This window comes from Altericista sp. CCNU0014 (assembly GCF_044923475.1).
In the GTDB taxonomy this organism is placed as follows: Bacteria; Cyanobacteriota; Cyanobacteriia; order Thermosynechococcales; family Thermosynechococcaceae; genus JAAURS01.
Map to the genome: position 1 here is coordinate 5,318,081 of NZ_CP137338.1, position 57,671 is coordinate 5,375,751.

The 57,671-nt window shown below is 52.0% G+C and carries 51 protein-coding genes (2 of these 51 running past the window's edge); 27 read left to right on the forward strand and 24 right to left on the reverse strand.

The annotated features are described in order from the left end of the window. Positions 1-447 carry the 5' portion of a response regulator gene (locus R6H26_RS25380; RefSeq protein ID WP_404786553.1) on the reverse strand. 735 nt of this gene lie to the left of the window's left edge, so the window shows 447 of its 1,182 coding nt (coding positions 1-447); its start codon is at positions 445-447; its stop codon lies off the left edge, out of view. A 247-nt stretch (positions 448-694) separates the two neighbouring features. On the opposite strand from R6H26_RS25380, the gene R6H26_RS25385 reads away from it, so the two are divergent. The 7 genes from R6H26_RS25385 to glyQ all read left to right on the forward strand — a co-directional run bounded on the left by R6H26_RS25385 (position 695) and on the right by glyQ (position 7,663). After that, positions 695-1,768 (forward strand): RuBisCO accumulation factor 1, encoded by a 1,074-nt coding sequence (locus R6H26_RS25385; RefSeq protein WP_404786555.1) that lies wholly within the window; start codon positions 695-697, stop codon positions 1,766-1,768. An 87-nt stretch (positions 1,769-1,855) separates the two neighbouring features. Further along, positions 1,856-2,788 carry a class I SAM-dependent methyltransferase gene (locus R6H26_RS25390; protein WP_404786557.1) on the forward strand — a complete coding sequence of 311 codons (933 nt, stop codon included), beginning with the start codon at positions 1,856-1,858 and terminating at the stop codon, positions 2,786-2,788. Between the two features lie 643 nt (positions 2,789-3,431). Continuing rightward, positions 3,432-3,776, forward strand: coding sequence for a DUF1815 family protein (locus tag R6H26_RS25395; RefSeq protein ID WP_404786559.1), 345 nt, complete (start codon positions 3,432-3,434; stop codon positions 3,774-3,776). Positions 3,777-3,979: 203 nt separating this feature from the next. Further along, positions 3,980-4,867, forward strand: coding sequence for an alpha/beta fold hydrolase (locus R6H26_RS25400; RefSeq protein WP_404786560.1), 888 nt, complete (start codon positions 3,980-3,982; stop codon positions 4,865-4,867). A 163-nt stretch (positions 4,868-5,030) separates the two neighbouring features. Further along, positions 5,031-5,513, forward strand: coding sequence for a DUF4079 domain-containing protein (locus tag R6H26_RS25405; RefSeq protein ID WP_404786561.1), 483 nt, complete (start codon positions 5,031-5,033; stop codon positions 5,511-5,513). Positions 5,514-5,720: 207 nt separating this feature from the next. Continuing rightward, positions 5,721-6,698 (forward strand): glycosyltransferase family 2 protein, encoded by a 978-nt coding sequence (locus tag R6H26_RS25410; RefSeq protein ID WP_404786563.1) that lies wholly within the window; start codon positions 5,721-5,723, stop codon positions 6,696-6,698. 71 nt (positions 6,699-6,769) lie between these two features. Continuing rightward, the gene (gene glyQ, locus R6H26_RS25415) at positions 6,770-7,663 is read left to right on the forward strand and encodes a glycine--tRNA ligase subunit alpha (protein ID WP_404786564.1); all 894 of its coding nucleotides are present in this window, start codon (positions 6,770-6,772) and stop codon (positions 7,661-7,663) included. Between the two features lie 38 nt (positions 7,664-7,701). On the opposite strand, the gene R6H26_RS25420 is transcribed toward glyQ, so the two are convergent. The 4 genes from R6H26_RS25420 to R6H26_RS25435 form a co-directional block, all read right to left on the reverse strand. After that, positions 7,702-8,484: an SDR family oxidoreductase gene (locus tag R6H26_RS25420; protein ID WP_404786566.1), complete on the reverse strand. Its 783-nt coding sequence runs from the start codon at positions 8,482-8,484 to the stop codon at positions 7,702-7,704. A gap of 15 nt (positions 8,485-8,499) precedes the next feature. Further along, positions 8,500-9,252: an HIRAN domain-containing protein gene (locus tag R6H26_RS25425; protein WP_404786568.1), complete on the reverse strand. Its 753-nt coding sequence runs from the start codon at positions 9,250-9,252 to the stop codon at positions 8,500-8,502. Then, positions 9,249-10,163: a HipA-like protein gene (locus R6H26_RS25430; protein ID WP_404786570.1), complete on the reverse strand. Its 915-nt coding sequence runs from the start codon at positions 10,161-10,163 to the stop codon at positions 9,249-9,251. The genes R6H26_RS25425 and R6H26_RS25430 overlap by 4 nt, the downstream gene beginning before the upstream one ends. A 68-nt stretch (positions 10,164-10,231) precedes the next feature. Beyond that, positions 10,232-10,741 carry an inorganic diphosphatase gene (locus R6H26_RS25435; RefSeq protein WP_404786571.1) on the reverse strand — a complete coding sequence of 170 codons (510 nt, stop codon included), beginning with the start codon at positions 10,739-10,741 and terminating at the stop codon, positions 10,232-10,234. A 263-nt stretch (positions 10,742-11,004) separates the two neighbouring features. Here R6H26_RS25435 and R6H26_RS25440 point away from each other — a divergent pair, with 263 nt between their 5' ends. Then, positions 11,005-11,460 carry a hypothetical protein gene (locus R6H26_RS25440; protein WP_404786573.1) on the forward strand — a complete coding sequence of 152 codons (456 nt, stop codon included), beginning with the start codon at positions 11,005-11,007 and terminating at the stop codon, positions 11,458-11,460. A 9-nt stretch (positions 11,461-11,469) separates the two neighbouring features. Here R6H26_RS25440 and R6H26_RS25445 read toward each other — a convergent pair whose 3' ends face one another. Both R6H26_RS25445 and R6H26_RS25450 read right to left on the reverse strand, forming a co-directional pair. Next, the gene (locus R6H26_RS25445; RefSeq protein WP_404786575.1) at positions 11,470-12,186 is read right to left on the reverse strand and encodes a DUF4335 domain-containing protein; all 717 of its coding nucleotides are present in this window, start codon (positions 12,184-12,186) and stop codon (positions 11,470-11,472) included. A gap of 8 nt (positions 12,187-12,194) precedes the next feature. Beyond that, positions 12,195-12,815: a DUF3038 domain-containing protein gene (locus tag R6H26_RS25450; protein ID WP_404786576.1), complete on the reverse strand. Its 621-nt coding sequence runs from the start codon at positions 12,813-12,815 to the stop codon at positions 12,195-12,197. Between the two features lie 336 nt (positions 12,816-13,151). Between R6H26_RS25450 and R6H26_RS25455 the strand changes: the two genes are divergently transcribed. The 6 genes from R6H26_RS25455 to R6H26_RS25480 all read left to right on the forward strand — a co-directional run bounded on the left by R6H26_RS25455 (position 13,152) and on the right by R6H26_RS25480 (position 19,138). Further along, complete coding sequence (locus R6H26_RS25455) at positions 13,152-13,664, forward strand: adenine phosphoribosyltransferase (RefSeq protein ID WP_404791448.1); 513 nt, start codon at positions 13,152-13,154, stop codon at positions 13,662-13,664. A gap of 42 nt (positions 13,665-13,706) precedes the next feature. After that, the gene (locus R6H26_RS25460) at positions 13,707-14,774 is read left to right on the forward strand and encodes an ABC transporter permease (protein WP_404786578.1); all 1,068 of its coding nucleotides are present in this window, start codon (positions 13,707-13,709) and stop codon (positions 14,772-14,774) included. Positions 14,775-14,788: 14 nt separating this feature from the next. Next, positions 14,789-15,079, forward strand: a complete 291-nt coding sequence (locus tag R6H26_RS25465) for a hypothetical protein (protein WP_404786580.1) — start codon at positions 14,789-14,791, stop codon at positions 15,077-15,079. Positions 15,080-15,380: 301 nt separating this feature from the next. Further along, a complete protein-coding gene (gene gshA, locus R6H26_RS25470; protein ID WP_404786582.1) occupies positions 15,381-16,523 on the forward strand; it encodes a glutamate--cysteine ligase in 1,143 nt (380 codons plus the stop codon). Positions 16,524-16,608: 85 nt separating this feature from the next. Continuing rightward, positions 16,609-17,070 carry a tRNA (cytidine(34)-2'-O)-methyltransferase gene (locus tag R6H26_RS25475; RefSeq protein WP_404786584.1) on the forward strand — a complete coding sequence of 154 codons (462 nt, stop codon included), beginning with the start codon at positions 16,609-16,611 and terminating at the stop codon, positions 17,068-17,070. Between the two features lie 637 nt (positions 17,071-17,707). Beyond that, complete coding sequence (locus R6H26_RS25480) at positions 17,708-19,138, forward strand: peptidoglycan DD-metalloendopeptidase family protein (RefSeq protein ID WP_404786586.1); 1,431 nt, start codon at positions 17,708-17,710, stop codon at positions 19,136-19,138. Between the two features lie 134 nt (positions 19,139-19,272). Here R6H26_RS25480 and R6H26_RS25485 read toward each other — a convergent pair whose 3' ends face one another. Continuing rightward, positions 19,273-20,115 (reverse strand): pantothenate kinase, encoded by an 843-nt coding sequence (locus R6H26_RS25485; RefSeq protein WP_404786587.1) that lies wholly within the window; start codon positions 20,113-20,115, stop codon positions 19,273-19,275. Positions 20,116-20,262: 147 nt separating this feature from the next. Here R6H26_RS25485 and cysS point away from each other — a divergent pair, with 147 nt between their 5' ends. Then, positions 20,263-21,744 (forward strand): cysteine--tRNA ligase, encoded by a 1,482-nt coding sequence (cysS, locus tag R6H26_RS25490; RefSeq protein WP_404786589.1) that lies wholly within the window; start codon positions 20,263-20,265, stop codon positions 21,742-21,744. A gap of 16 nt (positions 21,745-21,760) precedes the next feature. Here the strand turns inward: cysS and R6H26_RS25495 are convergent, their stop codons facing one another. Both R6H26_RS25495 and R6H26_RS25500 read right to left on the reverse strand, forming a co-directional pair. Continuing rightward, positions 21,761-22,336 (reverse strand): thioredoxin family protein, encoded by a 576-nt coding sequence (locus R6H26_RS25495; RefSeq protein WP_404786591.1) that lies wholly within the window; start codon positions 22,334-22,336, stop codon positions 21,761-21,763. Between the two features lie 127 nt (positions 22,337-22,463). Next, complete coding sequence (locus tag R6H26_RS25500) at positions 22,464-23,906, reverse strand: 1-acyl-sn-glycerol-3-phosphate acyltransferase (RefSeq protein ID WP_404786593.1); 1,443 nt, start codon at positions 23,904-23,906, stop codon at positions 22,464-22,466. A gap of 97 nt (positions 23,907-24,003) precedes the next feature. Here R6H26_RS25500 and R6H26_RS25505 point away from each other — a divergent pair, with 97 nt between their 5' ends. Beyond that, on the forward strand, positions 24,004-24,732 hold the full coding sequence (locus R6H26_RS25505; RefSeq protein WP_404786595.1) for a RibD family protein: 729 nt from the start codon (positions 24,004-24,006) through the stop codon (positions 24,730-24,732). Between the two features lie 29 nt (positions 24,733-24,761). Here the strand turns inward: R6H26_RS25505 and R6H26_RS25510 are convergent, their stop codons facing one another. The 4 genes from R6H26_RS25510 to R6H26_RS25525 all read right to left on the reverse strand — a co-directional run bounded on the left by R6H26_RS25510 (position 24,762) and on the right by R6H26_RS25525 (position 30,882). Continuing rightward, on the reverse strand, positions 24,762-25,775 hold the full coding sequence (locus tag R6H26_RS25510) for a retroviral-like aspartic protease family protein (protein ID WP_404786597.1): 1,014 nt from the start codon (positions 25,773-25,775) through the stop codon (positions 24,762-24,764). A 21-nt stretch (positions 25,776-25,796) separates the two neighbouring features. After that, positions 25,797-26,594 carry a hypothetical protein gene (locus R6H26_RS25515; RefSeq protein ID WP_404786598.1) on the reverse strand — a complete coding sequence of 266 codons (798 nt, stop codon included), beginning with the start codon at positions 26,592-26,594 and terminating at the stop codon, positions 25,797-25,799. 736 nt (positions 26,595-27,330) lie between these two features. Then, positions 27,331-28,050 (reverse strand): DNA/RNA nuclease SfsA, encoded by a 720-nt coding sequence (sfsA, locus tag R6H26_RS25520; protein ID WP_404786599.1) that lies wholly within the window; start codon positions 28,048-28,050, stop codon positions 27,331-27,333. A 12-nt stretch (positions 28,051-28,062) separates the two neighbouring features. Then, complete coding sequence (locus R6H26_RS25525; RefSeq protein WP_404786601.1) at positions 28,063-30,882, reverse strand: cation-translocating P-type ATPase; 2,820 nt, start codon at positions 30,880-30,882, stop codon at positions 28,063-28,065. A 172-nt stretch (positions 30,883-31,054) separates the two neighbouring features. On the opposite strand from R6H26_RS25525, the gene R6H26_RS25530 reads away from it, so the two are divergent. Beyond that, positions 31,055-32,191, forward strand: coding sequence for an ATP-binding protein (locus R6H26_RS25530; RefSeq protein ID WP_404786603.1), 1,137 nt, complete (start codon positions 31,055-31,057; stop codon positions 32,189-32,191). A gap of 124 nt (positions 32,192-32,315) precedes the next feature. Here the strand turns inward: R6H26_RS25530 and aqpZ are convergent, their stop codons facing one another. The 4 genes from aqpZ to R6H26_RS25550 form a co-directional block, all read right to left on the reverse strand. Continuing rightward, entirely contained in the window at positions 32,316-33,050 is a 735-nt protein-coding gene (gene aqpZ, locus R6H26_RS25535) for an aquaporin Z (RefSeq protein WP_404791450.1), read from the reverse strand. Positions 33,051-33,441: 391 nt separating this feature from the next. Continuing rightward, complete coding sequence (dxr, locus tag R6H26_RS25540) at positions 33,442-34,638, reverse strand: 1-deoxy-D-xylulose-5-phosphate reductoisomerase (protein ID WP_404786604.1); 1,197 nt, start codon at positions 34,636-34,638, stop codon at positions 33,442-33,444. A gap of 83 nt (positions 34,639-34,721) precedes the next feature. Further along, complete coding sequence (locus R6H26_RS25545; RefSeq protein WP_404786606.1) at positions 34,722-36,389, reverse strand: Ppx/GppA phosphatase family protein; 1,668 nt, start codon at positions 36,387-36,389, stop codon at positions 34,722-34,724. A 108-nt stretch (positions 36,390-36,497) separates the two neighbouring features. Further along, positions 36,498-38,345, reverse strand: a complete 1,848-nt coding sequence (locus tag R6H26_RS25550) for an iron uptake porin (protein ID WP_404786607.1) — start codon at positions 38,343-38,345, stop codon at positions 36,498-36,500. Between the two features lie 613 nt (positions 38,346-38,958). Here R6H26_RS25550 and R6H26_RS25555 point away from each other — a divergent pair. Genes R6H26_RS25555 through R6H26_RS25565 form a run of 3 tightly spaced genes read left to right on the forward strand, consistent with a single transcriptional unit; the run spans position 38,959 to position 41,730 of the window. Next, positions 38,959-40,074 carry an ABC transporter substrate-binding protein gene (locus R6H26_RS25555; RefSeq protein ID WP_404786609.1) on the forward strand — a complete coding sequence of 372 codons (1,116 nt, stop codon included), beginning with the start codon at positions 38,959-38,961 and terminating at the stop codon, positions 40,072-40,074. A gap of 22 nt (positions 40,075-40,096) precedes the next feature. Beyond that, complete coding sequence (locus tag R6H26_RS25560) at positions 40,097-40,927, forward strand: ABC transporter ATP-binding protein (RefSeq protein WP_404786611.1); 831 nt, start codon at positions 40,097-40,099, stop codon at positions 40,925-40,927. 35 nt (positions 40,928-40,962) lie between these two features. After that, entirely contained in the window at positions 40,963-41,730 is a 768-nt protein-coding gene (locus R6H26_RS25565; RefSeq protein ID WP_404786612.1) for an ABC transporter permease, read from the forward strand. Between the two features lie 89 nt (positions 41,731-41,819). Here the strand turns inward: R6H26_RS25565 and R6H26_RS25570 are convergent, their stop codons facing one another. After that, positions 41,820-43,247: a uracil-xanthine permease family protein gene (locus R6H26_RS25570; protein ID WP_404786613.1), complete on the reverse strand. Its 1,428-nt coding sequence runs from the start codon at positions 43,245-43,247 to the stop codon at positions 41,820-41,822. Positions 43,248-43,662: 415 nt separating this feature from the next. On the opposite strand from R6H26_RS25570, the gene R6H26_RS25575 reads away from it, so the two are divergent. The 3 genes from R6H26_RS25575 (at position 43,663) to R6H26_RS25585 (ending at position 46,721) form a co-directional block, all read left to right on the forward strand. Then, entirely contained in the window at positions 43,663-44,457 is a 795-nt protein-coding gene (locus tag R6H26_RS25575) for a YoaK family protein (protein WP_404786614.1), read from the forward strand. A 63-nt stretch (positions 44,458-44,520) separates the two neighbouring features. Then, positions 44,521-45,081: a hypothetical protein gene (locus tag R6H26_RS25580; protein ID WP_404786616.1), complete on the forward strand. Its 561-nt coding sequence runs from the start codon at positions 44,521-44,523 to the stop codon at positions 45,079-45,081. Between the two features lie 74 nt (positions 45,082-45,155). Then, complete coding sequence (locus R6H26_RS25585) at positions 45,156-46,721, forward strand: cation:proton antiporter (protein WP_404786617.1); 1,566 nt, start codon at positions 45,156-45,158, stop codon at positions 46,719-46,721. Between the two features lie 153 nt (positions 46,722-46,874). Here R6H26_RS25585 and R6H26_RS25590 read toward each other — a convergent pair whose 3' ends face one another. The 3 genes from R6H26_RS25590 to R6H26_RS25600 all read right to left on the reverse strand — a co-directional run bounded on the left by R6H26_RS25590 (position 46,875) and on the right by R6H26_RS25600 (position 49,538). Then, positions 46,875-47,357 (reverse strand): hypothetical protein, encoded by a 483-nt coding sequence (locus R6H26_RS25590; protein WP_404786619.1) that lies wholly within the window; start codon positions 47,355-47,357, stop codon positions 46,875-46,877. Positions 47,358-47,704: 347 nt separating this feature from the next. Next, positions 47,705-48,325 carry an NAD(P)-dependent oxidoreductase gene (locus R6H26_RS25595; protein WP_404786620.1) on the reverse strand — a complete coding sequence of 207 codons (621 nt, stop codon included), beginning with the start codon at positions 48,323-48,325 and terminating at the stop codon, positions 47,705-47,707. A 76-nt stretch (positions 48,326-48,401) separates the two neighbouring features. After that, complete coding sequence (locus tag R6H26_RS25600) at positions 48,402-49,538, reverse strand: Gfo/Idh/MocA family oxidoreductase (protein WP_404786621.1); 1,137 nt, start codon at positions 49,536-49,538, stop codon at positions 48,402-48,404. Positions 49,539-49,894: 356 nt separating this feature from the next. Here R6H26_RS25600 and R6H26_RS25605 point away from each other — a divergent pair, with 356 nt between their 5' ends. The 3 genes from R6H26_RS25605 (at position 49,895) to R6H26_RS25615 (ending at position 54,495) form a co-directional block, all read left to right on the forward strand. Then, the gene (locus R6H26_RS25605; RefSeq protein ID WP_404786622.1) at positions 49,895-51,793 is read left to right on the forward strand and encodes a TIM-barrel domain-containing protein; all 1,899 of its coding nucleotides are present in this window, start codon (positions 49,895-49,897) and stop codon (positions 51,791-51,793) included. Between the two features lie 81 nt (positions 51,794-51,874). After that, the gene (locus R6H26_RS25610) at positions 51,875-52,777 is read left to right on the forward strand and encodes an alpha/beta fold hydrolase (protein WP_404786623.1); all 903 of its coding nucleotides are present in this window, start codon (positions 51,875-51,877) and stop codon (positions 52,775-52,777) included. A gap of 347 nt (positions 52,778-53,124) precedes the next feature. Then, positions 53,125-54,495: an 8-oxoguanine deaminase gene (locus R6H26_RS25615; RefSeq protein WP_404786625.1), complete on the forward strand. Its 1,371-nt coding sequence runs from the start codon at positions 53,125-53,127 to the stop codon at positions 54,493-54,495. A 1-nt stretch (position 54,496) separates the two neighbouring features. On the opposite strand, the gene R6H26_RS25620 is transcribed toward R6H26_RS25615, so the two are convergent. Together R6H26_RS25620 and R6H26_RS25625 are read right to left on the reverse strand one after the other, a co-directional pair. Continuing rightward, positions 54,497-55,180, reverse strand: a complete 684-nt coding sequence (locus R6H26_RS25620; RefSeq protein WP_404786627.1) for an antibiotic biosynthesis monooxygenase — start codon at positions 55,178-55,180, stop codon at positions 54,497-54,499. Next, a complete protein-coding gene (locus R6H26_RS25625; RefSeq protein ID WP_404786628.1) occupies positions 55,180-56,451 on the reverse strand; it encodes a M20 family metallo-hydrolase in 1,272 nt (423 codons plus the stop codon). Before R6H26_RS25625 ends, R6H26_RS25620 begins: the two co-directional genes overlap by 1 nt. Positions 56,452-56,681: 230 nt before the next feature. Here R6H26_RS25625 and R6H26_RS25630 point away from each other — a divergent pair, with 230 nt between their 5' ends. Further along, positions 56,682-57,671, forward strand: partial view of an AAA family ATPase gene (locus R6H26_RS25630; protein ID WP_404786629.1) — the 5' portion only. 309 nt of this gene lie beyond the right edge of the window; 990 of the gene's 1,299 nt are visible here — the first part of the coding sequence; it begins with the start codon at positions 56,682-56,684; its stop codon lies beyond the right edge, outside the window.

The following is a 57,671-nucleotide window of genomic DNA, read 5'->3' on the forward strand; positions in this document are numbered from 1 at the left end:
GACAAAAGTTGCGTTGCCAGACCCCATCAGCAAATAGGTATCTAGATCGCTCAGAATTTTAAGGCGCGAAGCTGCTTTGAGCTGAGATTCATCGGCAATTCCCAACTGTCCCAGTTGCTTTAGGAGTTCGGCAGGCGCAATGGCATTGTCTTGCACTTTTTTTTGTAGCAGCGTAAAGCTGCTTTTTGCGGGCTCCTGTCGGGCTTGGGGAACGTAGCGCTGCACCAACCGCAGCAATACGGCAGAACTCCAAGGGGTACTACCAGAATGAACGATTTGCCCGTCAGATACACCCAAATACCAGTTAAATGCCGTTTCGCGCGCCGATAGCCGGTCGAATTGATGCTTCCAATATCCGCTCGCATTGACGGAGATATTCTCAAGCAACTTTTGGGAAAGTTCTTGACCTTGAAATGAAAACTGACGGGTTTCGTACATTACTGTCATGTTTCAACCACCAAGACGCATGGGTCGGTTAAATGACCTCTGTAGGTAGGTTGCCCTCCTGGGAGAGTCGGTGTTACAATTGCGCAGTATTTTTTTTTGGGTGTAGAAATTTAATCCCCCGATCGCCTCGTTCTGGCAGTCGTTGCGGGGGCGATCGCAGCAGCAGGGAGAAATCCTATCCCGCTCGAACCTGTAAGCTAGAGAAGCAACCTTCATTCGTTCTGTTTGTGCGGAACTTGCTTCGACCATGACCGAACCTCTGACTCCTCCAGCGGATGACGCTGTCAATGCCGAAACTCTCTTTTTAATGCTGCGGCGCAAGCAGGGAAGCTGGGTCGAGTGGGGCCAAGCCTGCCAGCAGCTTCAAAAGGCGGGCTATTCTCCCCAAGCTATTTTTGAAGAGACGGGTTTCGAGCCTATCCAGCAAAATCAGGTCATCGTGGCCGCTCAGGTCTACAAAGGGTTGGAACAGGCCAATACCGATCCTGCGACGCTAGAGCACTTCGGCCATCGCGGCAGCGATATTTTGTACGAACTGCGGGTGTTTACCCAGCCAGAACGACCGGCGATCGCCACCTTTGCCTTCCAGCACAAATTTGACTCCGATGAAGCCCACGACCTCGTGCGCACCCTAAAGGACTTTGCCCGAGTCAAGAAGCCGCCGGAAGCCTTCACCAACCACCCCGGCGATGCAGTAGCCCATCAAAGCTGGGTGCAAGCCAAGCAAAAATCGGACCTCCAAGAGCGATCGCGCCTGATTGCCAAGGGACTCAAGTTTGCCCACAGCGACAGCGCGCGCAAAGAAATCGAAAAGTTATTGACGGACTTCAGCGTCACCAAAGCGCAGCCACACCCCCGCCTGCCGCTCTCTCGCCCGGACTCCGAACTAGACTTGCCGCGCATTCTACCCCTGTTGGGCAAACTTCCCCTACCTGCAGACGCGCTCAGAGCTGTCCCGTCGATCGAAGAAGAAGGCCCGTTCCACGCGGTCAAGTTTGCGGGGGAAGGCGCGTGGGTTCCGTTACCGGGTTGGCAGGTCATCGCCAGCGCGGAAGATGCCGTAGCCGTGCTGAGCGACGGAGATCGCCTTCCGATCCCGCCCGACCAGGCATCTGAAGAGGTTTTGGTCGTCATCGACCGGGCGCAGCGCGACTGGGACGATCGCAGCTATTTTGCGGTTGACGCGGGCGGCGAACTCGACATTCAGTGGTTTGCCGAAGCGCCTACCGAAAAGATTCTAGGAAGAGTGGTGGTGGTCGTACGGCCCAAGCGCATCTTCGACGAAGAAGCGACGAAGGAGCTTTGGGTGCTGGACGAGTAAGCGCGCGAGGTTTCCAGGCTAAAATAACGATCGCGATCGCGTTGGGGATCGACCTCCTGCCATCGCCCATCGTCTATTTTTCAACCTATGAACTCTGCTCCTCCCGCTGCCTCAGGTTTAGCCTCTCGTCTCGTCAACGGCATTTTGGCGATCGCCCCCGTGGCCGACCTCCTCAAGCATCAAGCTCGCGCCATGATGGTCAAACGCGCCGAATCCATCGGCGTGCAGTGGACGCAGGAGGCAGAAACCCTTCGAGCGCGGGGAGATGCAACCTGGCAAGCGGCCTTAGCGCAAATTCAAAACCCCGACCTGACCTATCCCGACTATTATTTACAGCCTTTTCACGCCTACAAAACGGGTAACTTAAGCTGGCAAGCCGCCACGGAAGTAGAAGTGGCCGCCTATGCCGCCCACGCGCGCATCTGGTCGGATGCGGGTTCGAAAGCAGGGGATGCCCGCCTCAGAGAGAGTTTCCACGTCCTTCTCAAACAGCAGATCCCCACCGATCCCCAAACCATTTTAGACTTGGGCTGCAGTGTCGGCATGAGCACCTTTGCCCTTCAAGATACCTATCCCAACGCTCGCGCGACCGGATTGGATCTGTCGCCCTACTTTTTGGCGATCGCCCAATACCGCGCCCAACAGACCCAACGCGCTGTCGAATGGGTGCACAGCGCCGCAGAAGCCACCCCCTTTGCCGATAGCAGCTTCGATCTGGTTTCGACTTGCCTGATGTGCCACGAACTCCCGCAAGAGGCCACTCAAGCCATCTTTAAAGAAGCGCGCCGCCTTTTGAAACCGGGCGGTCATCTGGCCATCATGGACATGAATCCAAACTCCGAAGTGTTTGCCAAACTGCCGCCCTACGTCTTCACCCTGCTCAAAAGCACGGAACCCTATCTAGACGAATACTTTACGCTCGATATGGAGCAGTCCATGGCGAACGCCGGATTTAGCAAACCCTTTGCGGCCCAAAACAGCCCTCGCCATCGCACCTTCATTGCGATCGCTCGACCCTAATCATTCAAATCATTCATGGGTCGAACGCATCCCAGATCGCGCAAGGGCAAGTTGTGCTAAAACGTTCTGAATGCAACCCATGCAGGATGCAAACCGAACTCGACCTATACCAATCGACTGATTTATTTAAGTCGCAGTTTCACGAAGATCTGAGTGCTTTTGTTGCAGCTCAGTCACAGAATTCAGTAAACCTTGACAAATCTATGCAAAGTCAAATCGTTTATTTGCCAAAACGCAACTAGGCTAGAAAGTGCTTGAAATCAAACTTCGTAGAATATCTCAGCGCTTGAGGACGAGCCATCTCCCCTTAAAGTTTCATAATCTATCGCCACAAAGTATCGCAATCACACCGACCTTGCCGGAGAAGTGCTACATTCATGACTTCTCTCAGCCTATGGTTCGTTCGCTCTAGATTCCTCATTGATTAAATCTGCACCCCTTTGGGGCGGTTTAAATCTAGAGCCGTTAAATCTCCTTAAATTTTGCTTGCAACTCGATTTTAGAGCCATGGCTTGGAACGAATTCACGCGTGTTCCAGTCTTACACGCATAACCTGTGCTCAAAAATCAAGTCTATTTTTTGAATGAATGTTTAAAAAAGTCTAAAGAAAGGTACAATGACGTTGTGATGATTGGAGAATCCTGTGTTTTTACGACTTGCCGATCAACATCGCCAATTTGTTCAAGATCTCGTCATGAGCCTTCAGGCTCTCTCTAAGGTCCTCGAACACAATGGCTATCCTGCCTCTTGCTACACCTGCGGCATGCAGATGAATGGCGCATCGTTCATGGTCAGTTTGGGCGACAACCACCTGATCCGCTTCCTAGTTTCCGATTACGGCATTACTTGGACCGAGATGCGCGACGATCGCGAACTGATGAAGCTTGAGGGGGCTGAAGCCATCAATCAACTTCAAGAACTGGCGAACCTTGTCAAATATTTACCAAACCGCCTACCCGCTCGATCTGAAACCCTTCAGGCCGTCTAGGACCGAGCAGAGCGCGAGACTGAGATGCGAGCTGGAATCGTCCTGACGTCAAAAGTCTCAGCACTGCAGATCGGGCCTTCAACTGCGTTCCTTCGAGCGGCACCACATGACTCTCAGGCGCCACATGCTTTTAGTTAAGGCCAAAGCGGCGCTGCACTCAAGTTAATTTTTCTCGCCTCAAGGCTGAAGGGTTTGCCTGCTCTATGTCTACTTCTGTCGAACTTTGGCAGCATCAGTTTGTTCGGACGAATCGCATCAATTTACATTACGTGACGCAGGGATCGGGAGAGTTAGTCCTCCTGTTACACGGTTTTCCAGAATTCTGGTACTCTTGGCGCTTTCAAATTCCGGCGCTGGCTCGTCAGTTTAAGGTGGTCGTGCCCGACTTGAGAGGCTACAACGATTCTGACAAACCCCAGACGGGTTATGACTTGGATACGCTGGCCCAGGACATTTTAGGACTCATTCATAACCTCGGTTTCTCGAAGGCTCACATCGTGGGTCACGGCTGGGGTGGCATGATTGGTTGGAACCTAGCGCAGAAGTTCCCCGAATCGCTTCACAGCCTATCGTTGCTCAGCGCTCCCCATCCCGGCTCGCTCAGCCAGACTTTATTTAGCAACTTGGACCGACTCCGGCGTCACTGGCATTTTTTGGCGTTTCAGGTACCTGGCGTGCCAGAGTGGATGCTCCAGCAAAATCTAAGTCAATTTTTGCAAGACTGGTTTCAGCGTCAGGCCATTCGCAAAGCCGCTTTCTCCGGCGAAACGCTGCGCATTTATCAGTCGGCGCTTTCCAAAACGGGGGCGCTATCGTCTGCCCTCAGCTACTACCGCAACTGGCTCTCGCCTCAAACTTGGCTGGCTCGCCTCTCCGATCCCCTGCGTCCCATCCAAGTCCCCACGTTGGTGCTCTGGGGCAAAGAGGATGTTATCCTGAGTCCGTCGCTGACGGAAGGGTTCGAGCGCTTCATTGCTAAGCCTTTTCGCCTCAAGCTCATCCCGGAATGCGGCCACTGGATCCAGCAAGAAGTGCCGCAACTGGTCAACATAGAACTGCTCTCGTTCTTGAAAGATCGCCAAGACATCTGAAGGATCGCTGGCGATCGCACCAACCTCTAAACTTTTTCGCAAATTGAAAGGTCCAAGACACTTACCAACAGACAAATGCGTCAATTTGAGCTAGATCCGGAGTTCTCCTCTAGAATGAGCTTAGTATTTCTTAATAGTTGATTCTGTCGGAGAGGAAAATTCCATGTCTGGATTGCGGGATGCACTAGAACCGATCGCCGCTTGGTTTTCAAGCCTGGGCGTACCAGAGCCCATCGTTCATTGGGGGCATCCGGCCATGATGGGAATCGTCATTTTTGTCATGGGTTCGTTTGCGGGCATCACGGGTTGGCAAGGCCGCACGCTGGTCGCAAAAGATCCAGAAGCGGCAGCAGCAAAGCGCGGCGAGCACGCCAAAATTGCACCCCTCATGTTTTTATTTATTGCCCTGGGTTATACAGGCGGCGTCCTTTCCCTCGTCATGCAGGACAAACCGATCTTTGAGAGCCCGCACTTTTGGACTGGATCGATCGTTCTCGCGCTCCTCTTGACGAACGCACTGCTAGCAGCAACGAAGTTTGGCGGACAAAGTATTTTGCGATCGGCCCATGCTTACATTGGCAGTGCAGTTTTGGGTTTGTTTGTCGTGCACGCCTTTTTAGGACTGAACTTGGGGTTGTCGATTTAAGCCTGTACGGGATCCAGAAGCAAGAGCGGTTTCTCCGCTCCCAGCCATCAACTCGAGCCTCTGGTCGATCGTGCTGTAGCCGTGCCTGGGGGGATCGCGGAACTTGAAACGTTAAGATGGACAGAATGCGCGATATTCTGCTCCATCTGCACGGCGATCGCCTCTATATCGGTTGCTTGCCGCCTTCAGTCGTTTATGTGAGCTGCCATGCCATCCGTCTCTGTGGTTATCCCTGCCTACAACGCAGAACAATACATTGTAGAGACTATCGAGTCCCTCCAGAACCAAACATTTAGCGACTTTGAAATCATCGTTTCCGACGATGCCTCTACAGATCGAACCGTCCCAATCGTTCGGGAGATTGGCGATCCGAGACTTACAGTCATCTCGGCAGAAAATGGGGGCGTTTCCGCTGCCCGCAATAGGGGGATAGCCGTCGCTCGGGGAGAGTTTATTGCCTTTCTCGATGCCGACGATCTTTGGGATCCCGACAAACTTCGACTTCAGGTTGAAGCGCTCAGAGAAAATCCCAAAGCAGGACTGTCTTACGGCTGGTTTTATCAATGGAACTACGCCGTGCATAAAGCAGCGGAGACTAAGCTGCTCATGTGTCCTAGCGCAACAGGCCCAGAAGCCTACCGTGAAATCGTTGAGGAGAACGTCGTGGGCAGCGGCTCTAATATTTTCGTGCGGCGCGCGGCCTTAGACTCCGTTGGCGGTTTTGACGAAACCCTAACTCACGGGGAAGATTGGGAGTTTTGCTTTCGCGTTGCCCTAGCGTGGGAAGTGGCCCTCATTCCTCAGCCCCTGGTTTACTATCGCCAGCACAGCACGTCAAACTGTTCTAGCTTGGATCTGGTCAAAGCATCTACCCTGAGAACCATGGATAAAATTTTTAACTCGGCACCTGCAGAGTTAAGATACTTAAAAACCAAAACCCATTCAAACTTGTATCTCTACCTGGCCAATCTCTACCTGGCTCGAACCGACACAAATGAAGGAATCCGCCACGCGCGCAAGAATTGGATGAAATCAATCTGGACTTGGCCTTCTAATCTACTGCGCAAAAGATCGGTTACGCTATCCTTAAAAATATTGCTATTTTCTGTCTTTCCAAGTCGCTTCTTTAATATATTTCTCCAAAAATTTCGAACCGTTGAAAGCGATCGACCGACCGTTTCCTAAGCCTTTAATCTCAGAAAATTCAAATCTATTATTTCGTAGAAATTCTTCTAGTCCGCAAAGGTAAAACTGCTGTGAATTTTCAAGATGTCATTGTGCAACTTCATCAATTTTGGGGCGATCGCGGTTGTTTGATCGCTCAGCCCTACGACACCGAAAAAGGCGCGGGCACGAAAAGCCCGCACACCTTCTTGAGAGCCATCGGTCCCGAACCCTGGTCTGTTGCCTATGTCGAACCCTGCCGCAGACCCGCTGACGGTCGCTATGGCGAAAACCCCAATCGCGGGCAGCACTATTACCAATATCAAGTCCTGATCAAACCGTCTCCCGATAATATTCAAGACGTCTATCTAGACTCCTTGAGAGCTTTAGGGATTCAGCCCGAAGACCACGATATTCGCTTCGTAGAAGACAACTGGGAAGATGCTGCCGTAGGAGCTTGGGGCGTAGGCTGGGAAGTATGGCTAGACGGGATGGAAGTCACCCAATTCACCTACTTTCAGCAGTGCGGCGGTCTGGATTGCCGTCCCGTTTCTGTAGAGATCACCTACGGTCTAGAACGGCTGACCATGTACTTGCAAAACGTCAATTCCATCTTCGACATTCAGTGGAACAATTCATTGACCTATGGGGACGTGCATCTTCAAAGCGAAATCGAAAATTCTACGTTTAATTTTGAAGCGTCTAACCCAGAAACATTGTTTGCACTCTTTCAACTCTACGAGCAGGAAGCAGAACGCTTGATGGCGCGATCGCTCGTTCTACCAGCCTTCGACCAAATCCTGAAATGCTCCCACACTTTCAACTTGCTAGACGCACGAGGCGTCATTTCAGTGACCGAGCGGACCCGCTACATTACCCGCATTCGCAATTTAGCGCGACAGGTTGCGCAGCTTTACCTACAGCAACGGGAATCCATGGGGTTTCCGCTCCTCAAAAAGGAGATGGCAAGTGCGGCACTGGCGTAATTAAATTTAGTTATTCATGGGGCGCAAAGTCTTGCGCCCTATAAATGACGGGGATCTCGATGTACTAACGTTGCCCCGGATTGATCCGTGGGCAGCACTAACACTTCGCTCACATTTACGTGAGGCGGACGGGTGGCGCAAAATAGAATCACTTCTGCCACATCCTGGGCTGTCAAAGGCACCATGTCAGCGTAGACCGTCTTGGCCCGCTCCGTGTCGCCACGGAACCGAACTTGGCTAAATTCCGTTTCTACCAGTCCCGGATCCACAGACGAAACCCGAACGGGGGTGCCCAGCAAATCTTGCTTCAGCCCTTCAGAAATGGCCCGCACTGCTGCTTTGGTGGCACAGTAAACGTTACCTTTGGGATAAGTCTCATGTCCGGCAATGGAACCCAGGTTGATGATATGCCCGCGCCCGCGCGCCACCATTCCTGGGGCGATCGCCCTAGTCACGTACAGCAGCCCCTTCACGTTGGTATCGATCATCTCTTCCCAGTCTTGGATGTTGCCTTCGTAGAGTTTATCTAAACCGCGACTGAGACCTGCGTTGTTGATGAGAATGTCGATCGCTTGCCATTCCGCAGGCAAGCTGTTTAGAGCCGCGTTGACTGAGGCAAGATCGCGCACGTCGAAGGTTAACAAAAAAACTTCAGTCTCGAACTGTTGTTCTAACTGCGTTTTGAGCGCGTCGAGGCGGGGCGATCGCCGCGCGGTCAAAATCAACCGCGCTCCTACTTCAGCAAAAGCGAAGGCGCAAGCCTCACCAATCCCGCTACTGGCTCCGGTAATCAAGACAGTACGATCTTTGATAATTTGCATCTGTTAGAGCGTGTCTTATGAGTCTTGCAAACTTAATTGTAGAGGCTGATATTCCTCACTTGAAAAAGGATGAAAATCGCTCGGCCATTTCGCTGTAATACTGCAAAGTAAACGCAGTTGAATTGGTGCTGGCGCTAAATTAACTCGCTCAACATGAACATTCACAAGTTTAGAATCTTGCTTTAGGAGTTTGTGGATGTCCGTTGCAAGATATCGAGGGCAGTATCCAATCAAATATTCGTCATCCGTCCGCAAAGCCAACGCCAAAGAGTCATAGGAATTCTGTACATCATGCATGATGTACAGTGGCTTGCAAGCCTTCAGAGTATTAACTCGTTCAATAGCTGCTTGCTGGCGATGACGTAAACCATGCAGAAAGAAGTGAATGTGATAAAGACCATTCCGATCTGGCTCAGGACAAGGAAATACTTCAAATTGATCGGTTGCCTTTTTTCCCCCACTGCGAGACAAAATAGTGATTGGATCATCTTCATGATGTGGGATATTTAACCAATCAATGTAATCGGTATAGTCTGGCCGTGAAGGGCGCATGACACGGTTGGCAAATAACGGAAATAAAACTTCCGATTTATATACCCTTCCAAAATCAGGAAATGAATACAGAGGCTGAAATGCACTTTGTTGTTCAGCGTGTAAAGCCCCTTGAGTATAGACAAAAGAAAACATGTTTGACTCAAACGTCAAACGACCAATTGGAAACCAAGAACGGCTATTCGGATCTTGCCAAGCTAAAAATAAAGTCTTCATTGCAACTGACTCTTAAACTCTAACAAGCGATTTTGGTTGATTTGTAGAATTTGTTGGGCAAACTCAATCGCCGTAGGCGACATACGCTCACCTGGAACCCTCTGAAAAAGTGCTAGCGTCCTATCAACACTGATTTCAGAGAGCTTATCAACCCAAACATTGGCGGCATTAGGACAGAGTTTTGCGGCATGACAGAATGCATCATATATTTTGAGCGGCTTTGCGTCTCTAGCTTCACTATACAAACAAGATGTGCCTTTTTCCACGTAAGCCTGAACAGAGTATCCCTTGTCTTTCGTTTTAAGTCTATTCTGTCGTTCTTGATCTTGGAGAGTTCGACCAAGACTGGAGGCATGATCATAAGTGGGCGCTAAATAGGTGTGTCCCTCTAGACGGATGACTCCCCAGTTCTCATGATGTCTATCAGTATTCCCAATCCAGGCATCCAAAAGTAAATATCCAATAAAGACTTCTACTGCATCTGTAATGCCATCAGGGGGAGTCCAATTTCGAGGTAAACCAAGCGAAGAACCATTAAGGGTCTCAACAACTTGAGCAACTGTATGTTGTGAAGGTGAATCTTCGTCCTGTGGATAATCTGAGACGACTTGAGATAAAAGTTCGTTTCCTAGAAATAAGCTGCCATTATCGGGGATAAACGAAGGTGAGATGATTCCACGTTCATCATTAAAAGTTGCAAGCTCATAGTTGGCGTGTGGCAGATTCAGCAGTTCGCACAGCTCAGAGACAATTTTCTCTGACCAGTCTTCGCCAGTGTTGGGACGAATTTTTTTAAAGAGGCATAGACCCAGTTCTGGATCATGAAACCAAAATTTTACTTTTGTGCCTAAATCCTCAGTCTCTGTTGAAGCATCTAGTGGGACTTTAATAACTCGAAAAAATTGAGTCACAGTTTAAAAAATGAGCGTAATTGCATACTTCTGAGGGGCACAAAATCTAGTTGTGCCCCTTCCTTACCTTACTTATAAGCAGCAATTCCGCGTTCTACTAGTGCCTTAACCTTATCGACATCATGCCAGCCCCGAATCTCCACCTTTTTCTTTTGGAGATTCTTGTAGGTCAAGAAGAACTCGGAAATTTCGTCTAGCCGATGTTGGGCGATATTGCTCAGAGACGTGACGTGGACAAAGCGGGGATCCTGGTCGGGCACGCACAGAATTTTTTCATCCCCTTCGCCGCCGTCGATCATTTCCAGATAGCCAATGGGCCGCGCCGCGATCACGCATCCCGGAAACGTGGGTTCGTCCATAATGACCATCCCATCTAGGGGGTCGCCATCGTCGCCGAGGGTATTGGGGATAAACCCGTAATCGTAGGGATACATCACCGACGAGTACAAAACGCGATCCAGGGCAAAGGCGTTCATGTCCTTATCGAACTCGTACTTATTTTTACTGCCCGCTGCAATTTCAATCAGAACGTTGATCAATCCAGGCTTTGGCTGGGCGGGAATGCGCGATAAATCCACTAGGGCAACTCTCCAAAGAATAAACAATATTACAGTAAGACAAATGCTCGAACGATCTAAGTCGAGCGACCTGAATTGAACTGGAAAACTTAAAATGTTCAATCCCGCCATTCAGTGCGGTAGCATGCATTCAATGCATCAGGACACAAAAGCCCCGGACGCAAGAATTAGCATTGTTTAATTTGTCGTCAGAGAATAATCTTCTCCTGACAAAATCAGCAATGCTCCCCTAGCATTTTAGAAGAATTGGGACACCGTCTAGGATGGGTTTGAACGATTTTCGTCGCGATCGCAAACAATTTAACCGCCTGAGCTATCGGCTGAGAACAGTCCTCCTGGGACTTTCGGCTCTAGTGATTGCGATCAGCGTCGTGTTAGCGATCGTTATTTTTAGCTACGTTCTCGACATCGCCACCCATCCCGTCAAAGCCAAAGTGCTCGTGGATCGGTGGGCGACGATCTTTTTAGATACGCCAGCCAACCCTTCCGCCGCCGCTTCGCCCTTTGACGGACCGGCCCGCTGGTTTGCCGTCATCACGTTGATCGTGCTGGCCTATTTATTAATCCGCATCCCTTTGCTCATGCTGCAAATGGGCACGCAGCTCATGATGTCCTGCCAAGAAGACAACCGCCAATTGCGCAATTTTGTCCGTCAGGTATTGCAGGATATCAAAGCAGGCGAGGATGAAGCGCTGCCACCGCCGCCGCCAAGCGAATAAACCGCTCCTTTAGGGAGAAGCGGCTGGCGGCTGGTTAGGGGTACCCGCCTGGGGTGGAGCTGCCTGGGGCGAGATCGCTGGCGTCCCGATGGAGGGTTGAGTTTGCAATTCTTTGGGCGGCGCGGGCACCTTGGGGGCGGGGATAAAGAAGACTGCCGCCGCTGCAACCGCAACGCTAGCCGCGCCCAGCGCGATGGGAGCAGACTGCTCCAAGACCAGTTGAGGAGACATTACATCTCGACGCGATCGCGGGCTAATCGGCACTTGAAGTTCTGGCAAGGTTTGGCGATCGGCTGCGAGCTGATCCACGGCCTCCATGAGATCGAACAACTGGACGGTAGAAAGGTGCAGCTCGACGGGGGTCTTGGACAAGCCATCGTCAACGCCAGCATCCGGTCCGCCCTTGGCCAGCAAAGCATCTGAAACCGTTAAATTGAAACCGCCGTCGCTTGCAGGCAGAATTTGCACCTGGGCGTCGGCCCCCTTGGGCGCTGACTTCACACCGCTAATCCAAGCCTGCACGCAATCATTGGTAGCAGCAACCAATCCTTCGAGCAAATCTCGCCCGCCGATGAGCGTCTCTTTCTCGCGGGCAAAGTAGCACTCAAATCGAGTGAGGACAGAGAGTTCGGGACGGCTTCCGGCAGCAGAACCGTCCGGTGCATTGCTCAATCCCTCTAGGATGAAGACGCAGTTAGGCAAACTATATTGACGCTGAATAGGCATGGCTGGGCTTAAGCTACTTCCCCATCAAATAAACTAGACCAAAGACGCTGCATTCCTGCGGTGCCGGTACAGAACAAAACCTGGCTCAGCAGGCTTAGCGCTAGGGCGTTGAGGCTCTCGCCGGACTTATAGGGCGCGATCGCCGTTCGATTTGAATTCATCCGGCTAAAAAAGTGTCCCCGAAACCGCTCTAGATATTGCGCCATTCTAAAATGATGTTCCGCACTCAAGTTTTGAGCCTTGAGCTGTTCGTCGGCCAGCAAGAGCTGGCGAATGGTGCCGGTTTGGCGGCGCGCTAGGTAGCAGGCAAGTACCACGAGCGCCTTCCCTTCCATGAGGCTTAACGGCTGCCGCTGACTAAACCGTCGCAGCGGATTGGTATTGCGGAGCTGCCAAAGGTGGACTCGATTTTTGATGACGGGCTGGAGCTGAAGTTCCTGAAGCCCCATCATTATATTCTCGGTCGCGTTGAGGTCGATCGCCTCCAGTGCCAGCAACATCCAGTCCAACTGAATTCGCGTCCGGCGCGGACAAACCTGCCCCGGCACGTCTGGGTCTACCAACCCCGCGAAGGCGTAGGAATTGACTGGTGCCGGAGTGCCCTGTATTTCTGTTTTATCAGTATCCATCAAGCTTATAGACTGTAATCCCATATCGGACGCGTTCGGTTCAAGTCATGGCTGACGACGAAAACGTCACCGCAAAGGCTAAAGGTTTGACCTCAAGGTTTAACCCCATTCACCCACTTAGTGTACGATTTCTGACGTGACTTCTTATCATGCAACCCTAAAGTCTTTTGGCTCATCAGCCCGATCTTCCCAACATTGGGACTTTTCAAGCCCGGCGCTCAAAATTTTAGCGCTGGGCCAAAAGACATCTGCGCCAGAATGATGGCGGCCTAGCGGTTAATCGTACAGACTCATCCAGACCGTCCCATACACCTGCACTATTTGCACTATTCTATGATGGACCTCAAAACCCTCATTCGCGACATTCCCGATTTTCCCAAACAAGGAATTCTGTTTCGCGACATTACCCCGCTCCTGCAAAATCCTGCAGGATTTGGCTTTGCAATCGATCGGTTGACCAGCCTCTATCGGGACGAGTCCATCGACTACGTAGCGGGCATCGAATCGCGGGGGTTTATTTTTGGAACGCCGCTGGCCCATCGCCTGTCTGCGGGATTCGTCCCGATTCGCAAACCCGGCAAGCTACCTGCCGCCACCCATTCAGTCCAATACGCGCTGGAATACGGGACAGATTGCCTGGAGATTCATCGAGATGCTTTCCCAGCGGGCAGTCGCGTTTTACTCATCGACGATCTCCTCGCAACCGGGGGAACCGCCGCCGCCGCAACGCGGCTTGTCGAAGCCACCGGATCGGTTCTGGTGGGCATTGCATTTGCGATCGAATTAACGGCCTTGGCAGGACGCGAAAAGCTTCCCGATGTCCCCATTCACGCGCTCGTTCAGTATTAGAGTCTCGCTTTGCCCAACACCCCATTGCGGGAAGGGGTTTATATGACATCTCCAGCACCCATCCAAACGCCATCCAAACAGCGATCATTCAACCAAGCCTTCAGGGTTCTGAAGGCTGTCCTTGGCAGCGAACTGGTCGTCTACAGCGCTCGACGCTTCGGACAAGCACTGATTACGCTGTTGTTGGCTTCTGCACTCTGCTTTGCAGTGATTCAGCTTTCGCCTTCTAACTACTTAGATGCCCTGAAGCTGGATCCTAAAATTTCTCAAGAACGGATTAAGGAACTGAGCCAGCTTTTTGGGCTAGACCGTCCTCCCATCGAGCAATATTTTCGCTGGCTGTGGCAGGTTGTCAGGTACCTCAACTTTGGCGATAGCTTTATTTCCCAACGCCCCGTAGCAGACTTGCTGTGGGAACGCGTTCCCAATACCCTCCTGTTGGCGATCGCCTCTATCCTCGTCACTTGGAGCGTTGCCATTCCCCTCGGCATTGTGGGAGCGGTCAATCAAAATCGCTGGATAGATCGACTCTTGCAGGTATTGAGCTACATCGGACAAGGGATACCAAGCTTTATCACGGCCTTGGTGCTGTTATTTTTCGCCCAAAGCACCCCATTTTTTCCGGTGGGGGGCATGACCAGCATCGACCACAATGACTTGTCTTGGTTGGGGCAGCAGCTAGACATTGGCTGGCACATGATTCTACCTACCCTCGCCCTCAGCATCAGCAGTTTTGCAGGGCTTCAGCGGATTGCCCGAGGCAACCTCCTCGACGTCCTGCGGCAGAACTACATCCAAACCGCTCGTGCCAAGGGTCTACCGGAAAATCGCGTCATTTACGTCCACGCCCTCCGAAATGCGATCAATCCTCTGATCACGCTTTTAGGCTTTGAATTTGCGAGCTTACTCGGTGGGGCGTTTATTGCAGAATACTTTTTTAACTGGCCGGGGTTGGGACGTTTGACCCTGCAAGCGGTTCAAGCCATCGACCTCTACCTCATCATGGGGTCGCTCATAATGGGAGCCGCAATGCTGATTTTAGGCAACTTTTTAGCCGATATTTTGCTGAAAGCGGTAGATCCTCGCATACAGTTGGACGATCGCCGATAACCTGAGGGGGACTTATGCTGTCACAGTTTTACTACGTCGTGCGATCGCAGATGAGCGGCGAATACCTCGTCGCCCATCCCTCGGAGGATTCTGCGGACGGATTTCTGCTGCTCTTTTCAGCAGATTACGAAGCCCTCAGCTATATCAATACCCACGGCAGCGGTGCGGGGTGCGCCGTAGAAATGATGCCTTCCACAGCTTTACCCGCAACTCTAAAGCGATGGCAATTGCAAGGGCTGGGAATCGTTCAAGACCCGCTGATCCCGAGAGTTCAGTTTTTACGCCTTGAAGGCAATCCGGGCTAGCAGCTAGATATTGTGCCCTTCGACTCCGCTTAGGGCGAAATATCTAGCGAACCGAACAAAGTCTAGCTGGCTGAGCGAAGTCGAAGCCAGCGGTAAGTTATTTCCAGTAAATGAACTCAAGCCCTACCCTAGCAATACAGAGAGCCGAGCGAGCAGTTCGGTTTTCCAGCCTCAAACCGCCCTCCATCCCGCTCCACCAAACGTGCCAGAATGAAGAAAGGGGGTAAGAAGCAATTCTGGCGGTTCGTTGCTCGACTGTCTGATGCTGACCTTCCGTCCACACCATTGAGGAAAAATAGCAGTGCTCACAAAAGGGTTTGAAGTTGAAGTGTATACTGGCTCGCCCAATGGTGACATCGTCGGGCTGTCGGATCGCATTACGGCAGACATCGATGGATTTGTTAGAGAACCGGACAGCCGTAATGTAGAGTACGTGACCGACCCCCTCCGCGATTACGAACAGTTGCTCTGCGCTCTAGTCCAGCCCCGTCTCAAACTCCGGCAATATTTAAGCTCTCTAGGCGACTACACCATCATTCCAGGCAGCACCCTGTCCTTGGGCGACAGCAGCCGTTTTTACCGCTCCGAACCCAACAATCCCTACCATTCTTATATCGAAAAGACCTACGGGACCCAGGTCGTCACCGCCAGCATTCATATCAACGTGGGCATCCCCGACCCCCAGCTGTTACTCAAAGCTTGTCGGTTGGTGCGTCTAGAAGCCCCACTGTTTTTGGCCTTGAGTGCGGCGTCTCCCTTTTTAGACGGAAAAGTCACCGGATTTCATTCCAATCGCTGGGCCGTGTTCCCTCAAACGCCCAAGCAGGTCCCTCTGTTTGAAAGCCACGAGCACTTCATTGCCTGGACGGAAGCCCAGCTTACCGCTGGCACCATGCAAAACGTGCGTCACCTGTGGAGTTCGGTACGGCCAAATGGGTCAGCCCGTCCCTACGATCTGAATCGCTTAGAATTGCGGATCTGCGATTTAGTGACCCATCCCGTCAAATTACTGGCCATCTGCGCGCTGTTGGAGGCTCGAATCCAGCAGCTTATAGACGACCCGTCTTTAGATCCCTTTAACTCCAGCATCTTTTATCGCGACTCCGCCCAATTGGAGCGCCTGACCGCTGCTAACGAACAAGCCGTCGCCCGGAACAGCTTGGATGCCGAACTGAGTCACTGGCAAGACGGGCGATCGCTCCTAGCCCGCGATTGGATTGAAGAGTTATACACCGAGGTCTGGCCCACTGCCAAAAAGCACGGGTTTAGCTGCTTTTTAACGCCCCTTCAAACCATCCTGAGAGACGGCAACGAAGCCCAGCAATGGCTCAAGACGATCGATAAGGGCTGGTCCGTTCGCTCTGTCATGCAACAGGCCATTTTGTCGATGGAGTTAGACGAAATGGAACTTGGCAACAAGCTATGCGAGCCAATGATGGCTTAAGATCGCACTGCAATCTTAGATAAAACAATGGAATTGCCGAGGTAAAGTCTCCCCAGAGGCTCAGCCTCGGCTCTCCCGTGCGACTATGCTCAAACTCGTCCTCGTCCACCCTCAAATTCCACCCAATACGGGCAACATCGCGCGGACCTGTGCCGCAACCAACACAGAACTGCACCTCGTCGAACCGCTGGGGTTCGATCTGAGCGATCGCCAGCTCAAGCGAGCCGGATTGGATTACTGGCCCTTCGTCAAACTCTATCGCCACCCTTCCTGGGATACCTTTTATACCCACGCGAGTGCTGAAGGCGGGCGCCTCATTGGATTTAGCACCTCAGGCTCCCGCAACTACTGGCAGTTCCAGTTTCAGCCTCAAGATTGGCTGTTGTTTGGCAGCGAAACCACCGGACTGGCAGCCTCAATGCTGCAATCCTGTGACGCGACGGTTCATATTCCCATGTCTCGACTGCACGTTCGGAGCTTAAATCTTTCGGTTAGTGCGGCACTGGGCCTGTTTGAAGCGCGACGACAGCTCGACATAGAACCCTAGCGCGCGTGCTGCGATGCCTGGATCCCTTGCTTGCCGATCTGACCGATCCAGCCCGTCAAAACTGAAATTCTCATTCATAAGAAAATTATATCGTTAGCAGATTTGAGTTAATTTTTAGCTGCAGAAAAATTTTTGTATTTGCGCGGCAAATCGCCTCGATTTAGAGCGCTCCATCGGCCAGCGAAACCTGCAGCCCGCCAGACCTTAAAAGCTTTCGATCGGACTTGATTTCAAAGCAAAACTTGCAGACAACATCTTGTCGGTCGTGGCGACCGTTTGACCCCAGCAATTTCAATCTCAGTAGTTTTACGAGGATCGGATTGTTGAAGTGTTGGGGAAAGATAGGCTAAAGTCACTTAGAGCAAAATTAAGTGCTGTGGTGTGGAAAGTGCGAACTGCACAGCGTTCAGATTCCAGCAATTTTTAGGTGTGTCTGGAATCGGCGTTCGAGACAATTAGCTTGTCTAAATGTCCGAACCAAGGTATTTTTACCAAAGCGCTGTCGCAGTCGAAATGGGTCGATCTGGGTTCTACGCGAACGGTCGATCGCAGACGTTGGTTCCACCCAGGCTTAAAAGGTTGGAAAACAAACGAAAAAACACACCGAATCACTCATGATTTGTCTAGGAGGTCCTCATTGAGACGAGAAATTCCGCAGAAGGTTGATGCTCAGATCGACTTCGCAGACTGGAGCCGTTCCACATCTGCCGTTAGATTTGGTGCAACCCTTTTCCGTCGAACTCGTTCTGCTTCTGTGCTGAGCATTACATTGACGGCTACCACCCTGGGAATCTTACTTTCCCAGCAGAATGCATCGGCGCATCTGGCGCTAGGCCCTACCTTATTGGGCACGCTGAATTCTTCGCTCCAACCCGTTAACTCGGATGCCTATTTGCCCCTTCCCAGCGGTAGCGCAGGATCTGGCAGTGCTGCAAGCGATAGCGAAGTTTTGCTCTCATCGCCAGTTCAGGCAACCGTTTGGCAGGTTCAAGAAGCGTCCGTTCAGCAAGCTCCCGTGGCTTTCTCGACAACGTCTGACGTCTTGTCGGCCCTAACCAAAAATTCGCAACAACCCGGTTTTGCAAGCGGGAAAACCGATGCGATCCCCTTTACAAATGCTTCTATCGACATTTCTGCCGCCATTGTGGAGCCAGAAAGCGCTCCTTCTCAGGCAACAGCCAATCTCGAGCAAAAAATCCTTCCCAACCCTGGCGGATCCCTGCTCCAGCAACCGAGCGCAGTGGTTCACACCGTTGAAAAAGGCGAAAATCTGACTGAAATTGCGGATAAATACCGCGTTTCGCTGGATTCTATTGCCGAGACAAACCGCATTCCCAATCCCAACGTGATTGACGTGAATGAGGACTTAGTCATTCCTGCAGCGACGCTTTCTGCCGCAGCTAGCAGCGCTGTCGCCGCAGTTCTCGCGCAAGGCAACAGCAGCAGCGATCGCATTGCAAGTTCTACGGGGTCGGAGCAACTCACCGCTCGGGCACTACCGAAGCCCAGTACAGATGCTATTGCCCTGATGCCAACGCCAACCCGCAACAGCACTCCAACTATTTTGGAACCCGCACCCAATCGGATTCAAATTGCGCGTCGGTCTTTCTTTCCCCAAATTCCACCCCTAGACCTCCCATCTCTGACGTCTGCCGAGCAGTTCCTGCCCTCGATGCTCAAAAACGGAGTTCAAAAGTTTATTTGGCCTTCCAACGGCGTGTTTACCTCTGGTTACGGCTGGCGCTGGGGTCGAATGCATCGCGGGATTGACATTGCAGCGCCCGTGGGAACGCCTATTGTGGCTTCCGGATCTGGCATTGTCATCAGTGCGGGCTGGAATAGCGGCGGGTTTGGCAATCTCGTCGAGATTCGCCATCCAGACGGCACCGTCACGCGCTATGCCCACAACAGCACGATTACAACGCGGGTGGGGGCAGTCGTGAATCAAGGTGAAACGATCGCTCAAATGGGTTCGACGGGCCGGAGTACGGGACCTCACTGTCATTTCGAAATTCGCCCCGGCGGTCAAGGTTCGATCGATCCGATGTTCTTCTTGAGCCGCAGATAGTCTGAGTTTCATTTTGAAGGGTTGCCCTTTAGAGAGCGTTGTTGCTTCAGTAGCAGCAACGCTTTTTCTGTGGTGAGAGACCATAGAGTCCACAATCGCAACCTTATCGGCATTTTCCAAGGTTTTACGCGATTTTACGGATTAATTTTAGATTCAGAACAGGGCATTGCATACTTTTGCGATCGCAGGGTCGCGATCCCCAGCAGGATCGCGTGGGGTTCGGTGGTGAGGCGATGCAGCCATTCCAGGGGAGCGACGGACTGATGCCAACCTTGGAGGTAGGCCGTCAAAACGTCGGCATCGCCCCCCGTCAAAATAATTTGGGTATCCGGGTAGGCGCTCCACCACCGCTCGATTCTAAAAATCAAGCCCGCGATCGCCCCATAAACCGTGCCGCTCTGGAGGGCCGCGTCGGTCTCTCTCGCCCACAACGCCGGGAGGCGATCGGGTAGGGCGGCCAGGGGTAACCCAGCTGTTCCTTGCTGGAGAGATCGCAGTTGCAGCCCCAGTCCTGGCGAAATGGACCCACCCGCAAAAACGCCCGCAGCGTCGGCTCCAGTGAGCGTGAGGGCGGTGCCGCCATCAATGACGAGGACGGGCCATCCGTAGGTCTTCCCCGCGCTCCAGAGGGCGATCGCGCGGTCTAGCCCGAGGGTCGGGTACATTCCCGGCAAGGAAACATCCGAGCGCTCGAGCACCGTTGCTTGGGGGTAGTGCTGCCACAGTTGGGTTTGGCGAGGCACCACAGAAGCAACCCACAACTCGGGGTAAGGATGCGACTGCTGGAAGAAGGGGCAAAGGAATTGCCAATCAGACCAAGTTTGAGGTAAGGCATCGAGAAAAACCTGCGGATCTGGCGGCAGCGCGCGACCGGATTGACAAAGGCGATCGCCCAAAAACACAGCCCAGTGCAACCGCGAATTACCGACCGCTAAAGCGATCCACGACTCCGAGTCAGGGCAGAATGTTGCAGGCATGGGGTAACTCCAGTTCGGGCGCGGACTCTTGGTGCGGAGCTATCGCCCTTGAGGATCCGAAGGGTGCAGCAGTGAAGGCGTCGTTCCGGTAAGATCGGGATTCTAGGACTGCGCTCGCTTAACCTTCTTGAGACTTTACCCCGTACCATGATCCTAACGCTCTACAACACCCTAACCCGTCGGAAAGAACCCTTTGAAACCATTGAAACGGGAAAGGTTCGCATGTACTGCTGCGGGGTGACGGTCTACGACTACTGCCACCTAGGGCACGCCCGTTCCTACATCGTGTGGGATACGGTGCGCCGCTACCTGGAGTGGCGCGGATACGACGTCCGCTACGTTCAAAATTTTACCGATATCGACGACAAAATTTTGAATCGGGCGCGGTCGGAAGGCGCGACGATGGAGGCGGTCAGCGAGAAGTTTATCGCGGCCTATTTTGAAGATATGGCCCGCCTCAATATCCTAGAAGCGGACGAATATCCCCGCGCGACCCACACGCTAGACGGCATCAAACGCCTCATCCACGAACTGGAGCAACAGGGCATGGCCTATGCGGCGGAGGGGGATGTGTACTATGCCGTGCGTCAGTTTAAAAACTACGGCAGGCTCTCAGGTCGCAGGCTCGACGATATGCAAGCCGGAGCCAGCGGACGGACGGAAGAGCCTGAAGCTGCCAAGAAAAAAGATCCCTTTGATTTCGCGCTGTGGAAGGCGGCAAGGCCCGACGAACCCTCCTGGGAGTCCCCTTGGGGGGCAGGGCGTCCGGGCTGGCACATCGAGTGCTCGGCAATGGTGCGCGATCGCTTTGGCGACCAAATCGACATCCACGTGGGCGGGGCCGACTTGGTGTTTCCCCACCACGAAAATGAAATCGCTCAGTCTGAGGCCGTGACAGGCAAGTCCCTGGCTCGCTACTGGCTCCACAATGGCATGGTGAATGTAGACGGCGAAAAAATGTCGAAATCTTTGGGCAACTTCACGACGATCCGTCAGTTGCTGGACGAGCCGTTAGAGGTGTTGGGGGGCGATCGCTTCGACCCGATGGCGCTGCGCGTCTTCGTACTCCAGGCCCAGTATCGCAAGCCGATCGATTTTACGGGAGAGGCGATCGCCGCTGCCCAAAACAGCTGGCAAACCCTGAAGGAAGGGTTGCTGTTTGGAAATGAGTACGGTGATGCCTTGGACTGGGCGCTCGAAAGCGATGCTCCCGTCCTTGCCTCGGAAGCGGTGCGTCGATTCCAAGCGGCCATGGACGATGACTTTAACTCGCCGGGCGGGTTAGCCGTCCTGTTCGAGCTAGCCAAGGAGCTGCGCCGAGCGGGAAACCTCATCACCCATCAAGGTCGCGCAGATCGCGCTGCTGAAGATTTGCACCGAGACTGGCAAACGCTGGTCGAGTTGGCTCGGGTGTTGGGGCTAGAGGCTGCATCCGGCTCAGACATCCAAGGCGACGTTCAAGCCGACGCGGGAGGCGATGCGGCCATTGAGGAAATGATTCAAGCGCGGTGCGCGGCGCGGAAGGCGAAGGACTTTAAAGAAAGCGATCGCCTCCGAGACCTGCTGAACGCCCAAAATATCGTCCTCATCGACCAGCCCGACGGTACGACAAGGTGGCATCGAGCCTAAGCCCAGACGAAATAGGTTAATAAGCCGGAGCATTGCCGGGCTTCCACTTAATATTGCAGCCGATACTGGGCTTTTGGTCGGGACTGATGGGTTTACCAACGAGAGCAGCATCGATCGCAGCCCGCAAATCTGCCCCTGTGACGGGTTTGTCGTTGCCGGGGCGGCTATCGTCGAGTTGACCCCGATAAACCAAACGACGGTCGCGATCGAACAAAAAGAAATCCGGCGTACAGGCGGCCTGGTAGGATTGCGCCACGGCCTGGGTTTCGTCGTAAAGGATCGGGTAGTTCAGGTTTAGGCTATGGGCCATGGCCTTAAGATGTTCCGGGGAGTCTTGGGGGTAATTGGCAACATCGTTGGCGCTAATGGCAACAATTCCTAACCCTTGAGGGACGTAGTCATGACCCAAGCGCGCGAGTTCATCCTGGACGTGCTTTACAAAGGGGCAGTGTTCGCAGATAAACATGACCAGCAGCGCCTTGGCCCCTGCAAACTTACTCAAAGACGTTAATTCGCCTGTTACGACATCGGGTAATTCGAAGTCAGGGGCAATGCTCTCCAACGGCAGCATCGTCGATTCTGTCCGAGCCATAGCAACACCTCAAACACAGTTACTCTCCCAGCATATAGTTCCGATCGCGCAATGGCTTGCAGACTCGGGCAGCGATCGCTGGATGCGCATTTGACTGGGCGAACGCTGGGTGCGCGGCAATCGCCCTCTAGCGAATCATCTGCACCATGGCTTGCTGAAGATCGTCTGTGAGCTGCTGCACTGCCGCCCGAGCGCTGCGGCGATTTTCTTGATAGCGAGGATACCTCTGGGTAACCGATATCGGTTCTCCAACCGTCAACCGCAATCTTTTGGCCCCTAAATTGGGAACTTGACCTGCTTTTCTACCCTCCAGCCAAGTGGTAATGCGCCACAAAATAATTAACATTTCGGCAAAGCGATCGGCACTGGGTTTTTGAATGATGTAGTTACCCGTAATGACCGTCAAACGCTCTGCCAAACGCATGTGCCACAGCGCTAAACTTGCATCCTCTGCCATCCAGTCCGCCATCCCGCGCTCGATGGGACTGAGCTGGGCTACATCTTCGCGAAAGATTCGATCCCAACCCGCTTGCTCTAGGCGACGGCAGCGATCCATACAATTCCCTTGAGGCTTAACGCCCAAGCGATGCTCTGCAACTTTAAGCGCGGCTTCTAAATAAATTCGGAGACGCGCGGTGACCTCCTCGTTGCGCGCGACATCCCCTTGAGATTTAGCGACCTCGACGGGGCAGAGAGCGTCGTCGTCAAAGCGCTTGTAGAAGCCCTCCATTAACTTCAGCAAATGCTCTCCCAGGCCCAGCAGCCTTCCATACAAAGCATCAGCTCTCGGGTCATCGAGCAGCCCTGGAGGATAACTGGGTTCCGCAAGACCGCAGGATTGCTCGATCTCGCCCATCAGCGCTTCAAGTTTGGCCCAAGGCGGCTGAATGTAGCTGTACTGGATGCCAATGGGAACGACAAACGTTTCTTCAGAACGGCCCGCTTTATGAATATCTTCTGCGCACCAAAAGCCAAGCTGCGCGACCCCCGGCTCCAGCACGCCCACTCGTTCGCTATGGTCGTTGGTGCCTCCTTCTGGCGCGACCGATAGCGGAAACACGCTACTGACCAAAAGGTCGCGAGCCGACTTGAGTCCTTGGCGATCGGCTTTCCCCCGAAAGATCGGCGTGCCGCCCAGCCGCGGAAAAAGCCAGTTCACAAAGGTTCCAGCCCATAGGGAAATCCCTCGATCGTAGATAAAATGGCTGTGAATCGGTTCTTTGAGCTTAATGCCAACGCGGCGAGCGGCCTTAGGCACCATCCGCCACAGGAGATAGGCCATGGCAAAGGGATCGTCGGTGGTCGGGTGGCGAAAGGCCAACAGAATGCGGACTTTACCGTTTTGAAACTGATGGTATAGCTCTACCAGGCGCTCGATATGATTGGCTTCAATATCGACAACGTGGAGTTTGTGACGCATCCATAGGGGCAGAAGCATCCGAGTGACAGCCAAAACTCTGAAGCTTAAGGCAGGGGGCAAAAATTCTAGCGGCGGTTGGGCTTGGCGAATCGCGTTGGGCAAGCGCTGGCTCCTTATCTCCCCTAATTTGATGATAGGCATTGGTTTCATGATTGCCTATATTGACAGTAGCGTGTCCATTGACTAGGACAGTTGCTAAGTTGGACGATGGCGTTTGAAGCGTTGCGAATCAAGGGTTAATTTCAACGTGAGCAGTTCGGATTCTGAGGCCAAACAATTTGCCGCTGCGCGCCAACGCCCCCTGACAACAGTGGTTTTGGCCGCGAGCGTCGATGGCAAAATTTCGGACGTGGGGCGATCGCATCCTACGTTTGGGTCGAAACACGACTTCGACCACTTGGAGCAGCAAGTGGCTGCTGCCGATGCAGTGCTATTCGGATCTGCCACGTTGCGAGCGGGTGGTACTGCCATGCGGGTCGTCAATCCAGCACGAATCGAGCAGCGAGTGCGGGATGGCAAACCAGAACAGCCCGTTCAAATTGTCTGCACCCGAACCGGAGACCTCGATCCCGCACTGCCGTTTTTCCGGCAACCCATCCCCAGATATTTACTCACCACCCTAGAAGGGGCGGCGCGCTGGCAAGACCGGATGGGATTCGATCGCGTGCTTTCGGCTCAGACGAAAGAGGGCCAAATTGACTGGCATCGCGTTCTCAACGAGCTTTACCAAGCTGGCGTGTCGCGGATTGCCGTTTTGGGCGGTGGGGAAGTCGTCGCTGCGTTGCTAGAAGCAGATTTGCTGGACGAACTGCATTTAACGGTGTGTCCGATATTGCTCGGCGGAAAAGACGCGCCTACACCCGTTGCTGGCGCTGGATTCCTCCAAGACTGCGCTCCCCGACTAGAGTTGGTCGGCGTCAAGCAAATCGATGGCGAATTGTTCTTGCATTATCGAGTGCTCCATCGGCAGGACTAGAAGCGGCGATCGCTCCGGGCGCACTTGCGCTATTGAGGCGACAGCAGCAGGCTGCCGTCTGCTTTGACACCGTTAATGATAGAAGGGACAAATCGCCAGTGCTGCTGGTATTGACCGAGAAAGTTTTGGCCCAAAATGCCGTCTACGCCCAATAATTTTAAGATTGGCGATGAGAGAATGATGGCCTCTATATTTTTCTGCTCGTATTGTAAAAGTTTGGCCGAAGCCAGTTGGGATTTCTCCGCCGATTCCAGACCGCAAAAGCCTAAAACCTGGATAGGTTGTCGATTTCTAAGGCTTAGTTGCTGAGCCACTTCCTGTGAAATAAAGGTACTGTCGGCCCCCGTATCCAAGAGAACCGTGAAGGGTCCTCGACCGTCGAGCGTCAGCTTTGCCAAAAATACACCTAACTTTTTCTGGAGCGGAATTGCAGCAGCAGATGATGCGGTCGGCAAAACCGAGGTCGGCAAAAAGGCTAGCATTTTTGCCTTGGGGTTAAATTTCAGGTCGAACTGACGCAAAACATCCATCCCCATCGCCCCCGCCAGCCCGTCGGGGACCGCAGCTTTTTCAAAGCGCAATCCGGTGACGCCGCGAATTTCTAAGGACTGAAGAGTCAGGGGGGGCAGTTCGTGAAGGGTCGCTTTCATGGTGGAGCATTCATTGCCCGCAACCGCAGAAGCCAGGCGATCGCTGGGAACAGCCCGACCGGGAAGCTTCAACTCGTTGACGAGTCCGGCGGAGAGCAAGGTGGTCGAAGCCCCCGTATCCACCAAAAACGGCCTGGATAGCTTGCCCACCGTTACAGCAGCCGTATAAACCTGAGTTTTTTCCAGCATTTTGATGGGAACTGTTGCAGTTCCTTTGACGCGCGGCGCAGGAACCTCTAAACCCTGAAGCTGTACGATCGCGCGGGTGGTGGTGACGGGCTGAGGCACTGCTCGGGACGGCGCAATACTGCCTCCAATAGTCCAAACCAACAGCGCGTACAGCCATCCTGTCCCAGGCAGCAATGACATTGCGCGACGTTTCAATCGTTTCATAGCGGCATAGATCCCTTATTGCTATGCAAAAGAGTCATTTGAATTGGGAAGGCCCACAATGCGCTCGTAGGCTGCAGCGATGACACAAGCTGTAAGCGGAGAAGTGAACAGCAAGCCAAGACCGCAGAATAACAAGCCGACCACATTAATTAACGACAGTAGAATACCTAATAGAATCCATAGGGGCCATTGTTTTGCTATCACCTTTCGACTGGCTTCCATTGCAGGCCAAAATGTCATTTTTCTAGCGACAATAAAAGGCACAGTCAGAGAGTAAAAAAGCGTAATTATCGCCCCCGCAATAGCACCAATAAAACTCAACGAGAGCGAAGCAATGAGCAGACCAGCAGGAGCTTCAGAAGTTTGCGAGGCCAATGCCGAAAAGCGGTAAACGTAGCTTAAAACTTGGCCTGGAACACCGCAGATTGTAGTAAACAGACCAATGACTAGCGCCGACAAAAAGATGGGAAGAAAATAGTTATTTTTAAATCCGTTAAAGAAATCGCCAAACTCAACAGGTTGCCGCTTAATCACTTTAAACGCAACGATGATATGCCCAGCAGCCAAAGGACTTAGTACAAGAGGAGACATTAAAATCAAAATCAATATTCCGATAGGGATGCCAATTATAGTAATAAAAAAAACAATAGCCACAATAACTACGCCAACCGCAATCAAGCTAATAACCAGGGTAAAAAGTAAAAATCCTACCAAATTTCCTTGAAGAATCTCCCATCCCCTACCAATAACCCCTCCAATTTCCAGGGAATATTCGCGCTGGAGAATGCTATTAATATCAGACTGATTTTTATCGTTCATAAGTCAAGTAACTATTTTTTGATATTGTCAAGGAATAAATAATTGAAAGTAATCCAATCCTTCAAACTCTGAGTTGCTGCATTCGCGACTCAAGCTATCAATGGTGTGCCCTAAGAAAATGGCAGAAACCCAATTTAACACGATGCTACGAGCCTTTAGAAATCGAGCAGAAGATCGATTGAGCGAAGATACAGGCTAGTTCGAGGGCATCCAGCTTCTGGAAACATCACAGACCCGCGATTGCGGCATAATTTACAAACATCCCTATGTTTCTTTTCTCGTAAGGGATGTCAAGACTTCAAGCTCAACAACAAAGGGTTAATGGCGACCGTGTAGCGCGATCTCACAGTAGCGATCGATGTTTAATGTAAAGATTTTATGCGGACAATCCAGCGGACGATATCTACTGAATTTTTGTAAAGAAGTGAATCGATCTGACTGAGCGAAGCCTTTCGTTTTATCGCTAGGATTTTGGTGAATGGAGCGCACCCTTAGCAACAATCTAGGTTTCTTCAGCCATCCTAGGAAAACTTCTCGGATCCTCTCCCTTCCCAGCCGATTCAGATAGCTATCACCTAGCGTTACAAGCCAAAGAAAAACCCTTGGGCGTCTGTCCGTGTTTCGACTCCAAGGGGCTTTTCTATTTAACTAAGACTTTCCTCACACCCCTTGATAGTAGCAGATTCATCCCAAAATGCAACTCGTCCTTTAGGAAAATTTTACAAATGTCCGAGCCTCAGAGAATGAGATCGGCCAAGCCCAGGTACTGAATGCCTTCAGGCGTAACGTTAAAGCGGCAGGGGAAAACCTCTAACCCTTTGTCCACCGCTTCTCGCAGCAGCTTGCCGTAGAGGGGGTCGGCGCTGTCTCCGGGCGAAAAAGCCGTGCAGTCCCCCCGATTGATGAAATACAGCATGCAGACCCTGGCCCCCGGTAGCATCGCCTTGAGTTCCCGCAGGTGTTTTTGCCCGCGAGTCGTCACGGTATCGGGGAAAAGGGCGCACTGACCCCTCAGCCAAGTCGTACTTTTAACCTCTATATAGGTAGGCTCGATCGATTCCCCGGTCAACAAAAAATCGATACGGCTTTTCTCTTGGCCGTACGTCACTTCCCCCCGCAGGATGTCGTAGACTTGCAGCGAAGGCAGCAGCCGATGGTGGAGCAGCAATTTTGTAACCTGATTGGGCATAGCGGTGTTAACGCCCACCCAAGTTGGAGCATTGTCATAGACTTCTATGAGTTCCCAGGTATAAGCCAACTTGCGTTTGGGATTATTGCTGAGAGAGACCTGCACGGGGCTGCCCGCAGTCGAGATGCTCGTCATGGGTCCCGTATTGGGACAGTGAGCGGTAATCAGTTCGCCGCTGTCTAGCTCGATGTCAGCAAAAAAGCGTTTGTAGCGCTTTACGAGGATGCCCCGCAGCAAAGGCGGATAGCGAAATAGAAATTCGATCATGAGTGCAGTTTATCAGCCTGCCTTCTTTGCCAAACGCCAGCGAATGAATAGTTTTTCAAGTTCGACCCAAACGAAAACCAGGGCGCTCGCGCCGATACAAACGCCGAGTTCTGTCATCGATAAATAGTGGGTACCAAAGAAACTGCGCAAGGGCTGCACGTAAATCAGCAATAGCTGCAACAGAGACGTAAGCACCACGGAAGCGAGCAAGTAAGGGTTCGAAAACGGATTGAGTTGAATCGTCAGCTTAGAACTAGAGCGGATGGCGATCGCGTGTCCCATCTGCGCCAAGCACAGGGTCGTAAACACCATGGTTTTCCAACGATCGGGGCTGAGTCCGTCGGCGGTATTGTTGTTGGTAAAATCATAGGCCCAAGCCATTAAAGCAATACTGATAATCGCCAGCACTATCCCAATCCGAATCATGTACAGCCCCAGCCCTCTCGCAAAAATGCTCTCACTGGGGTCTTTGGGAGGTTGCTGCATCACCACAGCACGCCCCGGTTCGACGGCTAATGCCAACGCAGGTAAACCATCGGTGACGAGGTTCATCCACAAAATTTGAAGGGGCGAGAGGGGAACGCCGCCCAACCCTAGGATCGGTGCTGCGGCAATAGTAATCACCTCGCCGATGTTGCTGCCCAAAATATAGCGGATGAAGCGACGGATGTTGGTGTAGACCACGCGCCCTTCTTCGACCGCCGCCACAATGGTAGAAAAATTATCGTCCAGCAGCACCATGTCCGACGCTTCCTTGCTGACGTCGGTACCCGTGATACCCATTGCCACCCCAATATCAGCCTGCTTGAGGGCTGGAGCATCGTTAACCCCATCTCCCGTCATGGCAACCACTTGGCCCTTGCGCTGGAGCGCCTGCACGATCCGCAGTTTGTGCTCTGGAGAGACGCGGGCATACACCCCTACCCGCCCGACAGCGTTCTCTAACTCGGCTTGGCTCATGTGCTGAAGCTGCTGCCCTGTAACGCATTCGTCGCCCACATCCGCAATGCCGAGGTCTTGGGCGATCGCCTGGGCGGTCAGCTGGTGGTCTCCCGTAATCATCACCGGACGAATTCCCGCGTCGCGGCATTTGGCGACCGCCACGCGTACTTCGGGACGGGGCGCGTCTAACATCCCGACCAATCCCAGCCAAGTGAGCGATCGCTCCGCTTCATCTCGAGCCTTATCGTCGGGGATTTCGCTCAGGTCTTTTTGGGCAAAGCCCAGCACCCGCAGCCCCTGACTGGCCAGATGGTTGTTGTCGGCCAAAATTTGCTGGCGCAGTTCGGGCGTGAGGGGCACTGACTGAGTTCCAGTCTGGATGTGGGTACAGCGCTCTAAGGTCAGTTCTGGAGAGCCTTTGCTATACATTTTGAAAGGATAGGCTGAGGCAACGCCCTCTTGGGCCTCCTGCACGATCGCGCTCATGCGCTTGCGCTCTGAAGAAAACGGAATTTCTGCCACGCGAGGGAATCGATAGTCCAGATCGTCTTTGCGGAGGTCTGCTTTAGCAGCCACGGTCAGCAGCGCGCCTTCCGTAGGGTCACCTAAAATAACCCAGTCGCCATTTTCTTTTTGGAGCACCGCATCGTTACAGAGCACGCAAGCGGTGAGAAGCGATCGCAGTTCCTCCGATGGCTGCATCGATTCTGTCGTCGCATTGGGTTCAAAAAAGCGTCCCTCCGGGCTATAGCCGTCACCATCCACGCGCAGGGTATGGGTTGCAGTCCGCACCGCCTGCACCACCATTTTATTTTGAGTCAGAGTTCCGGTTTTATCCGAGCAGATGGTGGTCACGGAACCTAACGTTTCCACGGCAGGTAACTTGCGAATCAGAGCGTTGCGTTTGACCATGCGCTGAGTACCCAGGGCTAGCGTCACCGTGATCACGGCGGGCAACCCTTCCGGCACGACGGCAACAGCCATACTGAGCGACACTTCTACCAGTTGACCGAACAGTTTGACGTCATAAATGCTGCCCCCAATAATGACCAAGGCCACCAGAATCAGGGAGCCCGTCACCAACGTATTGCCCAACTGGGTCATGCGCTTTTGCAACGGAGTCGGTTCGGACTCGACGGACTGGAGGGCAGAAGCAATTTTGCCAAGCTCCGTTTGCATCCCGATCCCGGTCACAAGCACCGTGGCGCGTCCCTGAACCACCTCAGTTCCAGAAAAAACTAAGTTAAGGCGATCGCCTAAGGGCACATCTTCCGGCAGCAGAACATCCGCCTGCTTTTCCGCCGCTTGCGCTTCTCCCGTCAGTGCTGCTTCGCGAACTTGAAGATTGGCTTCTTCTAAGATGCGACCATCGGCAGGCACCTTTACCCCAGCCTCAAGCTGAATCACATCCCCCGGCACTAAGTCCTTAGAGTCCACCTCGCTGAGCGTCCCGTTCCGCAACAGTCGCACCTTCGAGGTGGCCATGGTCTTAAGGGCCGCCAACGCCTTCTCTGCCCCGCTCTCCTGGACGTAACCCAAAATGCCGTTGAGCAGAACCACTGCGAAAATTGCTACGGCATCTTTGGGAAAAACAAATTGCCCGTCTGTCATGCCTTGGTGGATATCTAAGCTAGCCGAAATAATGGCGACCGCAATCAGCATCACCAACATGATGTTCTTGAACTGATCTACGAAAATCGTGAAGGCGGACCGCCCGCCCGCCTCGACCAGTTCGTTCGTGCCATATTGCTCCACCCGCGCTTCAATTTGGCTGGTGGCGAGTCCGTTGGCGCGATCGCTCTCTAACAGTACTAGGGCCTTCTCCGCATCAATGGTATGCCAAGCTGTCGCTTCTTCTGGGATGGATTGGGATAAGGTGCTGGGTGCCATGACCAAAATTTCCGGGGGAACGTGTACTGAATAATAGTATTTACTACTATCATAAAAACTATTAATTAGTATCTATTACTTGTGGCAGACATGGAAAGGGGGATGGGTCGATCGAGTCCGTTAGATTTTCAATCTCAGGCTTTGCTTTGGAACGCATCTCTCTCCCAACCCTATGCCATCCTTGTTTGAGTCAACCCATCCCATAGGTCGTCAATTCGAGCTAGACGCGATCTGCCAAACCTTCGCGGCGGACGGAGACCTCATGCTGACGGGCGTGACCGGCAGCGGGCGGCGCACGCTCATTCGCCACGCAGCTCGGCACATTGGCGCAAGAGTCCTGGAGCTAGATTGCCTTCGAGCAACCACCTCGGATCGGTTTTTGAAGCTTTTAGCAGAGGGCTTACTCGACCTGTTTTCTGAGCCTCAAGAGCTGCAATGGATAGAGCAGTGGAGTCAGAGGAGCCGTCATGTCTCGTTCCAGCGAGCCGTCCATCGCGGCGTTTTGACCTGGGCTGCTACAGGACAAGCGGCTTGGACCGTTTTTAAGGAGTTGTTGACCCTACCCCAGGTCTTAGCAGAGCAGTTAGACTGCCGCATCGTTTTTCTGTTTGAGAACTTCCCCCACATTCGCGCTTGGGATCGGTCCAATCAATGGGAAGCCTATCTCCGCGAAGAAATTCAGCGTCAAAGCCGAGTGAGCTACGCGGTCGTCGCAACGATTCCAGAAGCCTGGGCGCAAAACAGCAGCCTTAAGGTCATGACCTTGCCGCCGCTTCCCCAGCAAACCCTTGAAGACTGGGCGATCGGCGTTATGGCATCTCAAGGGTTAAAGTTTGGCGCAGACGCTTTAGCGCTGTTTTTAAGCTACGTCCAAGGCCACGTAGGGGACGCCAGCAATCTGATCCGGCGCATTTGGGTAGATTACCAAGCAGCGGCCTACACGCAGGTTGAAACGCAGCGATTGCATTCTCAGGAGGCTCCAAGCTTCAATCCAGCGCGCTCGGTCGTCGAACTGGATCGAGTGCACCACAGCACCCAAGCCCTAATTGACGATTTAACGACAACTTTTGAATCGTTACTGCTGCTGTTACCCCCGATTCAAGCGCGGGTCTTAGAAAGTTTGGCGATCGATCCAACCGACAGTCCCCACGCCCGCGAGTACGTCCAAAAGCATCAGCTTTCGAAGGGGGGCGGGCTTCAGGGCGCTTTAGCAAGTTTGGAACAAAAAGGATTAATTTACGGGCCGAAGGAAGGCTATGCGATCGCCTTACCTCTCTTCCGTCTTTGGCTGAAAAATCGGTTGAGCTAAACCGGAATGACCCGATTCTGCAAGAGCGCAGCCAGGACTTTTATCCCATTAAATAATGATAAAAAAAGGAGGAATTTCAATCGTTCCTCCTTCGTGTCCTGCGTACTTGCGATGCCTTTAAACCTTAAGGATCGTGATGAGAAGCGGCAAAGACCGCATTGTAAACAAAGCCTGCAATCACTGCCCCTACGATAGGTGCGAGCCAAAACAGCCATAGCTGAGCGATGAGTTCGGAACCGGCAAAAAGCGCAACCCCCGTACTCCGAGCGGGGTTGACGGACGTATTGGTGACAGGGATGCTAATTAAGTGAATCAGCGTCAGACCCAAACCGATGGCGATCGGTGCAAACCCTTGAGGTGCGCGAGCGTCTGTTGCACCCAAGATAATAATTAGGAAAAAGAACGTTAACACCACTTCGGTAATCAAGGCAGCAAATAAGTTGTAGCCACCTGGCGAGTGAGCGCCAAATCCATTGGTTGCAAGCGGGTTAGAACCCGTTAATTCAAATCCAGCTTTACCGCTAGCGATCAGATAAATAACACCGCCGCCGACAACTGCCCCAACAACCTGCGCAATAATGTAGGGGAGCAAATCCTTAGCTGGGAACCGTTTTCCAGCCCACAAACCAAAAGAAACCGCCGGATTAAAGTGACCGCCTGAAATATGACCCACTGCGTAGGCCATGGTCAAAACCGTCAGACCAAAAGCAAGAGAGACGCCCACAAAGGCAATCCCCAAGAGCAAAGGTGTTTTTTTGTCGCCGAGTTCGGCGGTGAACGCAGCAGCTAATACAGCACTTCCGCACCCTCCCAGCACCAGCCAGAATGTACCTAGAAATTCTGCAACTAATTTACTAATCAGAGGCATATTTGTCTTCACTCCCATGTACTTCACTAGATATGGATCGCGATCGAACGATCGCGATTTCAGACACCCCCCTTCAATTAAGATGCTGCTATCCTCGATACAGCTAATGGATTAGCTTAGGAGCTTTAGCTTATTAGCGCAATTTTATTTTCTCAATCAATATATTCATTCATAAAAACTTTACAAAACAGTTACGTTATCGATAATTTTGATAGCTGTTACTGTTTTCAAAAGTTCATCGCTTCGATCGAGCGTGTCAAACGATAAGAGTCCTTTTTAGATTTTTTCCATGCACGCACGCAGATCTAACCTCAGTAAATAATTGCTTACTTGAGGAAAATTGACCGCATCGGAAAATGCAATTGGCTCCGCTGACAACCCTTTAAGCGCCGATCGCTACTGTAGTTGCAGGCGATTGGCTAGCCTCTAGGACGGCTGTTCTCGCCCACCGATCGGCATGGAGGATATCCTCAAGGCTGGGGGTCGATGTGTTTTGGGATTGGAAGCGATCGCACGCTTTCTCTATAACTCTAGGAATATCTAAAAAGGCAATCTTTTCGTCGAGGAATAAGGCAACGGCTTGCTCGTTGGCGGCATTTAAGACTGCTGGCAAACAGCCGCCCGCACGGCCCGCTGCGTAGGCTAGACCCATACAGGGATATTTTTCATGGTTGGGTTCCCGGAACGTCAAATCGCCAGATTTAACTAAATCTAGAGGTTCCCAGTCAGTGGCGATGCGGGCCGGCCAAGAAAGCGCGTAGAGGAGCGGCAGGCGCATATCGGGCCAGCCCAGTTGAGCGAGGACGGACGTGTCTTGCACTTCAATCAGAGAGTGAATGATGCTTTGGGGATGGATGACGATATCGATGCGATCGTAGTCCGCACCAAAAAGATAGTGAGCTTCGATGACCTCTAAGCCCTTGTTCATCAGCGTGGCCGAATCCACGGTAATTTTGCGGCCCATCGACCAGTTCGGATGCTTGAGGGCATCGGCCACTGTAACCTGAGCCAATTTTTCCACGGGCCAATCCCGGAACGCCCCACCAGAGGCGGTCAAAATGATGCGCTTGAGTCCGCCCTCCGGCACGCCCTGAAGGCATTGAAAAATAGCAGAATGTTCTGAGTCGGCGGGGAGAAGCTTCACGCCGTGGGCTTTGACTAGGGGCAGTACGACTGGCCCGCCCGCAATCAAGGTTTCTTTATTGGCTAAGGCAATATCTTTGCCTGCTTCGATCGCGGCGATGGTGGGCAACAACCCCGCACAGCCCACGATTCCAGTCACGACAGACTGGGAATCCCCATAGGCGGCCACTTCGACAATCCCTGCTTCACCGCAGACCAAGATCGGTTGGGGAACGACATCGGAAATCGCCGCCTTGAGGTCGTTGAGTTGGGTGGGGTCTGCGATCGCCACGATCTCTGGCTTAAACTGTCGAATTTGAGCGGCCAATAGCGCAATATTGCGCCCCGCCGCCAGCCCCACAATTCGAAACCGATCGGGATAGTTTGCAACGATATCTAGCGTTTGGGTGCCGATGGAGCCAGTGGAACCGAGGAGGGTAATCGCTTTTACAGCCATGACGTTTAGCGCAATAACTCCCATCATCTTAGGGGGTTATGGTCGCGAGAACCAGACGGTCTTTGGGCAAAGGGGACGATGCGCTACCTTACCGCAGAAAACACCTCAGTATTGCAGGTTGACCCCACCCGAACCACCAACTTAATTCCGAATTCCGCCTCTAGGCAGGCTTTTTTGTACTCCAAACTCCACAGCTCTAGACTGCAATCGTCTTCTGCTCGAGCGGGGATTAGGGTCAGGTGCAATTCTCTTTCGACTGGATTGAAGGCGCAATACAGTCCCTGAATGGCGTTAATTTGTCTGCGATCTAAGGCAACTGCAACTTTGAGCAGGGCGCTGAGCTGATCGATCGTTTGGCGCTCTAGCTTCCCTAACCCTTGGTAGCTCTCGTGCTTTTTCTTGGGCGCACCTTTGCGGTGATAGCGCGCGAGGTTGGCAATTATTTCGATCTCGGCATCGGTATACCCTAACAGCCCTCCATTGCGGATCAAGTAATAGGAATGTTTGTGGTGGGCGGAGTGGCTGATGTAGTGCCCGCTATTGTGCAAAATGGCTGCCGCCCAAAGCAGATCCCGTTCCCGCGCGTCCCATTGGTGAAGGGTTCCACGGGTTTGGTCGAACAAGTCTACGGCAAACTGGGCCACCTGCCGCGCGTTATCTAAGTTGACTCGATATTTCTGAGCCATGTTGAGGGCACTGCGCTGGCGGACAGAGCCTTGATAGCGCAGCCGATCTTCGATCAGCCCGTGGTTGAGCATCCAGTCCACAATGATGCCTTCTCGCAACGCGCGCGAACAGGACTGAATTTGAGTCATGCCCAGGTTCTCCATCACCTCTTGGAGAATGACGCCCCCCGCCAAGATAATTTCAGCGCGTCGTTCGGACATGCCCGGCATCTTACAGCGATCGGCAAAGGAAAGCTTTCGCAATCGCTGGTTCAGCGCCTGAAGCCGCTCCAGGGTAAGGATGTAGCCACTGAGCGTCGCGGGCGGCGCTCCAGCACTGGCATAGGCATCCAAACGGATCAAGCTTTCAATGGTGCCGGAGGTTCCCACCATATTGACGGTTTCGCCCGGCTCAATTTTGGCTTTTAGGTCTTCTAAGGGCCACTCCAGCATGCCCCGCACGTAGGCTTGGAGCCGATCGAACTCGCGATTGTTAATGGGGTCGGTCGTGACAAACCCGGCAGTCAAGCGCACGGCACCCACTTTGGTGCTGCTGAGGAAACGGGGGTCGTGACCGTCTCCTAAAATGAGTTCCGTGGAGCCGCCGCCAATGTCGATAATGGTATGGAGCTGATGGTTGAACTCTAGCCCGGACAACACGCCTAAATAAATCCGTCTCGCTTCTTCTTGACCGGAAATGAGATCCACTTGCAGACCCAGCTGCGCCTCGACTTCTTTAATAAAGTCTTTGCCGTTGGGCGCTTCGCGGGTGGCGCTGGTGGCGACAGCAATCACCTGCTCGGCATTCCAGATTTTTGCCATGTCGAGGCAGCGGCGGAGCGCGGCGATCGCCCGTGCCATCGCTTCTGCGGTCAGGTTGCCCGTCTGGGGACAGCGTTCTCCCAACCGGACGGTACTTTTTTCGGCATCGACAATATTAAAGGCGGGGAGTTCGGGGTTGATGCGAACCACGACCATATGCACCGAATTAGTGCCAATGTCGATCGCCGCTAGAATGCGACTTTTGGGGTCAGCCGTTGCGAGGCTAGACGCAACCGAGGCATCCGTTATCAGTTCAGCAGTCATGCAGTATCCCTATCTTTCGATATGCAGCGATCGTCCATTGTGGGGTTGTTTGCTCCCACTCAAATGTACACGTTCGGCTGCCGCAATAGATGCCCCCAGACAAGTGTCTTAAAACTTGAACTGAGTTCGGATATTGCCAACAAACACGGTCGGGTTGGCGCCAAAGCTGTTGGGATTGATAATGGCGTAGAAAGCTGGAACGACGGCAATGTTATCGGAAATGGGGTAATAGTAAGAGGCTTCAACTTCATACTGGGTTGCACCATCCCCATTTCCAGAACGCAAAAATCTGCGGCCTCCCAAGTAATCGTGGGGCATTACAAACGAAATAGTACCTAGCGCCCCTCGTTTACCTAAGTCAGGGAACGCAACCCCCGCCTGAATAGACTGAACATCCAAAGATCCGCCAGCACGACCTACCGTAGTTGGAGCAATTTTAGTGGTGCCGAAGGAATACCGCCCAAATAGCCCAAACCCTTTTGTGACCAACCAGTCAAAGTTTGCCACAAAGGTATTGGAGATTGAATTATTCAGCCCTCCCCCCAACCCATCGTCTGCAAAGCCATAGGGTAAAGGTTCTCCGACCGCACCGCCTACCAATCCAGCCCCATTTGCTTGGAGTAAGGTACGAGCGTACAAGAATCGGAGGTTCACCGTTTTGGTCGGAGAGAAGTCGATTTGACCCACCAGTGTGTTATTCCCGCCAAATAAATTTTTGGCGGCGGTGTTGAAGTTAGGGACGGCAGGGTTCAAAAATTCAGTGCTTTCAGCTAGGTAGGCTGCTGCCAATCGAATCTGCTTAGTGGGTTTCCAGGTGATGACCGCTCCAGCTCCTCGGTCTACCGCACTAAACAAAGTGCTGCCGCTAGAGTTGAAGCTTCCAGCCCCAGTCAGGAAGTTTGTAAAGCGATTATTGTCAAAGTAGCGATAGGAATTGATGCGCGCCCCAACGACAATTTGCACATCTTTTGTGGCGGGGAAGCTATAAAACAGCTCCCGCAGCGTGAATGTATTCGCAGCGGTGGTTCCCGTTTGATCGGTAATCGGCGTTCCCCAGCTATTGAAATAACCTGAAGACACAAAAGCATTGGCCGGGGAGTTACTGTTTCCAACGGCAAGCTGGGTAACCAAAGAATCTTTGCCAGTAAACGAAGTAGTAAAGGTTAGCCATGCATAGTAGCTATAGGTAACGTTAGGATCTCTGAAGGTTACCCTTTGAGGAACACCGCCTACCCTGGGTGGTGCGGCATTGACATTGCGATTGAGGGGTCGCTCTGCCAGTACTTCCCTATCTGCAAAGGCTCCCGAAAGGTTAAACCAGACCAAGCCAGAAAGCTTGGTGGTGGTTGAAAATTGCTGCGCTTCCAGGGTTTGGGTGCGGGCTTCCAGGCCATCGACGCGCCCTTTGAGGGTGGCAAGCTCTGCCTTAAACTCTTCTTGCAATACTTTGACGGTGGCGAGATCTTCCTGACTGGCAAAGCGATCGCTCACTTGGTCCAAGCAAGCATTCAGTGCAGCAGCTAACTCATAGCGCGTCGCCGCCCGATTGCCCCGGAAGGTGCCATCGGGATACCCCGCAATACAGCCGTAGCGTTCGACCAAAGACTGCAATGCCTGAAACGCCCAATCCGTTGGCTGCACGTCGGACAACTGGGAGACGGATGTGACTTGCTCGATCGCGATGCTTGCATCGGTCGCAGCCTGCGGCGCAGCGGTGTCAGAAGACGCATCGGAAAAGCTGGAGAGGGGAAGAATGCGATCGCTTACCGGACTTGCATTCTCGTACTGCAACTCTAATGCTGGTTCAGGGGTGGGCATGCTTTCTGGCAAAGCAGATGCCGATGATACCTCTACCTTAGAGGGCGGTTCAGCCGCCACGACGGTAGACCGCTCCAGGATGGACGCAGCCAGAACTACGATGGGAACTCCCATCCAAAATTTTCGCAACTTTTTCACAGACTATTTCCTCACACCTAAATGAAGCCCTCGAACGAGAGCTTGCCGACTCAATAAATACAGCTCAAATCCACAGCTAGATCGGCATTCAATGACTACTTTGATGTCACTTGTATGCTGTATGCAGAACATTAAAAAAGAGAAAATTTATATCATCTGTATTTTTGAGCACTTAATTCGAAACAATTTTGGGATGGCAGCAAGCAATAGCGTTCTAGCGACAACCGATCGAGATTTATGCAGCGTTAATTCTTGTATATCCCTATAGTGCTTTGCAAAGTAGAGATGCAGGAAAATATGAATTTTGAGTCAATTCCCGCCGTATCTGAAAGCACTCAACTGTATTCTGCATTACAGAAAACCGCAGCCATCTCTCCTTAAATAGTCAGAGACATGTATACAGCATACCAATTCGGCGCATTACTGAAAGCAAAGCTATTTAGGATTTTGAGCGAAGAAATTACGGTCTAGAGAGGCTGACAAAACTATCCTGGCAACGAACTTCTTCTCTTAAGCCTGAGTTATTTTGCAAGCATCGCTCGCATTAACTTTTTAAGTATTGATTTACTTTTTAGGTAAATTTTTAAGCATTTTGTGAAGCGCGAGATTTAGCATGAAACGTTATTTTGGGTTGGGTTTAATTTTATTGTCAGCTATTGCGTTTGCAGGATGTTCGCAATCTGTAAGCGCGCCGAATGCCTCTGGTGGAGGCGAAAGTTCGGGGGCTTCTGGCGCTATCAGCAACAAAGAGTTGAAGCCCGTTCGGGTTCAGCTTGCTTTCTTGATGCAAAGCTTGGACGCGCCGCTAATCGTTGCGATCGATAAGGGCTACTTCAAGCAAGAGGGTCTCAATGTCAGCTTCGAACGAGGGTTTGGCAACAACGACACCATCAGCAAGCTAGGGACTGGGAAGTTCGACCTTGCCTTTAGCGATATGTACAACACCCTGGAATTCAACAGTAAAAACCCCGGCGAAAAAATTAAGGCTGTGGCGATCGTTCACAGTCGCGCCCCTTTTTCGATCGTGACCTTCAAAGACAAGGGCATCGCCACCCCTAAAGACTTAGCCAGTAAAAAGTTAGGCGCGCCAGCAGGGGACGGCCCGCGCAAGCTATTCCCGCTTTTTGCCAAAGAAGCTAGCCTAGACCCCGGCTCCGTCACTTGGATGACCATGGAACCGAAGTTAAGGGAAACGTTTTTGCTCCAAGGTCAAGTGGATGCCGTCAGCGGGTTCTCAACTTCAGTCATTCCAAGTTTGCTGAAGGGGGGTAAGAAAATGGACGATCTGAAAGTTTTCTACTATGACGAGTCAGGCTTGGACTTTTACGGCAATGCGATTTTAGCCAGAGCCGACTTTATCGATAAAAACCCCGAAGTTGTGAAATCTTTTGTGAAAGCTTACTTGCGGGGTGTACAGGATGTTATCAAAGACCCTAACGCTGGGTTGGATGCCACCGTAGCGGCAGACCAAAGCAAGCTGATGAATCGCGAGGCAGAAAAGGTTCGCCTTCAGATTGCACTAGAGCGAATGATTTTGACACCTGAGGCCGATAAGCTCGGGCTAGGAGCTAGCGATCCAAAACGCCTTCAGAAGAGTATCGACCAAACGGTTGCCGGATTTAAGTTGCCCGGCAGTCCTAAGGTTGCAGATATTTTTACCGATCGATTCTTACCACCGAAAGCAGACCGTCAAGTACCACCTACCTCAGAGCGCAAGCCTCTGTCTTAACGTCTTTTATCCCCCAAATACTATGGCTCAACCTCTTGTTGCCTCTACCTCTACTGCTGTTTCCACTACCGATCTACAGCCGCTCTTAGAATTCGATCGGGTAGGACTGGAATATCCGTTTGAAGGCTCGATGCGCCGCATCATTGACGAAGTCAATCTCGCGGTCAAACCGGGCGAGTTTGTCTCTTTTGTAGGACCGAGCGGCTGCGGGAAAACCTCTATTTTGAGGATGGTGTCGGGATTAAGTCCGGCACCCATCGGTGAAATTCGCTGTCGGGGCGAAAAAATCAAAAAGCCCCTGAAGAATGTCGGGATTGCCTTCCAAAATCCGGTGCTGCTGCCTTGGCGCACGACCATCGACAACGTGTTGCTTCCCCTCGAAGTGGTGCAGCCCTACAAACGGGAGTTCAAGCAGAAGAAGGAACAGTTTAAGGAGATGGCGCGGGATTTATTGACCACCGTGCGCCTTCAAGACTTTCAAAAGCAGTATCCCTGGCAGCTCTCCGGTGGCATGCGGCAGCGCGCTTCTCTGTGTCGATCGCTGATTCACCAGCCGGAGATTTTGCTGTTGGACGAACCGTTTGGCGCGTTAGATGCGTTCACCCGCGAAGAAATGTGGGGGATGCTGCAACAGCTCTGGATGAAGGTGAAATGCGTCGGCATTCTGATTACCCACGACCTGCGGGAGGCGGTGTTTTTATCGGATACGGTCTACGTGATGGGGCCTCGTCCGAGCAACATTATCCATACTGTCAAGATTAACTTGCCCCGCCCTCGGACGCTGGAAATGGAATTAACGGACGAGTTCAACCATCTCTTCTCCGATATTCGCCGCCACATTCACCATAACTAATTCGATTCTCTCCCTAAACCTTCAGATCTGCGGTCATGAACATCAATAAACTCATGAAGTCGAAGTCGGGAACTTTTTTACTTCCCTTCGTTGCGACGGTACTTTTATTTGTTTTGTGGGAACTTGCGGTTCTGATTTTTAAGATTCCGCCCTTTACGCTGCCCGCACCGTCCAAAATTGTGGCGGCGGCGGCGCAGTTTAGCCCGCAATTGCTTGCAGCAGGCTGGCGGACGCTCGTCACGACGCTGGTCGGCTTTGCCCTGGCGATCGCCACTGGCGTCATTCTAGGTTTTTCCATCGGCTACTCTCGGTTCGCCTATCTGACGCTTTACCCCTTGCTGGTTGGCTTTAATACCATCCCGAAGGTCGCGCTCGTACCGCTTCTAGCAGTTTGGTTTGGGGCCAACGAGATTCCAGCTATTTTGACCGCTTTTCTGCTGGCATTTTTCCCGATCGCCGTCAATGTAGCGCTGGGATTGGATACTGTCGAACTGGAAATGAAGGACGTGTTGAGATCGCTGGGTGCAACTCAAGTTGAGGTTTTTCAGAAAGTGGGCTGGCCCCATACGCTGCCCTACCTATTTGCCTCCCTTAAAATTGCAGCGTCCTTTGCCTTTGTAGGTTCCGTAATTTCGGAGTCTGTCGCCTCCAATGGCGGAATGGGCTATTTGATCGTGCAGGCTAGCTCCAGCTTCGACGTCCCGCTCGCTTTTGCAGCACTTCTAGGACTTGCGATTTTGGGTATTTTACTCTACGGCTTTTTTGCCGTTATAGAAAAACGCGTTATTTACTGGGCGAGGTAGTTTGAGTTTAGTTTTGCAGCCGTCAAAAAGAAGCTTGAGGCATTTAATACCTCAAGCTTCTATAGGATAAATTTCCAGAAACTGAAGCATTATTCTGATGCTGCTATCTGTTCTGCAGTTGGAGCTAAATTTCTAGGGAGGAACAGACTCAACAAAATAGCTGTTAAGCCGCCTGTTGAAATACCAGAAGAGAACACATTTTTGATAACAGGAAGTTTGTCGTCAAAAATTTCTGGCGAGTAAACGACTCCTAACCCCATTGCCAAAGAGACGGCAACAATAATCGTAGAGCGTCGATCTAAAGGTTCAGACGTTACAATATTTAGCCCCGCTACTGCAATAGAGCCAAACATGACAGTGGTGGCACCGCCTAAAACGGGCTGGGGGATGGCCTGAAAAATTCCGCCCACAATTGGCATCAGTCCCAAAATTGCAAAAATACCCGCCACAAAAAAACCAACATAGCGACTGCCTACACCCGTCATCTGAATGACGCCATTATTTTGGCTGAAAGTAGTATTGGGAAACGTATTCAAAACAGCTGCAATCAGAGAATTCACGCCATCTCCTAAAACGCCGCCTTTAATTCGACGAACGTAGAGACTGCCTTTAACAGGCTGTCCTGACACCGCAGAGGTAGCAGTGAGGTCGCCCACCGTTTCAATCGCCGTCAGCACGTACAGTAAAATGAATGGCAAAAATGCGCCTATATCAAAGCTCATACCGTACCGGAAGGGAATCGGTAAGCTCACAACAGACAACTTTCCAAGAGCGCTAAAGTCAACAAGGCCGAGGAAAATCGATACGACGTAGCCAATGGCAAGCCCAATTGCGATCGCCCCCATCCGCAGGAATCGATTTTTAGAGACTGTCAAAAACACCACAATAAAAAGTACCATTCCACCCAGCGCCAGATTTTGGATGCTTCCAAAGGTGCCGTTTTTTTGAGCAGCAACACCGCCCGCTAAACTTAATATCCCCGTCTTGATCAGACTGAGACCAATAATCATCACCACTGAGCCAGACACGACGGGCGTAATAATTTTATCCATCAGATGTAAAAAACGACTGAGGAAAATCTCAATAAACGAACCGAAAAAGCAAACGCCAAAAATCAGTGCTAGCGCTTGCTGAGGGGTTTGACCGCCTTGTAGCGCAGTCGTGCCAACCCCCAGAATGGGTCCTAAAAATGCAAAACTCGTTCCCTGAAGGCTGAGCAAACCCGATCCAACCGGACCTATGCGCTTGCACTGAATAAAAGTACAAACACCGGAAGCAAATAGCGACATACTGATGATGTAGCTGGTATTTGCTGGGTCCAAACCCAAAGAGGTCGAAATAATGAGAGGGGGCGTAATAATGCCGACAAAAGCAGCAAGAACGTGCTGAAAGGCAACAAAAAATGCCTCCACGACCGGAGGCTTATCGTCTAAGCCGTAGATAAGCTCGGATTTCAGTAGCGGTTCTTTGTCATCGAGCGCTTTGTCGAGTGTTAATTCTGGATTTGAGCTAGTCATGATGTTTTTAGTGCGGTTTCAGTAAAAGCAGTAGCTCGAGTGCGATCGAAGATTTTGCTTGACTGCAGCAATTAAATCCCGAAGGCTTTACTATCGTTGCATTTTGAAGCAAGTAGTGTATACTGTATACAGTTTTATATTCCAAAAAAGTAGTATTTCATACATTCCTTGAGTTATTTGACTTTAATTGAGATGCGATTGCAGCTTCTACAGCAACTTTATTGCTCGATACAGGCGCAGTCTCTGACGTTGAGTTGGAAACTCGATCGGATTGCAAATGCGATCGCGGCAAAGCCTGTAGAAACTCAGAGGCAAAAAAATATTCTTTTCTAAACTTCTAGTCAAACTTGTTACCTCAGCAGTAGGTGAAATCTGCTAAGTTTCTGAGCGAGTACACACCAAGACTTTGTTAGAAATGTCTACGATCGCAACCACACGAACGACATCCTCGTTTAGCCTAGCTGCCTTCTTGATCGGCGATGGTCCAGCAGGTTTTTTATTGAGCTGGGTTGCAGGGTTTGTCGATACTTCCGCTTTTATTATCTTGTTTGGTATCTTCACGGCTCACGTCACGGGTAATATTGCCCTGGCAGGATCTTCTTTTGTCAGTCAAGACGAGGCCAGTACCGTAACTCATTTGCTCATGCTGCCGACGTTTGTTGTGACGGTAGCCTTAACGTCTCTATTAGCGCGCTACGCACGGCGGAAGCAGTGGCCCGTTTTTGCCGTGTTGCTGACGGCTGAGGCGATCGCCCTCGGCATTTTTCTCGTCGTTGGCACTCAGCTTTGCCCGTCTCTAGTCCTAGACGTGCAAGAAGATCTGATTCTGCCCATTGGCATGGCGGGCGTGGTGTCGATGGCCATTCAGAACGCCTTGATGAAAGAAGCGAAGGGAGTATTCAAAAGCTATATCCCTACGACGGTCATGACCGGAAATACAACCCAACTCACGATTGATGTGGTGCAGTTCCTGAGCGCAAAGCTTTCTAAGGAGCAAAGCGAACTGACCCGACAAGAAGCAGCAGAAGCCCTCGAACGGATGGGTCGGTTTGTCCCAGTTCTTGCAGGCTTTGCCCTTGGCGGGTTTGCAGCGGCTTATTTGATTTTGCTGTCAGAAACCTGGTGGAGTCTCGTGTTGCCGCTTATTATTGTTTCGGTCATGGCGATCGCTGCTTATACCGAGCACAAGCGGCTCACTTCATCTGCCTGAGGCATTTTGCTGCAATTTACTTTTTTCACTTGTAAGCTCAAGTCCAAAATAATTGGGAGATAATTGATGATAATGAAACGACTATTAGCGACAATTCTGACCTGTTTCGCGATCTTGTTGAGCGCGTGCATCCCTAATGTAGCGCAAGCACATCCACTTGAGATTGCAGCTTTTCCCGCGTTGTTTTCGGCTGAAGCAGTAGATGTTGGGACAGACCTGCTCAAAAAATTTGAGACAGAAATTTTACCTCAGCTCGAAAGCGCGCTCAGTCCCGCACAGCGCGACCAGTTTGACGCAGCGATTGCCGATGGCACTAGCTTCCGCAAAGCCTTCAAAGCTTTGACCTTAAGCGCCGAGCAAAAGGCTCAAGTTGGAACTTTGCTTAAATCTTTACCTAAAAAAGAATTTTTCGCTTCCCTTACGCCAGATCAAAAACAGCAACTTTTCTTGAAGAAAAAAGACCTCTTCAAACCCACTCCAGAAGAAATTGGCGAAAAAATTAGCGCAAAAATGAAGGTGATAACGGATAAAAACCCTTTCGCGCCTACCGGAGCTGAAATCGGCGAAAAAATTAGCGCAAAAATGAAGATGGTGAAAGAGAAGGCAGCACAAGCGATGCCCTAAGGTGTCAATTTCAGACCGATTGGAATCATCTCTAGACGTCAGTATTTCTAGACGAGGTAGGAAATAATCGATCGATGGCTTCGTGCCTGCTGGTGGTTAATGCGACTGAATTGGCGATTGAGGAAGACCTCAAACAGTTTCTTCTGGTGCTGTCTATCTCCCTCAGCATTGCGGTGACTGCTCGGATTTTCACTTGGGTTCGGCAGGTTCCCTATACGCTATTGCTAGTTTTAGCGGGGCTAGGGTTGGCTTCTTTGAACGTGCGACTGGTCGATTTATCGCCTGGGCTAATTCTCTTTATTTTTCTGCCGCCTCTTTTATTTGAGGCAGCTTGGAATATGAAGTGGGCGCACCTCATGGAGAACCTCGTTCCCATTGGTTTATATGCCTTGGGAGGCGTGTTGTTCTCGATCGCAGGGGTTGCCATGGGTCTAACCCAGATTGCTGGCGTTCCGATCTCGACCGCACTGCTGGTCGGGGTTTGTCTTTCGGCAACGGATTCGGCTTCGGTCATCGGGCTATTTCGCGAAGTCGGCGCGAGCAAACGGCTCGTAACCCTAATAGAGGGCGAAAGTCTTTTCAACGATGGAGCTTCCGTCGTTGGATTTGGAATCGTTCTGTCCTTTGCTCTTGGATCGGCAAATCTAACGCTCTCAGAAACAGTTGCCCAATTTCTAGCCGTGACTAGCATTGGCATTGGCATCGGCGCTCTAATTGGGTTTTGTCTGGCCAATCTGACTCAGCAGCTCGAATCTCCCTGGGTCGAACAGTCGCTTACCCTCGTTGCAGCCTACGGTACCTACCTGGTGGTTGAAGAACTGGGAGGATCTGGGGTGATTGGGGTGGTAACGGCAGGTCTTTTGATGGGGAATCTTGGCTGGGATAGAACATCTTCCTCGCGGCAGTTTATTCAGGAATCTTGGCAGTTCATTGCCTTCTTTATTAACTCAATTGTGTTCTTGCTGATTGGAGATCAGATCTATTTCCGTCAGGTGATTCCTAATTTGCCGACAACGGCTGTGGCGATCGCCGGAGTTATTCTGTCCAGAGCCGTTGCGATCTACGGTCTGGGAAGTATCAGCAACTGGTTGGGCCAGCAATCGCCGATTTCGTGGCGCGAGCAGACTGTACTGTGGTGGGGAGGGTTGCGCGGATCGGTCTCGATTGCCCTAGCACTCAGTATTCCGACAACGGTTTTAGGCTACGAAGAGATTATGGCAAATGTCTTTGAAACCGTTCTTTTTACCTTATTGTTACAAGGATTGACCGCAAGGCCACTCCTGAGATTACTCAATCTGGTTGAAGATCGGTCGCTTCAGGAAAAGTATTTAGAATGTATTGCGCGCCGAGATGCATTTAGCCAGGTCTTAAAACACTTAACTCAAGAGGCCCATCCAGATATCGCAACGTCTCATCTGCAGCAGCAGGTAGCTGCGATTGAGGCGCAGCTCAATCGATTTCAGAATGACATTGATGAGCTGAAAGACTTACATCCAGACCTAAAGGCTTTTAGCACCCAAACCCATCAAGAGAAATTACTAGCGCTCGAAATGTCGGTTTACGACCAATACGTCAGAGCAGGATTACTAGAACAGAAGCCTTTGCCCGTTCTCCAACCCAACGTCCTAGATTTGAGCTGACTATAGCCAATTCCGCAAGCTCGATCGCGCATGAATTAATTATCAGCGACTTATTGAAAAACAAGCGCTCTTCTAAAAGCGAGCGCTTGTCCCATAAAGTCTTGTCAAATATTGCGAACTGAACCAGAAGGCGATGGTTGATGTCGATCGCGTCTAAGAAGCCTTTGCATCCTCTGCTGGTACAGTTGCTTTGGCAGTCGCTTCAGCTTCCTTCGCGGCCTTCAGTTTTTTAGCTTCTTCCTTAGCCGCCAGCTTTAGTTTTTTGGCTTCGGCCTTGGCCGCTTCTTCTTCAGCTTCCTTGGCTTCCTTCAACTTTTTCTCTTCGGCCTTGGCCGCTAGCTTTAGTTTTTTGGCTTCAGCTTTAGCCGCCTTCTTGGCTTCTTTTGCTGCGGCCTTGGCAGCTTCCTTAGCCTCTTTTTCTGCGGATTCAACAGCTTCATCATCAACGACAGCTTCAGTAGCAACTGCTGCGAGTTGAAAAGCCGCAGGATAATTTGCCAATCCTTTTGAGGCAACTAAAAGAGGGGGCTGCGCGAGCTTTGCAGCTTGCGCAGCCGTTGGAAGTCCGGCCCAAAGCCCTACAACCAACACAAGGGACAAGACAAATGCACCCAGTCTCGATAAAAACTCAAACACGATTTCCTGCCTCTCTCAACTGATGTTTTGTTAACGACAAACAAGCAACAGATTTACAAACGCTGCTACGACTTGTAGTTTATGCCGAAGCACTTAAGTCGTTTCCGCCATGCTGGATACAGAATACACATAACGCATGTATACAGTATACGTTATGTACGTCCCTAAAAATCGCTGGCTGCTTCAACGGTTTGGAATGCGTATTACCCAAGCGCTACCCCCGAGCAAAGATTATCAATAGCACGCGCTGCTTCTACGCAAGAAGCGATCGCGGGAAAGCTCCAGGCTTCTGCGTGGATTGAACAATAAGTTTGGTTTCAAGGAGGCTTGGTTCGTACCATTTTGCTTCAGTAGGAGATGCCGGGCGTTTTGCGCGCGTAGCCCGTCTCGCTCGCTTGCTTCAGCATGAAGTCAGCAACGTCAGCACGAGAGATCTTCGCGCCAAATTCAATGGATTCGCCATGGCGATAATGGCTGGTGCGCGGACCATCAGTCAACCCAGCCGGGCGAACGATAACCCACTCTAAAGTACTCTGCTTGATAATCCGTTCTTTCTCTTCGTGATCGGCGATCGCATTCCGCAGTACGAGAGGAATGATAATAGACCGAACCAAGAAGCCGACCCGCTCCCGGCTGTCGCCAACCCCTAAAGAAGACTGATACACTAACCGCCGCACGCCCTGGCTTTCCATAGCCCGAACGATATTGCGAACGCCCTCGATCAGGGTTGGGTTATTTTTGAGGCTTTTCGAACCCAGCGTAGAGAACGCGGTATCTTGGCCTTGCACGGCGCATTCTACGGCTGCGGCATCTGTAACATCCCCCTCAACGACCTTCAGGCTGGGATGCTGGATATCGAGTTTTGCTGGATCCCGCACGAATGCAGTTACCGCATTTCCTTGTGCCAATGCTTGCTCGACCAATGCGCGACCCGTCCCGCCCGTCGCCCCAAAAATCAGTAGGTTCATAGTGCCTTACTTATACTGCCTTTGAAATTATGCTGCCATTGTCTCAAACGCGCAGTCTTACTTTTGAAAGAACGCATCAAGACTTACCAGAAGGTCCAGCCGCACGCACCATCTCTGGCTCTTGCTCCAAGGGTGGGCGATCGATGGATTGACTCAGATCGGGGCGTCGATCGCGCTGCATGGGTTGAAGTTGAACGAAGCGGCCCGTTTCGATCGACTTGTAAAGCGCCTGAATGATTCGAACGTCGATCGAGCCTTCTTGCCCCGACGGTTCGGGTTGTCGATCTTGCAGAATGCAATCTGAGAAGTAAACAAACTCAGCTGCAAGCTGATCTCGTCCGCCAAACGATCGCTCTTGAGTATCACCATTTACGGTCAGATAGTGCTTGATTTCACCGCTACCAGCATAGGCTGGCTCTACTCGCAAATCGCCTTTTGTCCCTATAACTTGGTAGCTAGAGACTTTCTCAGCACCGAAGCTTACTACAAATGAAGCCAACCGCTCGTTCGGGAAACGTAGAATCGCACTGGTCATTTCTGCAACTTTGCTAAAGCGAGGCTCATTTTTACTGGCGGTGGTAGCAAAAACTTCAATCGGCTCTTCTTGAAACAAATAGCGCGCAGCATTGATGCAGTAAATCCCAATGTCATCGAGCGTACCGCCACCCACTCCTTTATCGACGCGAATGTTACTTTCTTCAACTTGTTGCGTAAATATCGAGTTAAAGATTCGGGGTTCGCCAATCTGCCCGGATTTCACGATTTCCACGGCTTGCAGGTTGGCTTCCTCAAAATGCAACCGATAGGCAATCATCAGTTTTACGCCATTGCGATCGCACGCCTCGATCGTTTGCTGGCACTCATCTTCAGTCACTGCCATCGGTTTTTCACACAGCACGTGAACTTTGGCGTTGGCCGCTCGCACCGTGTACTCGCAATGTAAGTGATTGGGCAATGCAATATACACCGCATCGATTAGGCCGCTATTCAAGCAATCGTCGTATTCGGCATAGGAAAACGTACGCTGTACGCTGCTGTACTTCTGGCTAATTTCGGCTAGCTTTGCCGGATCGTCAGATACTAAGGCTATAAGTTCGGAATTTTCTGCATGGGCAAAAGCTGGCAGGGCAGCAGATTGAGCAAACCAACCCAAACCAACAACGGCATATCGAATTTTACGTTGAGGGTTGGAGGACGCTTGAGTAGTAGGCATACCACAGTCTCCACGGGCAGAGAATTAATAATTAATAAAGATGCTGGAGCTAGCTAGATCGAATGGAGTATGCAAAGACGAACAATAAACATACTTTAACTAGCTGCGTTATCTCATCCCTCCTACTAGTGAGGGATTCTCTCTTGATTGCATGACAGATTCATCGCTCATCGAAGTACCCTTAGAAATTACGAGAATAACGGGAGAGCCGTCTCCTTCCAAAGGCAGAGGTTGTTAGAAAGGAGATTGATCAAAATACATGAAGCGGCGAACAGCGATTTCAGCCGTTAGTTAGGGATTGAAGCGTACGATACAAGCAACGACTACTCAAGCTGCGACTCAATAATAGAAGCGCCATGAACTGGACTAAACAGCTATCGCTAAAGATAAAATTTTTCTTAGGATCGCTGTTTTATCTCAGCTACGCGCCCAAAGCATTTCGTTACTCTCGCTGGAAGGAAAAGGTCGAGCGGGAAGTGGCTGTCCCACCCCCTCAGATAACATTCAAACAACCTGGAATGCTGTTGCGAGCAGAGCAAATTGTCAGCGGCGCTCGGTTGTATTTTGAGCGGGCAGAACTGGAAATTTGCTTCTTAACTCCCGATTTGGTGCGGATAGATTGGAAGCCCGGAACGCTACCGATCCCCTACGCGATCGCCCGGCAAACGTGGGCACCCGTTGCGACCCGTTTGGATAAAACAGCAGACGGTTGGGTTGTGACGAGCCAAGTCAGCGATGCTCTAGGACTCAAGCTTGTCGTAGCGATCGACGGTCGGGTGACGGTTTTTGACGCCTTGGGAAAAGTCGTGCGGAAGGAACTACCGCCCGAAAAGCTAGGAGAGGGTTGGGTCCATCGATCGCAACTCTATCCTGAAGAAGCCATTTATGGATTGGGGGAACGCTCGGTTCCGCTCAACCTGCGCTTAGCAAAGGAAGTGACAGACAAGCAAGAAGTTACCGAAACGCCCAAGACGTTTCGCATGTGGAATTACGACGCAGCGGGCAAGTACGATACTGGGGCCGACCCCATGTACATCTGCATTCCGCTGTACTGGGGCTTACACCACGCGGGCAGCTACCTCGTCTTCTACGAAAATTCGTTCGACGCGCAATTTACCTTTAGCGAGATTGCCACTGCCACCTTTGAAGGCGGTGCCCTGCGCTATTACATCGCGGTAGGCCCTCCCGCTCAGTTGCTAGAGCGCTACACCGAGCTGACCGGACGCGCTCCGATGCCGCCGCGCTGGGCGTTGGGGTATCACCAATCCCATTGGGGCTATAAAACAGAAGAGGCGGTGAGAGCCGTCTATCAGGGCTTTGAGGCACACCATTTGCCCTTGAGCGCGATCCACTTGGATATTGACGTGCAGGTAGGGTACCGGGCGTTTACAATCGATCCCGATCGCTTCCCCAAGCTGAGCGGCTTTATTGGAGAATTACTAGAACACGGCGTTCAGTTTGTAACCATTCTCAACCCTGGGATAAAGCTGAGTCGCAAGAGCAACTTGTTTCTTGAAGGACGCGTGCTGGATGCATTTTGTCGGTTATCGAACGGACAGTTAGTCGTTGCGCCAGTCTGGCCCGGCTGGTGTGTCTTCCCTGACTTTACCAATGCTGCCGTCCGTCGCTGGTGGAGCCGCCAGTATGAGTTTTTATTAGATGTGGGGGTTGCGGGCTTCTGGCACGACATGGATGAGCCTGCCGCCTTTATTCTCTGGGGCGATCGCGTGCTCGTCTATCCCATTTTGCAAAACGGACAGCGATCGCGCACCGTCAATCTGCCCAACGGACGCTGGTATGACTTTTGGGACGATGGGTTGTTAGAAGGGCAAGTCACCTTAGATGCTCCTTTAGAAAAAATTCCTGTCCTGGTCAAAGCAGGAACCATTTTACCGATGGAAGAAGGCGAATCATTTAATCTGTTGCCACAGAAAAGCTTTGAGGAAAAGCACTTAGCGCTTCACCTCTATCCCCCCGATGGAGATACGAAGACGGATGCGCTGACGCTTTATACAGATATTGGAGATGGCTATGATGCCTCCCGACTCGATCGGTTTTCGATGCAGCGTCTCGCCGGTGGCCTAGACCTCACGTGGGAGTCAGAGGGAGAATTTATATTTCCCTATATATCGATTCAAATCTACATTTACGGAATGGACGTACGGCAAGCTTGGGTGGATGGGGAAGCAGTAGCCGTGCGCGAAAATCGAGTAGAAATTAGCAATTGCTTTGCAAGCTTGCATCTCAGCAGTTAGTTTTGCAAGCTAAGAACGCGTCAAAGCTTCAATGACTGAATGTGCTATACCTGACTGACTCAATGGATAAAGGTTAAACCCATGTTAATACCCTATGGATTCTTTCAGCGATCGCTGACCACATCTCTAGGCAACATCGTTTATTACACAGCCGATGGATTTCCCTGGAATAACTGGAATAAGGGGGCCGAGGCAGACTCCGAAACGCTGGTATTTCTGCACGCCTTAGGAGGTGGTTCTTCTGCCTACGAATGGTCGAAAGTCTATCCTGCCTTTGCCGCAGACTACCGCATTCTCGCACCCGATCTCATCGGCTGGGGCCGCTCCGATCGTCCCTCGAGAGATTACCAAGTTCGAGATTACATGCAAACCATTCTCGAGTTCGTAAAGCAAACCTGCGATCGCCCCGTCACCGCGATCGCATCGGGACTTACAGCTGCCTTTACGATTCGGGCTGCGGTGGAACAACCCGATTTATTCAAATCGTTAATCTTAGTGACTGCTGCCGGATTAAATGATTTCGAGCAAAACTATACTGAAAACTTTTTTGCCCAGTTGGTCAAAACACCGATCCTAGATCGTCTCCTCTACAGTACGGGTATTGCAACGCACTTTGGGATTCGCAGTTTTCTGGAACAACGACAGTTTGCCAGTCGCGATCGCGTGTATCCCGAACTCGTGGAAGCTTATTTGCAATCGGCCCAGCAACCGAACGCAGAATATGCCGCGCTATCATTTGTGCGCGGCGATCTGAGTTTCGATTTGTCGCATTACATTTCTCAATTGACCGTTCCGACGGCATTAATTTACGGACAAGACACGGAGTATACCAGCCTAGAGTTGGGGAAACGCTTTGCCCAAATAAACCCTACTGCGATTCGAACCTTGGAATACTTAGGCGATGCAAGACTGACGCCGCATTTAGAATTACCTGCTATTGCGATCGGCTTGATTCGGAAGATTTTACCGCAGCTCAGCTCCTGAACCAGTTCGACCTGCAAAAATTTCTCAGCCTAGCTTGCGGATCTACTGCTCGGGCACCAGTTCTACGTTCGCCCACCCCGACGTTCGTCGATCGAACGCTTTCCCCATCTTTAGCGTTAGGGTTTTATGCATTTCCGCCTTATTGGATACAGAATACACGCAAACTCAAGTATACAGTATACATGCATTGAGACAAAATTTCTAATGTTCGTCGCTGACAAGACCTTGAATGAGCGTTAGGGCGTTACTAGAAGCGAAGAGCGTCAACGCTCCATACTACAACGATAAAGTTGCTGAGGAAGAGGTTTTGTTTTTGAATGCTCTAGCGCACTATCTCCCAAATTCCCATGACAACTTTATTGATTAAAAATATTCACACCCTCGTCACAATGGATGCAGCCAGACGAGAACTGCGGCACGCTGCAATTTTTATCCGGGATAACGTTATCGAACAGGTTGGCACGCTTGAAGCAATGCCCCCAATGGCAGCAGATGAAGTCCTGGACTTGGGCGATCGCCACATCGTACTTCCCGGCTTGGTCAATACCCACCATCACTTCTTTCAGACCCTCACGCGGGTTATCCCAGCGGCCCAAGACTGTAGTTTATTCAACTGGTTAGAAACCCTCTATCCCCTCTGGAGCAAACTCAACGCCGAAAGCATCCACGTCAGCGCTCAAATGGCAGCAGCGGAACTCATGCTGTCCGGCTGCACGACGGCCAGCGATCACCTCTACCTATTTCCGAACGACTGCACCCTGGATGCTGAAATTGCAGCGATCGCCGAGATGGGGCTGCGCTTTCATGCCAGTCGGGGCAGCATGAGCGTGGGCGTTAGCAAGGGTGGACTGCCGCCGGATGCATTGGTCGAGCAAGAGTCCGATATTTTGAAAGACTCGCAGCGGCTGATCGAGCAGTATCACGATAACGCCCGTCACGGAATGCTGCGGATAACCCTAGCCCCCTGCTCTCCCTTTTCCGTCTCGCCCGATCTCCTGCGGGAATCGGCAGCGATGGCGCGGGCTTACCCAGGGGTGCGGCTGCACACGCACCTCGCGGAGAATAAGGCGGACGTGGCCTACAGTCTCAACAAATTTGGCCTCATTCCGGGGGACTTTGCCGAATCGGTGGGCTGGTTGGGGGAAGACGTCTGGCACGCCCATTGCGTGCAGCTCAGCGACGATTCGATCGGGAAGTTTGCTCGCACCGGGACGGGTGTGGCCCACTGTCCCTGTAGCAACATGCGCCTTGCCAGCGGCATCGCACCCATCCGCAAGATGTTAGACCGAGGCGTCCCGGTCGGGTTGGGCGTGGACGGTTCGGCTTCCAATGACGGCAGCAATCTACTTCAGGAAGCCCGGATGGCCTTCTTGTTGGCCCGCGTGCGAGACTGCGATGCAACAGCAATGACAGCGCGGGAGATTCTAGAGGTGGCCACCTTGGGAGGCGCTAGGGTTTTGGGCCGGGACGATATTGGGGCGATCGCACCTGGGATGTCGGCAGATTTTATTGCGGTGGATATCGACCGTCATTCCTTTGCCGGGGCGCACCACGATTTAGTGGCAGCGCTCGTTTTTTGTTCGATCGATTCGGTTGACTACAGCTTTGTCAATGGCAAAAAAGTTGTCGATCGGGGGCAGTTGACCGCAGTCGATCTGACGGCGCTCGTTCAAAAACACAACCGCATTGCACGGCAGTTAGTCAATTCGCAATCTTGAATTACTGTGCAAGGGATTGGAAGATCGCGATCGCAAATCCGTAGGCCACAAACACGAGCAGCGTGCCGATGATGTCAGTGCGAACGAGCGCGCGAGATCGCTCCGCGTCTTCTCCAGAAGCCTGCCGAGGCTTGAGCCAAAAATTCAGGAGAGCTGTCGTGAGGGGCATCACAATCCAAGTGAGTAGAGAACAGCTAATGAGATTGTTGACGAACATTTTTGGCGCGAGCGGCCAAGACTCCATAATTCCAAGGTGAGAAAACAAAAGCGTTTCGAGCATGACTGTGGGATACAACCCAAACAGCACCGCAAAATTTTGTTTCCAAGCTGGGACGCTCGCATTGGTTTCGTTGCGTTGGCCAAACCAGCCTTCAAACCCAGCCTGAATTTTGTAGCGGTAGGGGCCAAATTTTTTCTTCCCCTTTCCAATAATGTGGTGGCGAATGTCCGAATCCAACCATTCCCCGAGGTGAGCAGGGGAGTCAAAATGCACCACAATGTACCACTTCTCCTGCATGCCTCGAATGGGACGGCACACATCGGTCTTTAAGTACCCTTCAAACTGGTTTAACCCTGCCTGAATTTCAGACTGCCATTGCAAAAACTGCGCTTCTTTATCGCTGGCAATTTCGTCATACTCGATGACGATGCTGGCATTGGATAGCTGCTCGATTTGCTTTGTCATTAAAGGGAAGGACTGGGTAAGGTCGGTCGAATGGCATATCGCCCGTCCAACGAGAGGAAGGTTTTGAGCAAAATATCGGCCCCTTGAGCGCAATGCTCTGGCGCAGTGTATTCGTCCTGTGAATGGCTGAGTCCATCTCGACTCGGCACAAAAATCATACCCATGTCGGTGAAGCGCCCCATCTCCTGGGCATCGTGCCCCGCCCGGCTGGGCAGGTGGCTGTAGCTCAACCCCGCGCTTTCACAAGCTTGCCGAATGGTGTCTTTAACGTGAGGGGCGGCCAACGTAGGCAGGATATGGAGCGTCTCTCGCATTGCAATTTGCGTACCCGTAGCAGCGGCGATCGCCGCAAATTCCGCCCTCATCAACGCGACCAAAGATTCTAGATGCGTCTGAGAGAGATCTCGCAGGTCGATTCTGAGATCGACCTGCCCCGGCACCGTATTGGTCGCGTTCGGCGAAGCTTCGATAAACCCGACCGTTGCCACCTGCTCGCCCGGCGTATCGACCGCAATGTTGTTAACGGCTAGGATGACCTGCGCTGCCGCAACCAAGGCATCTTTGCGCAGGTTCATCGGCGTCGTGCCCGCGTGGTTCATGCGACCGACAACGGTAACGGCAAAGCGATATTGGCCCACAATCCCATCCACCACGCCAATCGAAGTGCCCTCGCGCTCCAGCACGCCACCCTGCTCGACGTGCAGTTCCACAAAAGCCGCAACCTCCGAGCGATCGCGTTTTGCCGCAGCCAGAGCCGACCAGTCACCGCCGATTTTTTCAAGGCAGGTTTGAATCGAAGTTCCGTCTAGGCGAGCATAGTAGTCCGGGCCTTCCTTGATTTCCCCCGCCATGGCCTTCGCCCCAATGACGGAGCGTTCTTCATCCGCAAACACAATGACTTCGATCGGATGGTACAGCCGGACGCCATGTTCGTTGAGCACCCGCACCATTTCAATCCCCGCCAATACGCCCAGACAGCCGTCGTAGCGCCCCGCCACCGGAACCGTATCGATATGGGAACCCGTCGCCAGTGCCGCAGCGCGTTCCGAACGCCCCGCATAACGCCCGATAATGTTTCCCGCCACATCCGTACGAACGGTCATGCCCGCTTCCACCATCCAAGCTTGGACCAACTGCCGCGCCAAAATATCTTCCGCGCTAAAGGCGAGGCGACACACGCCGCCATTGGGTAGTTTCCCAATTTCTGCAAGCTGAAACAGGCTGCGGTTGAGGCGATCGCAATTCACCGAAAGCGCTGAAATGACGGTCATGAGGCTCCTCGCTCTAAGATGCAATGCTCGAAACAGAATGACGCCCGGTCGCTGCCTGCCGTGGCTGGAGGGCGATCGTCTTTCCTCAAGCTAACACGACAGAATTTTTAGTTTCGAATTATTGTATACAGTATACTAATTATTTCAAAAGAAAGAGAAAGCATCCGATCGAGGGTTGCAGCGGATCCATCAACCTTCATAATAGGGAGGGTCCGTCAGTTGAATTTGCAATGAGTTATTACGTCTCACCCCGCTTCCTAGATAAAGTTGCAATTCACATCACCAAAAATTTTATGGATTTACCCGGCGTTCGGGTTCCGGTGATTTTGGGCGTACACGGACGCAAGGGCGAGGGGAAATCCTTTCAGTGCGAGCTGGTATTCAAGCTCATGGGCATCGAGCCCGTGCGGATGTCGGCGGGCGAGTTAGAAAGCCCGGATGCAGGGGATCCGGTGCGGCTGATTCGCTCCCGCTATCGCGAGGCGGCGGATCTGATTAAGGTGCGCGGCAAGATGTGCGTGCTGCTCATTAACGATTTGGATGCGGGAGCGGGGCGGGTGGATAAAACCACGCAGTATACCGTCAATACCCAGCTCGTCAACGGCACGCTGATGAATATTGCCGACAATCCGACTGACGTGCAGCTTCCGGGGAGTTACGAAACAGAACCCACGCCACGGGTCCCGATTATCGTAACCGGAAACGATTTTTCAACCCTTTACGCGCCCCTGGTGCGCGACGGGCGGATGGACAAATTTTATTGGGAGCCTTCTCTCGAAGATCGGATCGGCATCGTGGCAGGGATTTTTGAAGAAGATCGGCTCGTCCGTGCCGATGTAGAACGGCTCGTCGCCACTTTCCCGAACCAATCGATCGATTTCTTCGGCGCGCTGCGATCGCGCGTCTACGACGAACAAGTGCGCGCTTTCATCCGCCAAGTGGGGGTCGATCGGGTCTCCACTCACCTCGTGAACAACCCCGACAAAACCCTCAGCGCAATTAAGGCGCAAGTCACGTTGGAACACCTGATCGCGCTGGGTGCTGAGATGGTAGGAGAGCAGAATCGACTGGTGCGATCGCAGCTTGCTCAGGAGTATGTTTCCAATGCAGGATTCACCGCAGCCCCCGTCGGATCTGCGGGCAACGGTCAGCAGGTTGCGACGTCTGAAACCGTCAGTACCGCAGCCCCTGTGCGGGTTCTAGAGCATCGAGAAGCAGTC

Coding starts and splice junctions, on each gene's coding strand:
- R6H26_RS25385 (WP_404786555.1), top strand. CDS start 695: ATGACCGAACCTCTGACTCCTCCAGCGGATGACGCTGTCAATGCCGAA.
- R6H26_RS25390 (WP_404786557.1), top strand. CDS start 1,856: ATGAACTCTGCTCCTCCCGCTGCCTCAGGTTTAGCCTCTCGTCTCGTC.
- R6H26_RS25400 (WP_404786560.1), top strand. CDS start 3,980: ATGTCTACTTCTGTCGAACTTTGGCAGCATCAGTTTGTTCGGACGAAT.
- R6H26_RS25405 (WP_404786561.1), top strand. CDS start 5,031: ATGTCTGGATTGCGGGATGCACTAGAACCGATCGCCGCTTGGTTTTCA.
- R6H26_RS25410 (WP_404786563.1), top strand. CDS start 5,721: ATGCCATCCGTCTCTGTGGTTATCCCTGCCTACAACGCAGAACAATAC.
- R6H26_RS25420 (WP_404786566.1), bottom strand. CDS start 8,484: ATGCAAATTATCAAAGATCGTACTGTCTTGATTACCGGAGCCAGTAGC.
- R6H26_RS25425 (WP_404786568.1), bottom strand. CDS start 9,252: ATGAAGACTTTATTTTTAGCTTGGCAAGATCCGAATAGCCGTTCTTGG.
- R6H26_RS25440 (WP_404786573.1), top strand. CDS start 11,005: ATGGGTTTGAACGATTTTCGTCGCGATCGCAAACAATTTAACCGCCTG.
- R6H26_RS25445 (WP_404786575.1), bottom strand. CDS start 12,186: ATGCCTATTCAGCGTCAATATAGTTTGCCTAACTGCGTCTTCATCCTA.
- R6H26_RS25450 (WP_404786576.1), bottom strand. CDS start 12,815: ATGGATACTGATAAAACAGAAATACAGGGCACTCCGGCACCAGTCAAT.
- R6H26_RS25455 (WP_404791448.1), top strand. CDS start 13,152: ATGGACCTCAAAACCCTCATTCGCGACATTCCCGATTTTCCCAAACAA.
- R6H26_RS25460 (WP_404786578.1), top strand. CDS start 13,707: ATGACATCTCCAGCACCCATCCAAACGCCATCCAAACAGCGATCATTC.
- R6H26_RS25465 (WP_404786580.1), top strand. CDS start 14,789: ATGCTGTCACAGTTTTACTACGTCGTGCGATCGCAGATGAGCGGCGAA.
- R6H26_RS25475 (WP_404786584.1), top strand. CDS start 16,609: ATGCTCAAACTCGTCCTCGTCCACCCTCAAATTCCACCCAATACGGGC.
- R6H26_RS25485 (WP_404786587.1), bottom strand. CDS start 20,115: ATGCCTGCAACATTCTGCCCTGACTCGGAGTCGTGGATCGCTTTAGCG.
- cysS (WP_404786589.1), top strand. CDS start 20,263: ATGATCCTAACGCTCTACAACACCCTAACCCGTCGGAAAGAACCCTTT.
- R6H26_RS25495 (WP_404786591.1), bottom strand. CDS start 22,336: ATGGCTCGGACAGAATCGACGATGCTGCCGTTGGAGAGCATTGCCCCT.
- R6H26_RS25500 (WP_404786593.1), bottom strand. CDS start 23,906: ATGAAACCAATGCCTATCATCAAATTAGGGGAGATAAGGAGCCAGCGC.
- R6H26_RS25510 (WP_404786597.1), bottom strand. CDS start 25,775: ATGAAACGATTGAAACGTCGCGCAATGTCATTGCTGCCTGGGACAGGA.
- R6H26_RS25515 (WP_404786598.1), bottom strand. CDS start 26,594: ATGAACGATAAAAATCAGTCTGATATTAATAGCATTCTCCAGCGCGAA.
- sfsA (WP_404786599.1), bottom strand. CDS start 28,050: ATGATCGAATTTCTATTTCGCTATCCGCCTTTGCTGCGGGGCATCCTC.
- R6H26_RS25525 (WP_404786601.1), bottom strand. CDS start 30,882: ATGGCACCCAGCACCTTATCCCAATCCATCCCAGAAGAAGCGACAGCT.
- R6H26_RS25530 (WP_404786603.1), top strand. CDS start 31,055: ATGCCATCCTTGTTTGAGTCAACCCATCCCATAGGTCGTCAATTCGAG.
- dxr (WP_404786604.1), bottom strand. CDS start 34,638: ATGGCTGTAAAAGCGATTACCCTCCTCGGTTCCACTGGCTCCATCGGC.
- R6H26_RS25545 (WP_404786606.1), bottom strand. CDS start 36,389: ATGACTGCTGAACTGATAACGGATGCCTCGGTTGCGTCTAGCCTCGCA.
- R6H26_RS25555 (WP_404786609.1), top strand. CDS start 38,959: ATGAAACGTTATTTTGGGTTGGGTTTAATTTTATTGTCAGCTATTGCG.
- R6H26_RS25560 (WP_404786611.1), top strand. CDS start 40,097: ATGGCTCAACCTCTTGTTGCCTCTACCTCTACTGCTGTTTCCACTACC.
- R6H26_RS25565 (WP_404786612.1), top strand. CDS start 40,963: ATGAACATCAATAAACTCATGAAGTCGAAGTCGGGAACTTTTTTACTT.
- R6H26_RS25570 (WP_404786613.1), bottom strand. CDS start 43,247: ATGACTAGCTCAAATCCAGAATTAACACTCGACAAAGCGCTCGATGAC.
- R6H26_RS25575 (WP_404786614.1), top strand. CDS start 43,663: ATGTCTACGATCGCAACCACACGAACGACATCCTCGTTTAGCCTAGCT.
- R6H26_RS25585 (WP_404786617.1), top strand. CDS start 45,156: ATGGCTTCGTGCCTGCTGGTGGTTAATGCGACTGAATTGGCGATTGAG.
- R6H26_RS25595 (WP_404786620.1), bottom strand. CDS start 48,325: ATGAACCTACTGATTTTTGGGGCGACGGGCGGGACGGGTCGCGCATTG.
- R6H26_RS25600 (WP_404786621.1), bottom strand. CDS start 49,538: ATGCCTACTACTCAAGCGTCCTCCAACCCTCAACGTAAAATTCGATAT.
- R6H26_RS25605 (WP_404786622.1), top strand. CDS start 49,895: ATGAACTGGACTAAACAGCTATCGCTAAAGATAAAATTTTTCTTAGGA.
- R6H26_RS25610 (WP_404786623.1), top strand. CDS start 51,875: ATGTTAATACCCTATGGATTCTTTCAGCGATCGCTGACCACATCTCTA.
- R6H26_RS25615 (WP_404786625.1), top strand. CDS start 53,125: ATGACAACTTTATTGATTAAAAATATTCACACCCTCGTCACAATGGAT.
- R6H26_RS25620 (WP_404786627.1), bottom strand. CDS start 55,180: ATGACAAAGCAAATCGAGCAGCTATCCAATGCCAGCATCGTCATCGAG.
- R6H26_RS25625 (WP_404786628.1), bottom strand. CDS start 56,451: ATGACCGTCATTTCAGCGCTTTCGGTGAATTGCGATCGCCTCAACCGC.